This is a genomic window from Rubrobacter sp. M3-4 (genome assembly GCF_059772285.1).
The window spans coordinates 1-57,035 of sequence record NZ_JCBAJP010000015.1; the positions used below are offsets into that span (position 1 = coordinate 1).

The following is a 57,035-nucleotide window of genomic DNA, read 5'->3' on the forward strand; positions in this document are numbered from 1 at the left end:
AGGATACCTCGCGCAGCCTCCCCGTCTCCACCTCGTAGACGAATCCCCTGATAGCGTCCTTGCGCGGGATGAACGGGCTCGCCTGGAGGCGTCGGATCGACTGCCGGACATCATCCTCCGGGTCCCCGAAGGCTTCCAGCACGAAGGGCGGCCTGATACCGGTCTCCCTCTCGATCTCGGCCCTGGCCTCGTCGTCCCTGAAAGAGGTCATCCCGCAGCCGGTGTGGTGGATCAGCATAACCTCCTCGGTCCCGAGCATCCGCTGGGAGATGAGCAGCGAGCGGATCGCATCCTCCGTGATCACACCACCGGCGTTGCGGATCACGTGCGCCTCTCCCTCCTCGAGCCCCAGGATCCTGTGTATGTCGAGCCGGGCGTCCATGCACGCGACGATGGCCACCCTGCGCGAGGGCGGCGCGGGTAGATCACCCTTGTCGAACTCCCTGGCGTAGCGCTCGTTGTTCTGCAAAAGCTCGTCTATCACGCTCATACCGTCTTTTGAGAACCTCCCCTTCCGCAAGTGGGAGAGGGGGAACGAATCCCCCTCTCCCGGAGCCTGGTTCAGAGCCAGATGTCCGAGGTGCAGTCCCCACCAGGGTAGCGCATCTCGTGCGCCCGGGCGGGCCCTGCGGGCTCGGCGCCGAAGTCCACGTAGAAGTTCTCGTCCACCTCCATGCCGCCGTTCTCGGGGTCGCAGTTGACCTTGAGCAGGTAAGATCCGGTCTCGGCGAGCTTCGGGTAGAACTGGTTGTCCCAGGAGCTGTAGAGCGAGTTGGTGACGTAGAGCCGCCTGCCGTCCAGGCTAAGCTGGAGCATCTGCGGCCCGCCCTCGAGCCTGCGCCCGGCGACCTCCTGCCCCTTGCCCAGAAGTCCTCCGAGCCACACCTGCCCGGTAAGGCGTGGGTGTGAGGGGTCGGAGATGTCGTACTGCCTGAGGTCCCCGTGCAGCCAGTTCGAGAAGTACAGGTAGCGGTCGTCCATCGAGATGAGCAGGTCGGTTATGAGGCCCGGCAGCGGGATCGGGAAGTTCTCCACGTCCTCGGTCGGTACGTCTATGACCTTCTCCGCCTTCCAGGAGCCGTTGTCCTTGTAGAAGTGGAACATGTTGGACGAGAGCGCCGCCCCGACGAAGCCGTGCGCGCTGTCGGGGTCGTGGTGGAAGCGGGTCTCGAGCGGGATGAGCCCCTCTTCGCCGAGGTCTATCGTCTGCGCCAGCTCGCGCTTCTCCCAGTCCCAGAAGTGGAGCTTGCGCCCGTACTTCCCGGCCTCGACGTCGGAGAGCTCGAAGCCCGGGTAGTAGGTCCTGGGTGCGGCCCACTCGGTGGAGATCATGACGTTGTGGCGCGGCTGGTACCAGAAGTCGTAGTTGAAATCCATCCCCTCGGTGCTGCGCTCCCAGCGCCCGGCGATCTCGAAGTCCTCGTCCAGCAGCAAGAATCCTCCGGGCCCGTTGCCCTCGGCGTCGCCGAGCATGCTGATCATCACCCGGTCCGGCAGGCAGTGTACGGTGTGCGGCACGGTGAGGTTGGTCTTCGCGACGATCTCTTCGGGCTCTATGACCTTGTGGATCTTCGGCGCCCGCTCGTCCGCGGTGTCTATGATGTGGATGCGGCTCGAGCGCTGCCCGCCGACGATCAGGAAACGCCGCTCCTTGCTCTCGTCACCGTGGCAGGAGCTGCACGCGTTCCAACCGAAGTGGTGCAGCTCGTCCCCGATGTTGGGCATCGGGGTGCGGTGGATGACCTGCGAGTAGGTCGGGGACTCGGGGTCGACGTCTATCGTCGCCAGGTAGTCCGGCGCCTCGACCCCGGTGCCGACGTGCAGCGCGACCGTGTAGAGGATCTTCTCCGGCTCGGCCTTCATCGCCTCCTCAGGGCTCGCGTACCCCGGCCCACAGCAGGCGTGGTGCTCGTGCTCTTCCGTCATCTTCGCCTCTCCTTTCCCCGTAACCCCTTCATCGTGGAAACCCCGACCTCACCCGTTCGGGACGGGCCCCATCGTACGGTGACCGGCCCTCTCGACGGGCGTGGCGCCTCCAGCGTACCAGCTTTCTCGATCTTCTCCCACGTCTCTCTCGTACAGAGCATTGTAGAATATATCCTACCTTTTTTATCGGGTATTTCAGGACGCTGGGGCGTACGGGAGCTCCGGCGCTCTCAGACCACTCTCAGGCACACGTGGCATACTCACCAGAGGTTCGGTCGGCCCCTTTAGCAGGGGGCGTCAACGCGAGAAGAACACGGGAGCGAAATGACATGAGAAACGTATCAGCGGAGATGGCGGGAAGCCTTCGGGAGAGGGCACGTTGAGCGGGGTGGCCTTCGCGCTCATCGTCGGCTCGCTCACGAAGCGGGTGCTCTCCGCGGTCGGGGTCTACGGTCCGCTCGCGACGTTCGCGCTGATGATCTTCGAGAGCATGGGAGCGCCGTTGCCGTCGGAGATCATCCAGCCGTTCGCGGGTTTTCTCTCGGCCACCGGCAGGATGAATTTCTTCTGGGCCGTGACCGCGGGCGTGGCGGGCAACATGGTCGGCTCATGGGCCTCGTACTACATCGGGCTCAAGGGAGGACGAGGGGCGGTGATCCGCTACGGCCGCTTCGTCGGGATAAAGAAAAAAGATCTCACGCGGGCCGAAGGATGGTTCGCGCGGAGAGGAGCGGCCACGGTCTTCATCTGCCGCATGCTCCCTCTGGTCAGGGGTTTCGTCTCCTACCCGGCCGGGGCGGCGAGGATGAACCTGGCGAAGTTCAGCGCCTACACGTTCTTCGGATGCGTGCCGTGGGTGGCCGGGCTCACCTACGCAGGATACGCGCTCCGCAGGCACTGGGAGGAGATCGCGGTGTACATGCACTACCTGACCTACGCCGTCGCCGCGGCGCTCGTCCTCGCCGGGGCCTACCTGTTCTTCCGCTGGATGATGTCTCGCAAGCGGAGCTGAGCCCTCACCTCAGGCCACCCACCGCCAGCTCACGAAGAGGGCGCAGAAAAAGAGCGAGAGGGCCGTGCTCGTGGAGAGCCAGACCGCGAGCGCGGCCCGGCTCCGCAGCAGAAGCCCGAGCACGAAGAAGAGCGGGAACACCACGAGGAGAAACCGCGAAAAGCTCATCAGGGGCATCCCGGCCGCCCCATCCAGGGCGGGGAGCAGGGTGAGACAGGCGCTGTAGATGAGAAGGTCCCACGGCAACACCCGCATCCCGGCGGCCAGCAACAGCACGGTCAGCACGAAGAACCCGAAGTAGAAGGTGTTGGCGGCGAGGAACGAGTGCAGCAGGGAGCCGTAGCCATGGAGCAGGCTCTCCGGGTGCACCGCCCAGCGCCAGCCCTGGATCGCCCGGACGAGAGCATCCCGAAAGGTTACGTACGGGCCGGAGAACTTCCTGTGCCAGTGGGCCTTCTCCGCCATCGCGAACTCCAGCGGGTTACCGTAACGGTGCCAGAGATAGACGAGGTACGCCGCCATCCCGGAGGGTACGAGCGCCAGGTAGGACAGGCGGTGCAGTCCGTATCGCTCCCGGTCCGCAAGCCAGCTGCCGAAGAGCGGCACGACGAGGAAGACCCCGGCCTCGCGGGTCGCCGAGGCGAGCGCGGCGAGAATGCATCCCAGGAGCAGGTTGCGCCGCAGGCGCGCCGCCCAGAGAGCCCCGGACGAGAACGCGAGGAAAAGCCCCTCCGAGTAGGCGGCGTTGAAGAAGAAGCTCGTGGGGAAGAAAGCCAGGACGAGAACCGAATTGCGCGCCACCTTCTCCCCCCAGCAGTCCTCCGCGAGACGATAAACGAAGTAGAAGCCGAACAGGGTGGCGACCAGCGAGATGAGCGTCAGCGCCACGCTCAGGTTCTCCAGCGTCGGCCGGGCTCCCGAGAACCGCACGACGGTCCGCGCCAGAAGAGGTGGCAACGGGAAGAAGGCCGTCTCGGGGGGAAGGAAGCGCTCGTACCCGTGGGCGGCTATGTAGGAGTACCAGATCCCGTCCCACCTCGCCCAGATATTGGTCACCAGGTGGTGCACGGGACGAGTGTCGGCCGGGCCGGGGCTCGGTCGGAGGAGCCCGGCGAAGATCGCCCCGGAGGCGAAATACAGCGCCCGGCTCGCCAGGAACACGAGCCCTACGAACCCGGCCCCGCCAGAGGCAAACCTCCGGAGCCGCTTCTTCACCCTCGGCTCCACCTCGGACGCGGGCTCACCAGGTCGGTCCTAGGGTGGGGCGGCAGGATGAGCGGTGGACGAGGCTTCTGGTTGAAATTGAAGTCCCGGACCAGGTTACCGAGCTGCGGCATCGCCTCTCTCACGTCCGGACGCGGGTCCGGGCGCCCGTCGGTTTTGGGGTTGAGCCGCTGCCCGCCCAGGAAGCGGTCTTCGATGAACTTCAGATAGGCGTCGAACGAGAGCGTCTGGTGGTCTATGTATCCGCGCTTCGCGTAGGGGCTTATGACGAGCCCGGGGACCCTCAGACCGTAGCCCATCTTATCCACCTTGGGGGGCACGACGTTGTCGTAGAAGCCTCCCCAGTCGTCCCAGGTGAGGAAGATCGCCGTGCTCTTCCAGTCCGGGCTCCTCATCGCCGCGTTGATCACCCGGGTGACGTAGGCCTGCCCGTTGCTTATGAGCGCCGGGGGATGCTCGCTGTTCTTGCCGCTCGGGACGAGCCAGCTCACCTGCGGGAGACGCCCCTCCCTCGCGGCCCTGAAGTAGGCGCTGGTGCTCTGGATGTTCCCGAGCTGATGGTCCTGTCTGACCGTCTCGAAATGCGGCAGCGGGTTCCAGATCCCGGGGGTCTTCGGGCTCTGCATGGTCCTGTGGCAGAACATCTGTCCGTCGGGACAGTCGGGTTCTGCGCCCCTGGCCACGTAGTAGCGCCAGCTCACGTGGTATTTGTGCAGCAGGTAGGTTATGTCGGTCCAGGCGTAGTCCGGCTGGTGTAGCTTTCCCCCGCGCCTCTGAACCGGGGGGACGGCACCAGGGAAACGTCTCGCAAAGTCCAGAGGTTCCTCCGGGCGCTGCAGGGCGCTGCGGCAGCTCATGGGGTTTTTGTTCTTGCACACCGCGGACCACGCCGAGACCGTATACAGGTGTGCCGGAAGGCTCCAGGAAGCATTCGACTCGAACATGTGATCCTGCAGGACGAAGTTGCGGGCGTAGGCCCAGTAGTTCGGGATCTCCCGCGCCGTGTGGTAGCCGACGACGTCTGGAGGGTTGTCGTGGGTTATGTGGGAGCAGTGGGGGTTCAGCGGGCTCTTCTTGCACAGCCGGCTCTCCCCGGCGAGCTGCTGACGGATGAAGCCGTTCATCCTGCCGCCGTTTATGTCCTTTCGGGCGTCCGTCGCGGTGTGAGGCCCACCGAGATCCCGGTTCTTGCGGTCGTGGAAGGGCCGGATGCAGTGTCCCAGTCGCGGGTCCGGGATGCAGACCGCCGGGTGCCCGTTCTTCATCGGGATGCCGTCGGCACCGGGGTAGGTGCCGAAGTAGTTGTCGAAGGAACGGTTCTCCTGCATGATTATGATCACGTGCTTTATCTTCTCCAGCCCGGGCGGTGCGCCAGGCGCGAGCGTCCCCGGGGACGTCTGGCCGGTGACCTTCCCCGACCCGGAACAGGCCGCCAGGACGAGCAGCAGCGCGGACAGCGCGGCGATCGGCGAGATCACCCTTCGCGAGACCCTCAGCCAACATCCCATGCTACGCCAGCCCCTCTCTCATCTGGTGGGATACCTCTTCCTGCCGACCCTCCAGCGGGAAGATTTCCTCCTATTAAGTCCGGAGGTTGAGAGAATTCTGAGAAAAGGGCGAAAGGCTGAAGAAAGCCGGAGGTGATCCCCCCTGCCCGGGGATCACCTCCGGCGAGAGAACCTTCGCGGGCGACCCGCGCTCAAGACCCCGACGAAACTACAAACGCCGGCGGAGACTCGAAGGATCGAGCTCCCCCGAGACGAAGGCCCGTTCGAGGCGGTTGCGGCTGGCCCGCACCAGCTCGGGGCAACGCAGGATGTCGCCTATCTCCCGCTGCGAGCAGTTGCGCACCACGTAGTCCTCGTGCACTATCTCGTGCAGCGGAGCGCCGTCGTTTATCCGGTGGACGACGTAGTTGAGGACCTTCTCCTCCCGCTCGGTGTGGGGCCTCTCCTCACCGAGCATCATGCGCCGCAGGAAAGAACGCCTCTGGACCGACACTCCTCTTCCTCCTTCTTCGGCGCCTGCGGGGTTAGCTGACGGGTTCGGGCCGAAAGAGAGAAGCCCTACGCCCCGCTTCGAGGCGATTCACCCCTCGGTGGGCCTAGGCCCGCCGGATCGGGTCCCCCGCCTCCCGGTGCCACCCGGGAGCTCGGCGCTTCTGGCACCACTTCTTACAACCCGCCGGTATACGCCCGAAAAGAGAAGTTGTCAACCGGCGGACGCTACGCCAGCAGAGCGTGGGCCAGGACGCGCCATTCCCTGCCGAGACCGGCCCCGGGCCGGTCGGTTATCACCTGCACGCAGACGTGGTCCGCCCCCGCGTCGAGGTGCTCGTGCACCCGTTCTCTTATCCTGCCCTCGTCTCCCCAGGCGACGAGCGCCTCCACGAAGTGGTCGCTGCCCTCCCCGGAGAGGTCTTCTTCGGTGAAGCCCTGCCGGAGCCAGCTGTTGCGGTAGTTGGGAAGCCTGAGATACCGGCTTAAGTGCGAGCGGGCGAGGCGCAGAGCCTCCGTCCGGTCCTCCGTGAGGACCACCCCCTGCTCGACGGCGAGGAGCGGCCCTTCCCCGAGGATCCCGCGGGCGTAGGCGGTATGCTGCGGGGTTACCAGATAAGGATGGGCGCCGTCGGCGAGATCTCTGGAGAGCTCGAGCATCTTCGGGCCGAGCGCCGCGAGCAACACGGGAGCCTCCCGTTCAGGTCCTACGGCGTCGAACCGGGCCCGGCGCATGTCCTCCAGGTAGGAGCGCATCGTCGCGAGCGGCGAGCGGTAGTCGTGGCCGCGCATCTCGACGAGCGGCCGGTGGCTCACCCCGATCCCGAGGACGAACCGTCCCGGATACGCCTCGGCGAGCGTCTTCGACGCGGCGTTCGTCGCCCACGCGTCACGGACGAAGATGTTGGCGATTCCGGTGGCGATCTGGATCCGACTGGTTGCGGAGAGCAGTATCGCGGCGGTGGTGAAGATCTCCCGTCCGGTCGCCTCTCCGAACCATAACGCCCCGTAGCCGAGCTCCTCGGCCTCGGCCGCGGCCTCCCTCGCCCGGGAAGCGGGCAGATAGTTGAGGATCGAGGTCCACAGCCCCACCTCGCCCCCGAGCACCGAAGGGTCGGGGTATCTCCGCTCCGTCCGGCTCATGTCCGCTCCCGTCCCCCGGCCGGCGCTCCCGCGAGCCCGAAGACCTCCGCGAGAAGCTCGTAGGAGCGCAGCCGCGCGGTGTGGTCGTAGACCATCGTCGTGACCATGAGCTCGTCGGCCCGGGTGCGCTCCGCGACCTCCTCCATCCTCTCCCTGACCCTCTCGGGGGTGCCGATGATCTGCATCGAGCGGTACGCCTCGGCGAGGCGCCTCTCCGCCGGTGTGTACTCGTGAGCCAGGGCCTCTTCCGGCGTGGGGAGCGGCCCGGGCCGGCCGCTGCGCATCCTGACCCAGGCGAGCTGCATCGAGGAGGCGAGCTCCGCGGCACGCTCCTCGCTCTCGGCGCAGACGACGGAGACGGCGAGTATCGCCGAGGGACGCTCGAACTCCTCCGAGGGCTCGAAGCTCTCTCTGTAGGCGAGCATCGGCGGGGCGGGATCGGCCGGGCTGAAGTGTGCCGCGAAGGCGTAGCCGAGCCCCATCTTTCCCGCGGCCCGCGCGGAGTAGCCGCTGGAGCCGAGCAGCCAGATCGGGGGAAGCTTCACGTCATCGGGCATGGCGCGCACCGCGGCGAAGGGGTGATCCTCCGGGAATCCATCCCCGCCGAAGGCGAGGAGTTCAGCGAAGCGTTCGGGGAAGTCCTCCGCCCCGTCCGCACCGCAGGAACGCCGGAGCGCCGTAGCGGTCACCGGGTCGGTGCCGGGAGCCCGGCCTATGCCGAGGTCTATACGGTCCGGGTGCAGGGCCTCGAGCACCCGGAAGGTCTCGACCACCTTGAGCGGGGCGTGGTTGGGGAGCATGACACCCCCCGCCCCGACCCGGATGCGGGCGGTCTCGTGGGCGACGTGCCCGATCATCACCTCCGGTGCGGAGCTGGCCACGCTCGGGAGGTTGTGATGCTCGGCGAGCCAGTAACGCTCATACCCGAGCCGGTCGGCCAGACGGGCCAGATCCAGGGTGTTGCGCAACGCCTCACGCGAGCCGTACCCCGAACCGACCGGCGAGAGATCCAAAACCGAAAGCCTGAGATCCACCGTTCCGGATATCTCCTTCCGAAATCCTCAATCCACTACCCGCAAAAACCTCTCGCCAAGAGTGTAATACCCGGTTGCCGCGGGTGGAGAGGCTCGTGATCCCGGCTATATGAAGGCGTCGACGAGCCCGGAGAGCTCATCGAGGAGTTCCACCGTCTCGGGCTCGGGAAGGGTCGGCAGATCGAGCAAAACCCGGTCGACCCCGAGCCGGGCATACTCCTCCAGGACCTCCCTGTCGTGCGAAGCTCCGAAGACCGTGACGGGCACGTCCCTGCCGGAGACCTCGCGCAGCTCCTCCATCATCGGCGCGAGCTTCTCCGGCGGCAGCCCGTTGGCGAGCCAGGCGTCGCCGAACTCGGCCACCCTCCTGAACGCCCGCCGTCCCCCGCCGACGTAGATCGGCGGGTAGGGTTTGCACACCGGCTTGGGCCAGGATGCTATGGGGTCGAAATCGACGAACTCCCCGTGATACTCGGCCGAATCGCGGGTCCAGATCTCGATCATCGCCCGCAGGCGTTCGTTCACCAGACGCCCCCTGGTACGAGGGTTGGTCCCGTGGTTCTCCATCTCTTCCTCGTTCCATCCGACCCCGACGCCGAAGATCATGCGCCCGTCGGAGAAGTAGTCGAGGCTCGCGACTTCTTTGGCCGTCGTGATCGGGTCGCGCTGCGCCAGAAGCGCGACCCCGGTCCCCACGAGCAGGGTCTGGGTGGCCGCGGCGGCCGCGGTGAGCGTGATGAAGGGGTCGAGAGTACGGTAGTACTTCCTCGGCAACTCACCCCCTCCAGGGTACGGCGTCCTCCTGCTGAGCGGTATGTGGGTGTGCTCGGCGACGAACAACGAGTCGAAACCGCGTTCTTCCAGGAACAACCCCAGGACGTCGGGTTTTATCCCCTCGTCCGTGACGAACGTGGATACTCCGATCTTCATCATCTCTTCATTGAACCACACATCGCCCCGCCTCCTCTACCCAGGAAGCGCACCGCTCTCCTCGAAACGTTTTACCCTGGCCCGCACCCACTCCGGCACCGGCACCGCCTTCTCCTCTTCCTGCGAATAGGAGACGTACACCACCTCGGCCTCCAGAATGGTCTCCTCCCCACCCTCGTGGGCCGAGATCCGGAACCCGGCGACGAAGCTGGAACGCCCGAAGGAGCGCACGCGAACCCCCACGTCGAGCAAATCGTCCAGACGCGCGGGCCGCTTGAACTCGAGCGTGGCCTTGACCAGCGCTATGTCGAAGGGGGGAGGATCGCCCGTGAACTCTATCCCAAGTTTCCTGAAGTACTCGGTGATGGCCACATCCAGGTACGTGAGGTAGTGTGCGTTGTAGACGACCTTCTGACCGTCGATCTCCGAGTACCTCACCCGCAGCGTGTGCGTGAACCGGTACCCCTCCATCCTTCTCCGCCTCCATGACGAAAGAGGGCCGGGAGACCCCGGCCCTCTCAGATTCCGCGCTTGGCCTCGGGACTAGCGGATGAACCTGCGGGCGAGCAGACCACCGCCGACGAGGAGCGCACCAGCGCCGAGCGCTATCACCGAAGCACCACCGGTGTTCGGGAGAACACTGGCCGCCGCACCGGACGCGGAGGAAGCCGCGCTGCTCACGGAAGCCACGCTGGAAGAAGCGCTCGTGCTGGCGGAAGCCGTGCTGGTCGAGGGAGCCGAGCTGCTGATGGAGCTGATGATGTTCTGCACCTGGCTCACGCTGATGTTACAAGTCTGAGCTATCTGCTGGACGTTGTAGTTGTTGCCGTACTGGCTGTACTGCGCCTTGCCGGCCTCCTGCTGCACCGCGTTCTGCACGCACTGCACGTCGTTGTTGCCGGTCTGCACACCGATGGCGCCGCCGCTCTGGGTGTTCGCCCCGACGGCCTGCGCGAAGGCCGGGGCCGCGACGGCGAGCACCATCGCCAGCATGGCGGCCAACAGCATTACCTTCTTCAAATCCTCTACCTCCTGTCTCGAGGACCTACCATGACGATTGTTAATCCTCGCAAAGATTTGTTAATAAGTCAAGGGCAAAGCGTGCTTTTTCTACTCTCCCCAGACCTCTTCGGCGGTCTCGACGATGAGCTCGAGCTTCGCCCACTGCTCGTCTTCGGTGAGGTTGTTCCCTTCGACGGTGGAGGAGAAACCGCACTGCGGCGAGAGGCACAGCTGATCGATGGGGACGAAGCGGCTGGCCTCCTCGATCCTCCTCTTCAGGAGGTCCTTGTCTTCGAGCTGGCCGCGCTTGGTGGTGACGAGGCCGAGGACGACCATCTTGCCCTTCGGGACGAAACGCAGGGGTTCGAAGGTTCCGGAGCGTTCGTCGTCGTACTCCAGGAAGAACCCGTCCACGTCCAGCTCGTTGAAGAGTGCTTCGGCGACGAAGTCGTAGCCGCCTTCGGCGGCCCAGGAAGAGCGGAAGTTACCCCGGCACATGTGGGTGGTCACGGACATCCCGGCGGGGCGGTTCTCGAGCGCCCGGTTGATGGTGCGGATGTAGATCTCGTGCTGGTGCTCCGGGTCCCCGCCCAGGGCCGCCAGGTGCTCTCTCTGGCGCGGGTCGTTGAGGTAGGCCAGGCTGGTGTCGTCGAACTGCAGGTAGGTGCAACCCAGCTCACCGAGGCGCCGCACCTCCTCGGCGTAGGCCGAAGCGAGATCCTCCCAGAACCCTTCGAGATCCGGGTATACGCTCTCGTCTATCGCGGCGCGTCCGCCCCGGTAGTGGACCATGCTCGGAGAGGGGATGGTGAGCTTGGGGGTCGCGCTCTTCACCTGCTCTTTTAGGAAAGCGAAGTCGTCGCCGAAGATGGTGTGTTCCAGGTGCACCCGGCTCTCCACCCTGAGGGCGGCCGGGGTGAACTCTATGTCGCCCCGTTCGTTGCGGAACTTCACCTTGATGTTGCCCTCGGCCTTCTCGACCCCGCCCAGCTGGTAGATGAAGTCCATGTGCCAGGAGGAGCGACGGAATTCGCCGTCGGTGGCCGAGCGAAGACCGACCTCCTCCTGCTTCCTGACGACCTCGCGGATCGCCCCGTCCTCCGTGGCCCTCAGCTCCTCCGCGGTAATGCGCCCCGCAGCGAAATCCTCGCGGGCTTCGAGAAGCCCGGCGGGCCGCAGGAGACTCCCGACATGGTCCGCCCTGAAGGGCGGTTTGTCTCGCATCATACGGATGAAACCTCCTCGCTCTCGCATCAAGTCCGCATTCTACTAACCTCCGCAGGGATGCGGCGCGTTGCAGGGTGCGCCTCCGGCGTCTATGCTCCTCTGCATGGAGAGCATCTCCCACCCTCTTTCGCCGACCGGGGAGCAGTTCGAGATAGAGCGGAGAGAGCTTCGAGCCGTCGTCGCCGGGGTAGGGGCGACGCTGCGCCTCTTCGAGGCCGGGGGGAAACCCGTGATCCAGGGTTTCGGTGAAGGAGAGATGAGCCCGGCCTCCCACGGGCAGATCCTCCTGCCGTGGCCGAACCGGGTGGCCGGGGGACACTACTCCTTCGCCGGAGAAGAACACCAGCTCCCGGTGAACGAACCTGACCGCAACGCCGCGCTGCACGGGCTCGTCCGGTGGTCTGGGTGGCGTCTGGTCTCGCGCACCCTCTCCGAAGTCTCGCTCGGATTGCGGCTCCATCCGCAGGAGGGGTACCCCTTCCTGCTCGATCTGGAGGCCCACTACGCGCTCTCTGAAGAAGACGGGCTCACGGTGCGCATAACCGCCACGAACCCCGGTCCAGGGCCCGCCCCCTGCGGGATCGGCAACCATCCCTACCTCACGCCCGGTCCGGGTAAGGTCGACGACCTGCACCTGCACCTGCCGGCCCGCTCGTACTACGAGACCGACGAGAACCTCATACCCCGCCGTCGCACGAGCGTCGACGGGACCCCCTACGATTTCCGCGAACCGCGTACCATCGGGGGGACGCGACTCGACACCTGCTTCACGGACCTCCGGCCCGACGCCGACGGCAGGGTACGCATCCGGCTCGAAGAGCCCGGTCGGAGCAGGGCCGTCGAGCTGTGGATGGAGGAGAGTTGCCGCTACGTGCAGCTCTTCACCTCGGACACCCTCCCGGGCGAGGATTTCCGGAGCGCGCTCGCCGTCGAGCCGATGACCTGCGCACCGGACGCCTTCAACTCCGGGGACGGGCTGGCCATCCTCGAACCCGGCTGCTCGCTCACGAGCGCATGGGGGATAAAACCGCAGCTCTGAGCACCTCTCACCGACCCTTCCCCGGTTCCCCGGGACCGAAGCCGCGGCGTTCCATGCTCCCCCAGTCGGTGTTCCTGTGCAGGTAGGAGACTATGGCCGCAACCCTCCAGAGGGTGTTGAGCTGCCGGTATCCGAAGTTCTCGAGCACGCCGTAGAGGACGAGCTTCAGGAAGTCGGTCCAGCGCGGATACCGCCGCAGCCGCATCTCCTCCATGAAGACCGCCGCGACCGAGAGCAGAGACCCCAACCCCACCGCGACGGCGAAGAACGCCAGCGCGAACGGCACGTTGAGCACGCCGAGCAGGAGGCCGACGATGAAAGCGGCATACCCGAGAAGCTCCACCACCGGGCCCAGAAGCTCGAAGAGGAAGTAGTAGGGCATCGCCAGAAGCCCCACCGTCCCGTAACGGGGGTTGAAGAGCATCCTGCGGTGGCGGACGAGGGTGTCGATCAGCCCCCTGTGCCAGCGGTCGCGCTGGCGGCGCAGGACACGCAGGGTGGAAGGGACCTCGGTCCAGGCGACCGGATCGGGGACGAAGACCACCCGGTACTTGCGCCGGCCCTCATGCAGGACGCGGTGCATCCTCGTCACCAGCTCCATGTCCTCCCCGACCGTGTCATCCGAGTAACCCCCGGCGGAGATGAGATCGCTGCGGCGGAAGATGCCGAAGGCCCCGGAGATGATGAGCAGGGCGTTGAGGCGGCTCCACCCGGTCCTCCCGGCTAGAAAAGCCCTGAGGTACTCGACCACCTGCAGCGTCGGGAGTGCCTCGCGGGGGGTGCGCACCTCGATCACACGCCCGGAGTCCACCTCGCAACCGTTGGCGACCCTGACGATCCCGCCGACGGCCGCGACGTCGGAGTACTCTATCGCGGGTCTGGCAGCCCGCAGCAACGCGTCCTCCTCCAGGATGATGTCCGCGTCGACGCAGCAGACCAGCGGATAGCCGGCGGCGCAGATGCCGGCGTTCAGGGCATCGGCCTTTCCGCCGTTCTCCTTGTCCACGACGACGAGCCGCTCGTCGGAGGAGGCATAGACACCCCGTATGGGCGCGGTCTCGAGCTGCATCCTCACCGGGCGGTCGGACTCCCACAGGTCGAAGCTCTTCCCGAGAACCTCCAGGGTGCCGTCCGAAGAGCCATCGTTGACGACCACCACCTCGTGCAGCGGGTAGCGCAACGAGAGCAAAGAGCGAACGCTCTCGGCGATCGTCGCCTCCTCGTTGTACGCGGGTACGATCACCGAGACCGGTGGGGCGTAGCTGGAGGCGAAGAGCTCCGAGAAGCCGGAGAAGACCTCCCGCCGGGTGTAATCCGCTATCTCGAAGAACGAGATCACGTACAGAAGCGCGTAGATGCCGTTTATGAGCAGGAAGTAGCCGAGAACGAAGTAGTTGACGACGAGCAGGAACTCCCCGAAGCTCACCCCTCCCCCCCCGTCCGAAGCATGCTCTCCAGCTCCCGCCGCCCATCGCCGGGCAGATCGTCGAGCAGCCGTTGCAGCCGCCGGGTCGCCCCGGCGGCGACCATGGCCCGGACCACGCGCCGGGCCTCGCGCCCGCGCTCGTCGGAGCGGGTGAGGTCCTGGACGATCCTCTCGGTCACGCCCCGGCTCTCCAACGCGGCCGCCGCCCGGTCCCGGGCGAAGCGGTCCTCCCCCTCCAACACCCTGACGAGCGCCTTCTCCCCGGCGGGACCGAGGCTGGCGAGCGCCCGCGCCGCGTTCACCCTCACCCACCACTCCCGATCCGAGACCATGCGCTCGAGCTGTGGGATGGCCGAGACGTCCCCGATCATGCGCAGGGCGTTGGCGGCCTGCGCGCGCACGGGCCACTCCTGGTCCCGCGCCGCCGCGAGCAGGGTGGGAACGTACTCCGGGTCCCCGATCCTGCCGAGCGCGAGGACGGCCTGGGCCCTCAGGTCCACGCCCTCGCCGTCGCGTGCGGCCTGCAGGAGCGCGGGCGCGGCCTCCCGAGCCCGCAGGTTCCCGAGGATGCGCGCCGCCATCGCAGAGGCCCTCTCCTCCCCGGAACGCAGGCGTTCGATCAGGGGTTCCACGGCCAGGGGACCGAGCCGCTCCAGGTTCTCCGCCACCCGCAGCCGGGTGAGGTCCGAGGGGTCCCCCAGGCTGCGGACCAGGATCCTCGCGGCTTCCGGTGTACCGATGCGCGCCAGCGCACGAGCCGCGACGGCCCTGACGGTCTCATCCCCATCGGAGAGCAGCCCCGAGAGCGGACCCACGACCTCGGGACCGCCCAGATAACCGAGATTCTCCGCCGCTCTGGCCCGACGCCAGCGGCTGCGCGCGGAGATCTCCCCAGCGTAGTAATCCACCAGCCTCAGTCCGGCGGCGAGCTCCACGAGCCTCTCCCTCTGAGCACCCCGCAGCAGAGAGAGGTGCCGGATCATTGCTTCGGAGAGCACGTCCGGGTCGCGCGTCGCGAGCACGTTCAACCCCTCCGGTACGCTCCCCCCGGCGAGGACCTCTTCGAGCAGCGCGTCCGCTTCCTTGAGGAGCGCCTGCCGTCTTCTCCCGCCGACCGAGCGCACCATCCTGAGCACCACGGTCATGCCCATCATCAGCACGTTCAAGCCCGCGATGACGAGTACCGCGGGCCACACGAATCCCGTACTTTCCATCTTCTTCTTTTTATCGGATGAGATGCCGGAGCACTGTAGCCCACTGTATTGAAAGACGAGGTGAGAGGCTAGTAAGATCATCGTTGGTCGAGAGTGTGTGATCTCGAGGGGAGTGGCGCATCCTGAGCCAGCAGGCGAAGATACTCGTCGCAGACGACGACAGGGTCGTCCGGCGCATAGTGACCGTCAAGCTCTCGGGGCTCGGCTACGAGCTCTCCGAAGCCGAAGATGGGCGCGAGGTTCTGGACCGGCTCGAGGGTGGGAATCTACCCGACCTCCTCATAGTAGACAGCCTGATGCCGCGGGTAGACGGGCTGAGCCTGGTCCAGACCCTGCGCGCAAACCCGGATAGAAGGATCTCCTCCCTGCCCGTGATCATGCTGACCTCCCGCAGCTCGGAGAAGGACGTGATCGAAGGGCTCGAAGCCGGGCTGGACGACTACGTCACCAAGCCGTTCTCACCGGACGAGCTGGCGGCACGGGTGCGTACCGTCCTGCGGCGCAGGGAGCACGCATCCGGCGGGTAGAAGGTCAGGAGGCTTCCTCCGGTCCACGGGCGCAGACGCGGTTCCTGCCGGAACGTTTGGCCGCGTAGAGGGCCGCGTCCGCCGCGCCGAGGATCTCCTCGACGTTCGCGCCGCGCTTCGTCGGCAGCGGGGCGACGCCGGCGCTGATCGTCACCACCCGGGGAGGCTCCCTCGCCTCGTGCGGGATGGCCAGCTCCTCGACCGCGGCGCGCATCCGCTCCGCGGCGCCCAGCGCCGATTCGAGCCTCTGCCCGGGCAGGACCACGAGAAACTCCTCCCCACCGTAGCGGTAGAGGGCGTCCCCCCTCCGGCAACTCTCCCGGAGGGTCCGGGCAACGTTCTTTAGCACCCAGTCCCCGCGGGGGTGTCCATAGTAGTCGTTGTAGGCTTTGAAGAAGTCCACGTCACAAAGCGCGACGCAGTAGCTGTACCCGTAGCGCTCGGCCTGTCCCTGGAGCAGGTCGAGATCCTCCTCCATGCGCCGCCGGTTGCCGAGACCGGTGAGGGGATCGCGGCGGGCCTGTTTGAAGAACTCGTCCTTGAGCCGCTCGAGCTCGGCGTTTTTCTCCTCCAGCCTACGGTACAGATCCCTGACGCGCTCGGCCGCGGCCAGGCGCACCTGTAGCTCGGCCCGATCGAGTGGTTTCGTGAGATAGTCGTCGGCCCCGGCTTCGAAACCTTCCAGCAGATGATCCCGATCCGAGAGCGCGGTGAGGAAGATGAAGTGCACGTAGTCCTCCCGGCCGTCGTTCCTCACCCTGCGGCACAGCTCGATGCCATCCACGCCCGGCATCATCCAGTCGCTTATGATGACGTCCAGATCGGGGGTCTTTCGGTACGTCTCCCAAGCCTCCTCCCCGTCCGAGACGGCCAGGGACTCGTGCCCGAGCTTCTCGACGGCCCGCACGAGGATGGTGCGGGATACCGGATCGTCCTCTGCAACGAGAATCTTCATCGAACATCGGCATTGTAGCGCCACAGGGACGCCGGACTCACCTGGGAACGTAGGAGACGTAGTCCACGTGGAGGCTGGCGTCGTGCCGCGGCTCATTCCCTTTGAGCCATGCGGGGAACCAGGTATTGACCATGAGGTGCATCGTGGTCCGTGGCAGCCCTGCATCGAAACTCTCCATGGCCCGCCCATCGACACAGAAAGTCACCGAAGTGGGGGAGTACTCGAAGGAGTAATCGTGAAATCCTCTGGTCGGGTCGAACGGCAGGCGTACCTCCCGCGTGTTGGTCCGTGAGCCATCGGCGTAGGTCGTGAACAGGACGCGTCGCGAATGATCGTTGTAGACCTCGATGTCTATCTCACTCTGATAGTCCGGGCTCTTGTACAGGAAGAAACCCGTGATCGAACCCGGCGCCCGGGGAACCTTCATCCTCACGGAGTAGCTCCCGTACCCGTAGAGCCCCTTCGTGGCGACCTCACCCCCGTTCAAGGTGCGCGCCGGGATCGTGATCACGAAGTCGCCGTCCTCCACCCCGACGTTGGACGGATCCAACCGTCCGCGCCCGAGCACGTGATCCTGTACATCCCAGAAGTCACCGTTCAGCCGGGAGAAATCGTCCGAAAAACCACCTTCGTCCGCCCTGGTGATCACCGCGAACAAAAGCAACTGTACCGCACCGAACAGGAATGTCCTCACCAGTCGCGACTTCAAATCTCTCCTTCTCCGCATCGGCCCTTCGTGATCCCGCCCGAATCCTCGTTCGGTAGTTATCGGATCTCCGGGAACCATTCTTTAAGATCATCCACCCACACGACCGTTCTACCCACAAAACCAGCAAAATCCCCCATCCGGCCCATTCATCTGGCCGCCCGCATCTTTTAAACTGCATCAAGAGTGGTAAGAAAGATTGCAAACATAGCGCGAGGGGGAGGGTCGGTGCTGGCCGCAGAGCCGCCCAGCGCTGTTCAAGGACCACCCTCGTCGGCCGGACGAGAGAAGGAGGTGAGCGGAGTGCAGAAGATAGAGCTCGGCCACAAGTACTGGTAGAGGAACCCGCGATCATGAACGGAACACGCTAGATCCAGGAGGTACGCAGGTGAGCAAGATTCGGCTCGGCCACAAGTACTGGTAAGACAAAACACAAGTATCCGGTAGTTTTCGCCACCACACCTGGACTTGAGACGGCTGTTGCTTTATCATCTCGGGTCATGGTAGTTTTGTGCTTCATCCGGGGTGTGTGAGGGTGTCCGTCGATACGGAGCGTGTTCGGCTGGTGAACCGGTATATATACGGGCTGGCCGGGGTCGCGTTCGGGGCGGTGTTGATCTTCCAGTATGCCGTCGGTCTTCGCTTCGGCTGGATCTCGCCGCTCATCGGGCTTCTGTTCGCTCTTTTGGTCCTCTGCGCCAGATATTTTCCGGTAGGGACCAGGATCGGCAAGGTCGAGTTCGAAGTCTCGGATCTCGCGATACTCATGGCCCTGGTGCTCGGTGGTCCTCTGAGCGGGTTCATGGCCGCCGTACCCGGCGCCGTCTACCGGGACCGGCAGAGGACGATCTTCCAGTCGGCGAGCTATGCGCTGCAGGTGCTCGCTGCCTCCTTCGTCCTCGGATCGACCTCCGGGCCACTGCTCCTGAGCCCCCCGGATTTCGGAACTACCTACGTGGTGGGACTGCTCGGGGCCGGCGTGGCGATGTACGTCGTCGAGTCCCTGAGCGGCTACGCGCTGTTGAGGATCAAATACGGAACCCCGCCGGGGGAATGGATGCGAGAGATCCTGGCCCCGGACACCCCCTCGCAGGCGGTGCTCCTCGCCACCGCCCTCCTCACCTCCTACGCGACCGTCCGGCTAGGACCCGTCGCCGCCATCGCCCTCTTCGGCGGCTCGGCGCTCGCGCTGGGGCTGGTACGCTTCTTCAGAGACCAGAGCAAGAAGGTCGAAGAGCTCGAGGACGAACTCTCCGGGCTAAGAGAGGAGAGAGCGCAACTTCACGCCTCGAATGTGGCCTTCGCAGTGAAGATGGTCGAGAAGATAGGAAGGACCATCTCACGCATCTCCTCGCGGCCACCTCGGCCGTCTACGCAGAGGACCTTGCCCGCGAGTTTCGCCTCGAAGAGAGCAAGATAGAGAAGATGAAGCTCGCCGCCCTGCTGCAGGACGTCGGCAAGGTCAGCCTGCCCGACGAGGTACTGCTCGCAGACCCCGAAAAACTCACCCCCGAGGGGAGGGCACGCCTCGCCGAGCATCCCCTCCACGCAGAAGAGATCCTCGGCTCCATCCCCGGCTATGAGGAATCGGCCCAGTGGGTCAGGTGGCACCACGAGAGGATCGATGGGAAGGGATATCCGGATGGGCTCAGGGGAGAGTGGATCCCCCTCGAAGCGAAGATACTCGCCGCGGCCTCGCATTATGCCTCCGTGGTTCTCACGCTGAGACGCGCCGAAGACGATGGTTCCATGTTGGAGGAAGCCAGGAGAGAGCTCATCGACGTGTGCGACAGGGAGCTGGATGGGGTCGTGGTGAGGACGCTGCTCCGGATAATCGAGAGGGAAGGAGAAGAATACGCCCTGGGGAGAGGGGAGCGCTTCTCCTTTGGTCTGGCTTCCGCCGAACAAGGAGGTGGGTCCGCGAAGGACGGTCCGGGCCTCCGGCTCATCTCGGGCAGCGGAGGGAGCTGAGGCTTCCACCCCTGCCCACCGCTCTTCGGGAAGACAGATGCTCCCGCATCCGTCTCCTTCGGGCATGTTCCAGTGAATACCGCCCGTTCAGCACGATCGCCCCACCCTTGGGAAAGGACCGGTGCCGACCGAAAAGAAGACATCCAACCTGGTTACGGGACACGGTATGAGGTAGTTTAGAGGGAGATGGACGCAGAGAACACCCGCCGGCAGCCTTGGTCGAGATCGGCATCCTGACAGGATCGAAAACGGGCATTCGGAGCCCAACGCGGTGGAGACGGAGATCTCTGTCGCTGCTGGATGGAGAACCGGAAGCCACATGAAAAAACACGGTTCTAGCAACGGGGTGCTGGAAAAACTGCGGCACCTGATCCTCACGGGCGAATATGCACCCAACGAACGTTTGATCGAAGAGCAGTTGGCGGAGAGGCTTGGGGTGAGCCGGACTCCCGTGAGACAGGCACTCACGATGCTGGAAGCCGAGGGACTGGTGGAAATAATCCCCAATCGTGGCGCAATGGTCTGTTCTTTCAGCGTCGAAGAGGTGTGGGACATCTACGATCTGCGGGCGGTGCTCGAAGGCTACGCCGCCCGAAAGGCAGCGGAACGCATGGAGGAAAGCGATCTGAACCTCATGCGCGATCTGGCTGCGAAGATGGAAGACCTGGCGATCAGAGGAGCGCACGATCACGAGGAAGAGATACGCCGGCTGGTGGCGCTCAACAACGAGTTCCACGGGGCAGTCGTTGAAGCCAGTCGCAACCGAAGGCTCAAGCGCCTGGTCCAGCGTACCGTAGAACTGCCGCTGGTGTTCAAGGCTTTCTTCTGGTACACGCCACACGAGCGTGTAATCTCCAACCACTACCACCGCCAGATTCTCAGGGCCCTGGAATCACGAGACGGAGAACGCGCAGAGATAATCATGCGCGAACATATCTACGAAGGACGCGATTTCGTAATCAAAGCACTCAAAGAAGAGGGCGTCGCTCAAGGAAGCAACGGCCTCAAACCCTGATTTGTATACAAAAACGACCTGCGCGACGCAGCTCTTTCTTGAGCCAGGCTCAAATCCCCTCTAGAAAAAGAATTTTCCGGTGGATTTCACTAGAAACCCTTGACACAATGGCCGTACAGACGCTATTTTGTATACAATTGCGTTTGGCAACCATTGTCGTGTCGAGTGGAGGAGAAGCAGGGAAACCGCTGAGAGGGGATCCTGGCCGTGAGGTGGGGGTTTTGAGCCGGGAGAGATTCGGCGAGTTCGGGAGATCTGGAGGAAGCGAATGAACGAACCTGGGGGATCGAACAAACCACTAGATGGAGTTCGGGTCATCGAGATGGGGAGCCTGCTCGCCGGGCCGTTTTGTGGGCAGCTGTTGGGGGACTTCGGGGCGGAGGTGATCAAGGTAGAGCCCCCTGGCAAGGGGGATCCGATGCGCGAGTGGGGCCGGCACCGCAAGGAGGGGCGCACGCTGTGGTGGCCTATCATCGCCCGCAACAAGAAGAGCGTGACGCTCAACCTGAGGGAAGAAGAGGGGCAGGAGCTCGCGCGCAGGCTCATAGCCGAGGCCGACGTACTCGTCGAGAACTTCCGCCCCGGCACGATGGAGCGCTGGGGACTCGGGTACGATGCTCTCAAAGAGATCAACCCCGGCCTCGTCATGGTGCGGGTCTCGGGCTACGGGCAGACCGGGCCCTACAGGGAGCGTGCGGGTTTCGGCGCGATCGGCGAGGCGATGGGCGGCATCCGGCACGTAACCGGTTTCCCGGATCTTCCGCCGCCGCGGGTGGGGATCTCTCTGGGGGACTCGCTCGCGGCGACCTTCGGGGCTCTCGGGGCGCTGACCGCCCTCTACCACAGGGATGCCCGGGGCGGTCGGGGACAGGTCGTGGACGTCGGGATCTACGAGGCCGTGCTGGCGCTGATGGAGAGCACGATCCCCGAGTACGTCCTCACCGGACACGTGCGGGGGCGCACCGGGACCGTGCTGCCGTTCGTGGCGCCCTCCAACATCTACCCCACCCGCGACGAGGACTACGTTCTCATCGCCGGCAACGCCGACACCGTGTTCCGGAGGCTTGCGAAGGCCGTGGGGCATCCCGAGTGGGCCGAGGATCCGAGGTTCGTCACCCACCACGCCCGCGGCGAGAACATGGAGGAGCTGGACGCCCTGATCTCGGAGTGGACGAAGCAGCGGACCGGCGATGAGGTGTTGAGGGTCATGGGTGAGGCAGGTGTTCCAGCAGGTAAAGTGTACACGGCCAAAGACATGGTCGAGGATGAGCACTACGCCGCCCGGGGAAACATAGTCACGGTCGAAGATCCAGAGATAGGCCCCTTCCCCATGCAGAACGTGGTGCCGCGCCTCACCGGGACCCCCGGCGAGGTCCGTTGGACCGGCCCGGCCCTGGGACAACACAACGAAGAGGTCTACCGCGGCCTGCTGAAGCTCGGTGACGACGAGCTCGCCGCCCTGCAGGGAAGGGGGGTCGTCTGATGCGCGTCGAGATAGTGGACGTCGGTCCCCGCGACGGACTGCAGAACGAAGAGAAGACGCTTCCACCCGAGGTCCGCGCCGAGCTGTGCGACAGGCTCGCGGCTGCGGGTGTTTCACGAATCGAGGCCGCCAGCTTCGTGAACCCGAAGCGGGTACCCCAGATGGCTGGAGCCGAAGAGGTCATGGGGAAGATAAATCGCAGACCAGACACACGTTATGCCGGTATGGCCCTCAACGAAAGAGGATACGAAAGGGCCACGAGCTCGGGCGTGGACGAAGTGCGCTACGCATTTCCGGTGACCGAGACGTTCGCGCGGCGGAACCAGAACATGGGCGTGGAAGAGGCAACGGAAGTGGCCACCAAGCTCGTCAGACGGGCACACTCGGATGGGGTGAGGATCTCGGTGACCCTCGCCGTGGCTTTTGGTTGCCCGTTCGAGGGGCGTGTGGAGCCAAAGACGGTGCTGGAGATCGCCGAACGCGTAGGTGCCGCGAGACCGGACGAGATCGTACTCGCCGACACCGTAGGCGTGGGGGTGCCCAGCCAGGTTGGAGAGCTCGTCGAGGGGGTACGCAAGCTAGGGATCACGGTAGGCTGCCATTTCCACAACACCCGCAACACCGGCTTCGCCAACGCGGTCGCCGCGATAGAGGCGGGGGCATCGGTGCTCGACGCCTCGGTGGGAGGTACGGGCGGCTGTCCCTTTGCACCGCGTTCGACTGGCAACATAGCCACAGAAGATCTCGTTTACCTCCTGCAGGGAATGGGATACGAGACCGGCATCGACCTGGAGGCTCTAATCGATTGCGCGGAGTGGCTCGCCAGCCATCTCGGCAAGGAGCTTCCGGGACAGGTATACAAAGCTGGGGTATTCGAGCCAGTATCAGGTTAGCTGCCGGCGATTGTCAATGGCGTAAGGAGGAATGTTCTGATGGGGTACAACGTTGCGGTCGACGTCGGTGGCACGTTCACGGACGTGCTGCTCTTCGAAGAAAGAAGCGGCAAGCTCATCGAAGGCAAGGTCCTCTCGACCCCCGATGATCCATCGAGGGGCGTGGTGGAAGGAATCGAATCGGTCTGCAAGAAGCTCGAGGTCTCCTTCGAGGACCTCAACCTCCTCTTCCATGGCACGACCGTGGTGACGAACATGATCCTCACGAACACCGGCTCGCGCGTGGGGCTGCTGACGACGAAGGGCCACGAGCAGATCCTCCTCCTCGCCCGTGCCTGGACGCCGGGCCCGCTCTACGGCTGGATGTCCCTCGTCAAGCCCGACCCGCCGGCCGACCCGACCGACACCGTGGGCATCAACGAGCGCATCGGACCGGACGGAGGCATCCTGGTGCCGCTTGATGAGGAGGAGGTGCGCGAGGCCGTGAAGAGCCTCGTGGAGCGGGGTGTGGAGTCACTCGCCATCGGCTTCCTCAACTCTTACGTGAACCCGGAGCACGAGCGGCGCACTCGCGAGATCGTGCGCGAGCTCTACCCGGACCTCTCGGTCTCCATCTCCTCGGACATCGGCCAGGAGTATGGGGAGTACGAGCGGACGCTCACCACCGTGGTGAACACGGCAGTCCAGCCGCGCACGATGCTCTACATGAAGAACTTCGAGAAGAGCGTCCGCGAGAAGGGCTTCGGTGGCGCCCTCTCCATCGTCCGCTCCGACGGCGGGGCGATGAGCACACAGGCCGTCGCCGAGAGGCCCATACAGATCGCGCTCTCGGGGCCGTCCGGGGGCGTGACGGGGGCGGCCTATCTGGCGCGCGAGATCAAGGTGAAGAACATCCTCACCTTCGACATGGGCGGGACTTCCACGGACGTCTCGTTGTGCCTGAACGGGGAGACGCCGGTGCGCCGCGACATCCAGCTCGGCTACTTCCAGTTCAAGAGCCCGGCGGTCGACGTGCACAGCGTCGGCGCCGGTGGTGGCTCGATCGCCTTCGTCTCCGCGAGCGGCGCCCTGCAGGTCGGTCCGGCGAGCGCGGGGGCCGACCCCGGTCCCGCCGCCTACGGGCGCGGCGGCGAGGAGCCGACCGTCACCGACGCGAACGTGGTCCTGCACCGCATCCCGCCCGGCGTGGCTCTGGGCGGCACGCTACGGATGGACGAGGAGGCCGCCCGAAGGGCCGTCGGGAAGGTCGCCGAGCGGCTCGGGATGGGCGTCGAGGAGGCGGCGGAGGCGATCCTGGAGATCGTCAACGAGAACATGCACGCCGCTCTCAGGGTCGTGAGCGTCGAGCGCGGCCACGACCCGCGGGAGTTCGGCCTCGTGGCCTTCGGCGGCGCCGGGCCGATGCACGCCAACGCCCTCGGGCGGCTCATCCGCTCCCGCTCCGTCATAGTGCCGCCGACCCCGGGCGTGATGAGCGCCTTCGGCTTCCTCTCCTCGGACATCCAGAACGAGTTCCCCGAGACCTACCTGCGCATCGCCGAGGAGACGCCGGCCTCAGAGCTCAAGACGACGGTCGAGCGGCTCATCGCGCAGGCCAACGAGTGGCTCGACGGCGAGGGTGTTGCGGAAGGCGAGAAGCGCTTCGACCTCTACGCCGACTGCCGCTATTACCTGCAGAACATCCAGATCCCCTGCCGCTTCGAGCTGGAGGAACTGACCGGCGAGGACTCGACCTTCCTGCGTGAGCGCTTCGAGGAGGCACACCGCCAGCGCTACAACTTCGAGCTGCCGGACTCGCCGCTGGAGATCGCCACCGTGCGCGTCGTCGGGCGCGGCACCATAAGGGGCGTGAGCCTCGTGGCAAGCGAGGACGGCGCCGGACCCGACGCCTCCGAAGCCATGCTTCGCACGGAGAAGGTGTACTTCGGCGGGGAGTGGGTCGAGACCCCGATCTACAAACGGTCCAGTCTCCGGCCCAACCACTCCGTCGAGGGACCTGCCGTAGTGGTGCAGGACGACACCACGACCGTCATAGAGCCCGGCTACCGCGGCGCGGTGGACCGCTTCGGGAACATCCGGATCGAGGAGGCCTGAGAATGGTGCTGAACGAGAGAGAGCAGGGCCTGCCGGACTTCGTCCGGGAGCACGCCATAGACAACGTCACCCTCGACATCATCGAGAACGCGCTCAAGAACATCCGCCACGAGATGGACCGGGTGCTCGTCACGACGGCCGTGAGCCCCATCATCCGCGAGCAGGCCGACGAGTTCCCCCTGATCGCTGACCGCCAGGGGCGCATGGTCGTCGGCCAGTTCGGAAGCCCGGTGGACACGGTGCTGGAGAACTCGCCCTACAAGGTCGAGGACCTCAAGGACGGCGACGTCATCGCCACGAACGACCCGTACATGATGGAGGGCTCCACCTCGCACCTGCCGGACATCCTGCTGGTGCGTCCGATCTTCTACGAGGGCGACCACGTCGGGTACGCCCTGCAGTGGGGCAACCTGATGGACGTCGGCGGCAAGACCGCAGGCTCCATCCCCATCGATGCCCGCTCGATCTACGAGGAGGGCGTGCGCATGCCCCCCGTCAAGCTCTACGACGGCGGCAAACTCAACGAAGAGGTCCTGCGCTTCTTCTGCCACAACTCCCGCACCCCGCGCGAGACCCGCGCGGACATCATGGCGATAGCCGCCGGGACCGCCGCCGGGGCCCAGAGGGTGAAGGACATCTGCGACCGCTTCGGCAAAGAGACCTACCTCGAGGCCTGCGACGCCCTCCTCGACCGGACGCGCACCAGCATCATAAACCTCATGCGCCAGCTCATCCCTGAGGGTGAGCGCTTCGAGTTCGAGGACTACACCGACGACGATGGGCTCGGCAACGGCCCCATAAAGCTCAAGCTCGCCATGTGGCGCGAGGGCGACACCCTGCACCTCGACTGGACCGGCACCGACGCCCAGGTCCCCGGCCCCGTCAACTTCCTCCTCAACCACCGGATGTTCCAGATGTTCGCGGGGGTCTTCCTGATCTCCGCCGTCGACCCCACGATCCTCTTCAACGACGGCTACTCGGACGTCATAAAGGTCCACATCCCCGAGGGCTCCGTGCTGCGCCCGAAGGACCCCGCGCCCCTCTCCAACCGCCTGGTCGTCATGGCGCGCCTCTTCGACGTCTTGGGCGCGGTCTACGCCAAGGCGATCGGCTTCAACGTCTCGGGCTCCTACGGTACGAGCCCGAACTTCGTGTACTCCGGCGTCAAGCCGGACGGCGAGCCGTTCCAGACGATGGAGATCCTCTACGGCGGCATCCCGGCGATCCCGGGCAAGGACGGCCTCGACGGGCACTCCTGGTGGCCGGAGTTCCTCGCGGTCCCCGCCGAGTACATGGAGACGTACTACCCCATGATCGTGGAGGAGTACACAGCCCGCCGCGACTCCTGCGGCGCGGGCCAGTTCCGCGGCGGCTGCGGCATACGGAAGGTCTACCGCTTCCTCTCCGACGGGCGCATCACCTACCAGGACGACCGCGCCCACACCTACCCCTACGGCGTCGCCGGCGGCAAGCCCGGCTCGCCCTCGAAGAAGACCCTCATCCGCAAGGACGGCGCGTCGGTCGAACTCCCCTCCAAGGTGAGCGACGTCCCCGTCTTCGAGGGCGACCGGCTCGTCTTCGAGACCGCCGGGGCCGGGGGCGTCGGCGACCCGCTGGAGCGCGACCCGGAGGCCGTCGCCAAGGACGTGCGTTGGGGCCTCGTCAGCCGCGAGGCCGCCGAGAGCGAGTACGGCGTCGTCCTGGGGGAGGATGGCTCGGTGGACGCCGCGGCGACGCAGTCGAGGCGCGAGGAGATCCGGGCCTCCCGTCCCGAGCCGCCCGCCTTCGACCACGGCGACCTGCCGCCGCTCGAGGAGCAGCGCAGGATCATCGCCGAGACCCGCCGCAAATTCAACGAGTGGCTCTCGCACGAGCTCGGCGCGGCGCGGGCTAACGGCAGGGGGTGAGAGGATGCATATCGAGGGCTTCGGCGGACGCGGCGGCTTCGGCCGCCGCCCCGCCCTCGCCGTCATAGACATGACGCTCGGCTTCACCGACCCAGAGTCGCCGCTGGCATGTGACCTCGAAGGGCCAGTCGAGAAGATCCGGAGGCTCCTCCAAGCCGCCCGCGCGGCGGAGATTCCCGTGGTCTTCACCACCGTCGCCTACCGGGAGTCCGACAGGCTCACCGCCGCCGCGTTCATAGACAAGGTCCCCGCCCTCCTCACTCTGGAGGCCGGAAGCCGATGGGCTGGGATCGACCCGCGAATAGCGCCGCGCGCCTCCGAACCCGTCCTCAACAAGTTCTTCGCCTCCGCTTTCTTCGGAACGCCGCTTGGGGCCCTGCTCACCGCCGCTGGCGTGGACACTCTCATCATCACGGGAGCCTCGACCTCGGGCTGCGTGCGGGCCACCGCCGTCGACGCCCTGCAACACGGCTTCCGCCCCGTCGTCCCGCGCGAGGCTGTCGGTGACCGTAACCCTGAAGCCCACGAGGCCAATCTCTACGACATTGACGCCAAATACGGCGACGTCGTCTCCGTGGACGAGGTCTTGGAATACATCGACGCTGTACACGCTGGCTGACAGCGCGTTGCAGACAATAGTGAGCTGACGCCAACCCGCTCTTCATCTGCGGTTGCTCAACATCTCCGACAGCACGTTGCAGCGAGGACGATCCGAGGGATCATGAACGGTCACTCCGAAGATCTCAGACACAAGATCGTCTCCGCCGTCGAACGCGGCATGCCCAAGGCTTAAAGGCCGCCCGTACCTTCTCCTTCTCGCTCTCCTCGGTCAAGCGCTCCGCGGACAAGCCTGCCCGCGGAGAGTCATTATCCCCAACAAGAGCCTGGCTGGGATTACCACGCTAGAGCGGACACGTCGATCTTACGCAACTCTAGATTCTTCTATTCTCTCCTCGAACTTTGCTGGACTCCTGTAGCCCAAGTCTGATGGCTGGGAACTGCAGTTTGCTCACCAGCTCGGCCTTAAGCGTCGAGAAGGAAACTCTTCTCTGCCATGGCGTTGTCCAGGGCACTGCCGGCCCTTCCTATAGATGTTGTGTGCGATGAGCTATAGTGGTCTGTATGAAACCTCCCATCTTTGTACGTTCGTTGTCGCAAGAGGAGCGCGAGGCTTTGGAAGCCTCTCTGCGCTCCAAAGACGCTTTCGTGATGCGCCGATCCCAGATACTCCTGGCGAGTTCTCGCGGACAATCCCCTCCGAAGATAGCCCAGAGTCTGGGATGCGGCCCCCGGACGGTCAGGAATGCCATCCACGCCTTCAACGAGCGTGAACTCGACGCTCTCACGCCCGGCTCCTCACTCCCCAAGCTCGTCCATGTCGCTTTAGACGAACAGAGCGCCGAGGTCTTGCGGCAAATGCTCCACCGCTCCCCGAGGGAGTTCGGGTACGACACGAGCCTGTGGACTCTTGCGATGGCCGCAGACGTCACCTTCGAGGAGAGGCTCACTGAGAGGCGAGTCTCGGGAGAGACCATTCGGGCGACGCTTTCGCGCCTTCTCTCGGTGAGGTGGATGCGGGCCAAGCGGTGGATCACCTCCCCTGATCCCCTCTACGAAAGAAAAGGCGGCGCGACCAACTGATGGAGGTAGCCGCAGCAGAGATCCCGACACCTGGGCGGTGGGTTTCCTGAACGAGTGCTGGTGGAGCCGGGTAGCCCTGCCCACCTTGAGTAGTTGGAGCGAGCAAGGAAAGCCCCTTCGCCTCTTTGGACTTGCTACGGTTTGGTGGACTGATGGAGACTTGGTCTCGGAAGTCCACGCGAAGGAGGACAAGTGCCCAGAACCAGACCGCCGTACCCGCAGGAATTCCACCGCGAGGCCATCCGGCTGGTGCGAGCTTCGAATGAAGATCACCCCATACCCAGGGTAGCCAACGAACTCGGCGTCAGCGTCGAAACCTTACGCAACTGGGTCAAGCAGGACGAGATCGACGAGAGCGAGCGCGAGGAGCTCACCACCGAGGAGAAGGAGGAGCTGCGCAGGCTCCGTCGCGAGGTGAAACCCCTGCGCCAAGAGAAAGAGATCTTAAGAAAAGCGACCGCCTTCTTCGCCAGGGAGGAGATCGGGAGTCGGTGAGCCGCTTCAGGTTCGCCGACGCGGAGAGGGCGCGCTTTCCCGTTGCGTTGTTGTGCAGAATGGTCGGCGTCTCAAAGAGCGGCTACTACGCCTGGAAGATGATGAGCTGGAAGATGATGAGACCACCCTCCAGGAGGAGCCGCGAGGATGCGGCCCTCACCGAGCGTATCGTGGAAATGCACAAGAGGAGCAGAGAGACCTACGGCTACCCCAGGGTGCACGCCGAGCTGCGTGCCCTCGGGATTCGGTGCGGCCGGTGCAGGGTGGCGAGGCTGATGCGGGAAACCGGGATTCGGGGCTGCGTTCGAGGCAGGAAGAGGAGGACCACCCGTCGTGATCCTCGTGCCACGCCCGCTCAGGACCTCGTGAAGTCAGGAACTTCCGCGCCACCGCCCCCGACAGGCTCTGGACGGCGGACATAAAACATACGTGCGCACCGAAGAGGGGTTTCTCCACCTGGCGTTTGTGCTGGACGTCTACTCCAGGAAGATCGTCGGCTGGGCGACGGCGAGCCACCTGCGCGCCGAGCTCGTCGTCGACGCTCTGGAGATGGCCCTCTGGAGGCACAAGCCCGAAGCGGGTCTCATACACCATTCCGAGAGGGGCACCCAGTACACCGCGCTCTCCTTCGGCAAGAAGCTGGAAGAGGCCAGGATAGTTTCGTCGATGGGGAGGGTGGGATCAGCGCTGGACAGAGCGCCATCTCCGAGAGCTTCGTCGCGACGCTGAAGGTTGAACTCGTCCATCCTCGCCGCTTCCCGAGCCGGGCTGCCGCGAGGAGCGCCGTGTTCGAGTACCTGGAAGGCTTCTACAACCGCAGGCGGTTGCACTCCTCGCTCGGATACGTCAGCCCGGAGAGGTTCGAGGAGTTCGGAGCAAAGGAGGTGACGGTGGCGTAGTGACAAAGTGTCCACCAGACCGTTGCAACTCCAGCGCTGGTGTGGCCTCTGTTCTGGTCATGGCTTTCCTACCGTGATGAGCGAGGTCAGTATCTGTGGCGAAGTTCGCTCCGTGGCCCCGTTTCCGAGTCACCGCGATGATTCAGGATCTTCGCGGCCGAGAAAGCTGGGGGGAGCTGGTGCCGTCTCGGTCTCCACCTTGTCCTCGTCGAGCGCCGGTTCAGGAAGCCCGGTGCGTCCTCCCCAATAGTAAGCGATGACGGAGGCTATAACGACGAGTATCTGATCCCAGGGGCTAGGGATGATATTCGATCCACCAAAACTTCCCAGCCAGGAGAGAAGGATTATCACTATGTAGTAGAACACGAGCCACCAAGAAGATCTGAGTTGTTGGGCGAAGCTGACTTGGTCGGTAGGTACCGCCTTCCTCGCGAGGACATATATTACGAACATCAGAAGCTGAATGCCCAGCAGCCAGGAATCTGTCTGCCATCCGGTCCAGTAAACGATAAGCGAAGCTATGATGAAAGAGATCGGACCTATTATGCTCATACCCTTCAGGTGGAAGGGGCGTGGAAGGTTGGGGACATTACGACGGAGGGCGTAAGCAGAGATCGGCGCTACGGCGTAGCTAAAGATTAGGGCCGAAGAAACCACGTTAATAAGAACTCCCCAGGAAGGGAACGGTAACGTCCAGAAGATGGACAGAAAGAACGAGAGCCACAAAGCAGGACGTGGAATACTAGACCTCGGTTCGACTCGGCCGAAGATTTTGAACAGAGTACCGTTGCGGGCCCAGCCGTAGACCACACGAGCAGTCGAGGGAAGGTAGATATTGGCTGTACCGCTGGGTGAGATAATCGCGTCGAAGGTGACCAGTGCCGCCAGCCATCCAAACCCGAGCGCCACCGCAATATCCCTGAAGGGAAGGCTGAACTCGTTCTCTACACCCACCCAGCCCTTGCTCAGCATGTGCGTGGGGATCCCCCCGATAAATGCCACTTGGAGTAGGACATAGACTATAGCTGAGAGTACTACAGAAAGAATGAGCGCGATAGGTACGGTCCGCTGCGGATTTTTGGCTTCGCTCGCGAAGCCAACTACCGGCTGCAGCCCCAGGTAAGCGAAGATCACTCCTCCAGTCGGAATCGCAGCTTCAACACCGGAGAAACCGAAGGGTGCGAAGCCGTGGACGCTGAAGTTTGCCGTCTTCAGCTGGCTCAACAAGAAGACAATCGTGACAGATGGAACGACAAACTTGATGATGGTGAGTATGGCGTTGGATTTCGCAAACGAGGTGACGCTCCAGTAGTTCAGGAGGAAGAAGATGCACAAAAGCCCCAACTGCACGAACCAACCCAGCGCTGTCGGAGTAGTGGTGGTCCCTGGCTGAGAGAGTGCTGGCCACCAAGAGGTCGCATACTGGCGAGCAGCCTCGACCTCGATCGCCGTGAGGCTAGAGAAGGCGATCAGGGTAACGAAAGACATCAGATAACCCACAAGGGGTCCGTGGGAGTAGGCCGGATAGCGGATAACACCCCCTGCCCGCGGTACGGAGCCTCCCAACTCAGCGTATACCAGACCGAGCAGGATCACCGAGATCCCACCTATTATCCAAGAGATTGCTCCTGCAGGCCCGGCAATACTGGCCACTTTGCTGGAGGCAAACAACCAGCCTGAGCCTATTATCGAGCCGAATCCTACCAGGGTCATATCCATAAGAGAGAGTTCTCTCTTGAACCCTCCCTCTTGGCCGCTGTTTTCCATTACTTCCCCTTTCCCACAAACCTCTCGAGCTTGAACGGTTCCAGTTCGGGCACCGGCCGGTCTTCGAGCACCAGCGGCGCCAGCATTCTGGCAGTAGCGGGGGCGTGGGTCACGCCGAGCATTCCGTGTCCCGTAGCTAGGTAGAAGTTATTCAAGCCTGGCACCTTACCGATCAGGGGTAGGCTATCGGGGGTAGCGGGACGCAGCCCGGTCCACTCAAGCCTGGGCTTCATCGGTTCCCAATCACGCAGGTAGGGGGCAGCAGCGCGGATGATCGATTCGATCTTCCGCCGCTTCAGGGAGAGGTTTATGCCGCTCAGCTCGAACATCCCGGAGACCCGCACGCCACTGTCGTACGGAGTCGCCACCACCTGCGCCTCGGTGAACTTCAGCGGCCGCTGAGGGCGTGTGCCCTTCCCCATAGAGGTTACGCTGTAGCCCTTGCCTGCCTCGAGCGGGATCTTCACACCAAGCTCTGCGAGCAACTCCCTGGACCAAACACCCGCTGCCAGGAGCACACGATCGGCGCCGAGGTCCCCCTCCGAAGTGAGTACCCTCCAGGAGCCTTTCTGGCCGTGTCTGAAGCCGTAGACCTCTGCGCCTTCGAGTATCTGTACTCCCCTTGACCCGAGATCTGCGGTTAGGCCTTTCGCGAAGCTTTCCGGACGGATGTGGCGCTCGTCCTTGACGAAAAGCCCCCCGACCACCTTCTCGCTCAGCGCCGGCTCCAGGCGGCGCGCCTCCTCCCCGCTGAGCACCTCGTAGGCGCCGTCGTAGCCGGCCCGCTCGAGCTCCCGGTAGACCTCCGTCTCTTCATGCAGCGCCTCTTCAGAGAGGGTAGCGAACAGGATGCCTTTTTGGTGCATCTCGAACTCTACGCCTTCCTTTCGCAGTTCTTCGAAGAGAAGGTGGGTGTCCTTGCCCAGCACGAGGGCTGCCTTCAGGCACTCGCGGTATTTCTCCTCGGAGGAGTTGAGCGCGAAGTGCAACAGCCAGAGCAGGTAATCCGGATCCAGGCTCACCCTCAGGCTGAGAGGACTGCCCAGCTTGAGCATCCACCCGAGCGCCCGCTTGATGACACCGGGGGAGGAGAGCGGGGTGCAGAGGGAAGGGACAATCTGCCCGGCGTTTCGCAGCGAGGTCGCTCCCCCGCAGCGATCCCGCTCGACGAGCGTCACCTCTCCTCCTTGACGGGCGATCTCACGAGCGCAGCAGAGCCCCACCACGCCTCCTCCGACGATGACAACCTTCATCCGAGACCGGCCTCCCTCATGGTGAGATCAGGAACGTCCTGCTCTCGGTGTAGAACTGTCTGGCCGCAAGCCCCTGCTCCCTGGTCGAGCCTATCCCCGAATCCTTGGAGCCGCCAAAAGGAGCATAGTAGTCGACCCCGGCGGTGGAGGCGTTCACCCGCACCAGCCCGGCTTCGAGCCTGTTGCCCACCTGCGTCGCCCGGCCGAGATCTTCGGTGAACACAGCCGCAGCGAGCCCGTAGCGCACCTCGTTGGCGATCTCCACGGCTTCTTCTACAGAGGAGGCTCTGAGCAGCGCGCTGACCGGGGCGAAGACCTCTTCTCTTGCCAGCAGGCTGTTACGGTCCTCGATCTCAACTAGCGTCGGGACGAGATAGAATCCTTCTTCATCGAGGGGTCGGCCGCCCGTGAGCTTCCTTCCTCCGCCTGCTTCGAGGGCCTCGAGCGCCGAGGCGCGGGCTTCCTCTTCGATGAGAGGCCCCACCTGGCAGCTCTCCTTACCCGGGTCAATGACCTCCATCTCCTCCACCGCCGAGACTAGCCTCTCGCGCAACTCGTCATAGACGGAGTCCTCGACGATGACGCGGCTGGTAGCGGTGCACTTCTGACCGGCGTAACCCATCGCGGCGTAGGCGATAGTCTTTGCTGCTCGGTCCAGATCCGCATCAGCTAGTACGATCGAAGAGTTTTGTCCACCCATCTCGCACTGCACCCGCGCCCCCCTACCCGCAACTTCCCTGGCAACGCTCTGTCCTACCCTGAGAGATCCCGTGAACGATACAGCAGCTACGTCGGGGTGCTTTACCAGCGGTTCCCCGGTATCCGCGTCTCCGAGGACGAGCTCGAAGGCTCCATCAGGGAGGTGCTTATCTGCGATCTCCTTTAACCGACAGGCTACCGCTGTCGCCTGCGGTGCTGGCTTGAGGACTACGGTGTTGCCGTAGCCAAGCGCCGGAGCGGCCTTCCAGAGCGGGATCGCAATTGGGAAGTTCCAGGGTGTTATGAGCGCGCACACCCCGACCGGATATCTACGTGACACCAGCCAGTCCTTCGAGGAGGTGCTCGCCGGATACGTCTCGCCATCCGGGGCGAGGACCAGCTGGGAATAGTAGCGCAGGATGGAGATTGCTCGGCTGACCTCGCCGCGAGCCTCCGTTATGGGCTTACCTACCTCCCGGACGACGAGCCACGAGATCTCATCGTGGTTCTGTTCTATTTCATCGGCTATGCTGCTCAGCGCGCCGCCGCGCGCCATGGCGGTCTCTTCGCGCCACCCGGCGAACGCTTTATGCGCGCGGGCGACAGCTTCCTCGACACCCTGTGCGCCTGACTCCTCGTACTCCCCGATCACCTCGGAGGGCTTGTGTGGGTTGATACTCACGAACACCATGGTTCTGGTCAACCTCCTCCGTGGAACTTAGCCTGTGGTTCTGGTCGTGGCGAAGTATTCGAATGCTCTCTTTACTGCCCTTTGGTCCTCTTCGCTGAGGGGAAGGCGTGGAGGACGGGTCTTGCCGGCTGGTCTGCCCACCAGCTCCATCGTATACTTTATGGCCTGTACAAGAAGGGGTGTGGAGTCATAACGGAAGAGCGGAAGGAGCTTCCGATAGAGCTCCCACGCCTTCTCTATCTCACCTGCCTGCACCAGGTTGTATAACTCGACGGTCTCTCTGGGCAGTGCATTGGCAAATCCGGCTATGCAACCAGTTGCACCGGCGAGAAAGCCTTCCAGCGCCAGATCGTCCACCCCTACTATTACCTCCAGGTCGCAGACCTCACGGATCCTGGTTATGCGGCGTACGTCACCGGAAAAATCCTTTACAGCAACGAAGTTCTCAATCCCCGAAAGCTCGGCCAGGAACTCCGGCGTGAGATCCGTGGCCGTGTCATGGGGGTTGTTGTAAGCCGCGATCGGGAACCCTACGTCGGAGATGGCCTGGTAGTAAGCCAGGACCTCACGCCTCGTGGGGTTGTAGTTGATCGGTGGAAGCGCCATTACGGCCTCAGCTCCCGCCTGCTTGGCATGTTCGGTCCAGGCTACGGTCTTGGCCGTAGAAGGGGCCATGACGCCGGCAGTCACGGGCACCCGCCCATCTGAGGCTTCGATCACGGTCTCGACCACGCGCCTGCGCTCTTCGTCGGTGAGCGCAGCGTACTCGCCACAGGAGCCGGGGCTCACCAGACCGTGGACGCCGTTCTCTATGAGCCAGTCGGTGTGCTCGGCCAGGCGCGCGTAATCCACCTCCCCCGAGGAATCGAACGGTGTGATTATTGCAACCTGGATGCCGGGGAAACGTACCACTTTGCTCTCCTTTCTCTACCTAAGCATGAATCCCACCGGGAAGGGATCTTCTGGATCCACCACGAGCTGCTGGAAACCGTGGATCCAGGCCCTCCCCTCTATGGTCGGTACAACCGCAGAAGTTCCTGTGCCTAGCTTTACCTCCTCGACCAGACGACCGGTAAACAACGTCCCGATGATGCTCTCGTGCACAAAGTCCTCTCCCAGACCGAGCTCGCCGCGTCTGAAGAGCTGGGCCATCCGAGCGCTGGTCCCGGTGCCGCAGGGCGACCGGTCGAGCATGCCGGGGTATATGACCGTCGCGCTCTTGGCGTGCGCTCCTTCGACGTCGGCCTCTCCGGTGAACAGGACGTGCTTGACCTCGCTGATCTCAGGGTTCGAAGGGTGCTCGACGCGCACCTGCTCCTCTACGGCGGCCATGATCTTCATCCCCGCATCGACGAAGGCCTGAGAGTTTCGCTTCTCCAGAGTAAGCCCCACCGAGCTTGCCGGCAGAATCGCGAAGAAATTGCCTCCGTAGGCTACGTCGAGCATCAAACGCCCGAAGCCTTCAACCTCCACCTCAACACCCTCTTTTGCAAGGAAAGCCGGAACGTTCTGGAACTCGACGCTCTTCACCCGGTTGTTCTCCAGTCTGACTCGAGCGACCACCCGGCCCGCCGGCGTATCCAGGGTTACGTGCGTGACCGGTTCTTCGGCCCGGATCAAGCCGGTTTCGACGGCCACGGTGCACACGCCGATGGTGCCGTGGCCGCACATCGGCAGGTATCCCATCTCGTCTACGAACAGGACGCCCAGGTCCGCCCCCGGATCGGTCGGAGGAAGAAGTATGGCTGCGACCATGACGGTGTGTCCGCGCGGCTCGAAGACGAGCATCCTGCGCAGGTGGTCCAGCTTGTCCTTCATGTACCGCTGCTTCTCGAACATGGTTTCGCCGGGCACGGGGGCAAAGCCGCCCGTGATGACCCGGGTGGGCATACCTTCGGTGTGGGAGTCCACCGCGGTCACCATCTTCTCAAGTAGCATCTTCTTCATTCTCCTCGTCGAGATAGTCGAGCAACATGTCCCTGACCGTTACGATGTGCTGGCGCAGTGCTTCGATTGCACCCTCCTCGTCTCTCTGCTTGCAGTGCGCCAGGATCTCTCGATGTTCCTGCTGACCCTTCACCCGATAGTCCAGCGCGGAGAAATGAATACGCAGATACCGGTCGAATTTGTTGTGCAGGTTCTTTATGATCCCGAGGAGCTGAGGCCTGTTCGCCGGGCGGTAGAGTGTGGAGTGAAAATCCCAGTTCACCTGCCCCCACCTCCCAAGCAGTTCCTCATCGGGTTGTACATCTGCCTCATCCAACACTTTCTCCGCACGCTGAAGATCCTCATCCGTGATCTCGGAGAAAGCCTTGCGGAGCGCCAGAAGCTCCAGAACCTCGCGCATCTCGCAGATCTCAAGAACCTCATCCCTCGATAGCTCGGAAACGACCGCCCCCCGCCGCGGATAGAAGACCACCAGCCCCTCACCCTCCAGCTGCCTCAAGGCCTCCCGAACCGGGATGCTGCTGACCCCGAACTGTTCCGCTATCTTGGCCTGCCTCAATGATTGACCACTTTTTAGAACCCCCCTCAGAATGGCCTCGCGCAATCCATCGGCAACGACCTCCTGCGCAGTCTTGTGTCCCCGAGAAAATTTTTCCACAAGCTCTTCCAATAGCTTCGCTCCTCTTTTTATATTTATATTTTAAATTATATATAATTTATTAGATGGCAGCAATAGCCGGACGAAAACTCTAGGCAAGCGCAAAATTTTGAAAAGACGCCGACGAACTAAGAGACAGTTTTACCAGTTAGGGGACCTGGTAATCCGGCGTAATCGACCGAGCCGCTGTACGTACGGCTACGGCTTCGATCTCTATGCTGTCTGCTTGGTTCAAGCCGCTAACCTCGATTATCGTACGTGTTGGCAGCTTATCGCCAAAGGCTCTCTCGAACATCTCGTTAACTAATGGACGGTGTCTGGTCATGTCCGTCACGTAGACGCGGGTGGAGAGCACCAGGTCCAGCGCCGAACCACTCTCTTCCAGAATCTGCTTCAGATAGGTGAAGATAAGCCTCATGCGCTCTTGATCCGAGTCCGCTGGTCGACCAGTTGAGGCATCAATGCCGCGAATACCGGAGACGAAGACCAAGCTGCCCCATTCCACTGACCACGCAAACGGGCCTGTTGGTTTAGGAAGGCCCGGGATTGTGAGGTGGCGTCTTATGTTATCAGGGGAATTAGTTGCTCCACCCAGTGTATCCGGCTGTTCAACCACCAATGAACTCGTTCGTAAAGTAGTGTCCCAGCGGCAGCTTTTTGTCTATCACCCCCGACTCTTTCAAAAGGGTGAGTGAGTGGTTCCAGGGTTGAGTCTCGCTCTTTCCGAGCACCGGTTTGTCGTTAAGGAGATCAAGCATGTTTCTAATCTGGCCTGCTATTACCTTTTTCCCCAGTCTCTTCCCGTACAATCTGGTCATGATCTGCGTAGCGTCATCTGGATGATCAATTGTGTATTGGAAGCCCTTGAGGGTGGCCTCTACGAAGCCCTTGACCAAATTTCTTTCTTTTTCCAGGAATCGTTTATTCACGACGAGCAGATAGCCAACAGGGTCGAAGTTCAGGCTGGACATCCTGAGGACATTAAGCTTGGTAGGGGCAGCCTGCTGCTGCAAGATCACGTAATCGTTGGCCCAAAAAATGTCGGCCATGATGTCGATTTGATGGTGGAGAAACAGACCGTCACGAGCTGAGGGATCTGGAGATACCACATCGACTTTACTCTTGTCTACGTGAAACTTGCGGGCAAATGCATTCCAGACCTGGAAGAAGGTGGAGGAAGAAGAAATCGAAACCTTATGCCCCTCCAGGGACTTGGGACCGGTAAGCGGAATGTTGGGCCAAGAGGCCCAGCACATACCAGTTGCTTTTCCACAGGTCGCCAGAGTGATGAGTGGCATTCCTTGGTTTATTCCCTGAATAACCTGGATGGAGGGAATATACCCGAACTGGTCGTTCCCAGTGGCCACAACCTGGGCTGCCTGGGTTCCGCTTTTGCCTTCACGCAGGGCGACGTTAATCTTTTGCTCCCTGTAGAATCCTTTCTCCCGCGCAACGAACAGAGGGGTGAATTCTCCCTTCACTGTCCAATTGAACCTGAGTGAAACGTTCTTCATGCGACGGCCCCCAGAAGTCTGCTGTCTGGAGGATGAGGCTCCCTGGCCACATGCCTGCAGCAGAGAGAGACTTGCTCCAGTACCTATCAGAGTTGCTCCTGCACGCAGGAACGTTCTCCGGTCCATGACCAAAGACTTCTGCTCGATGCCCATCTGTTGTTTACCTCCTTTAGATAATTCCCATGGAATGGAAAGCTTCCCGTATTTTGTGTACCAGGGCGTGAAAGTGTGGATCGGCGCGCGTTTCCAGCGTTCTAGGTTTTGGAAGGTCAACTTCCAAAACCTGCGTCACCTTCCCCGGACGTGGGCTCATGATCACGATTCTGTCGGACATAAGCACCGCTTCATCAATGCTGTGGGTGACGAATATCATCGTTTTGTTGGATTCGGTCGTCAGGCGCATGAGATCCAGGTTCAGCTTCTCCCGTGTGAGTGCATCCAGAGCACCGAAGGGCTCATCCATAAGCAACAGAGGTGGATCGTGAACCAGAGCCCTGCAGATGGCCACCCGTTGTCTCATCCCGCCTGAGAGTTGCTCCGGATACGCTCCAGCAAACTCACCTAAGCCGACCATGTTCAGTAACTCCAGCGCTCGCTCGCGATAGCGGGCTTTCGAGAGCCCTTTGACCTCAATGGGCAATAGCACGTTATCAAGCACTGTGCGCCAGTCGAGTAGCACATCCCGCTGAAAGACAATTCCCAGCTCTGTATACGGTCCGTTCACAAGTGTGTCGTTGATGAACACACGTCCAGAGCTTGTCGGATACAATCCCGCGATCATCATCAGCAGGGTGCTCTTGCCACACCCGCTGGGGCCAAGGACACTGCAAAACTCAGCCGGGAAAACCTCGAGGCTTACCCGATCTACAGCAAGAAGATCGCTGTTCCCGCCCCTCTTATATAGCCGGGAGACCTCGTCCAGGCGCACAGAAGCAGCCAACATACCGTAGTCTTGCTGTGTTTGCATTGCCTGGTCTACCGATCTTCGTGAAAACGCTCTTGACGCCCAGCTCATGTCTTGGCCCCTGTCTCCAGCGTGTTCCCCTTACGGCGCAGTGGTTTCGGAAGCAGGATGACCTCGATCAGCTCGATCAGATAGTAGAGACCGATGCTCATCAACGAGAGGATGACCACCACGCTGAACATTTCTGTTATCTTGAAAGAGTTGTTAGCAACCAACAGCATGTAACCGAGCCCGCTGTTGGCAGCTATAAATTCTCCTACTACCGCTCCAACAACCGCTAGGGTTATCCCAACCTTGAAACCACCAAAAATATATGGAGCCGCGGTAAGCAACCGAATCTTCAGAAAAATCTGTAAAGACGATGCACCCAGCGACCGCATCAGGTAAATCATCTCGGGATGTGTTTGTTTCAGCCCTATCACGGTGTTCACGACTATCGGGAACATGGCACTTACGAACCCGAGCATGATCTTCGATGTCGGACCAAACCCAAACCAGACGACGAGTATCGGGGCAAGCGCGACCTTAGGAATCGCTTGGAAAGCCACGAGCGCCGGATAGATTAGTCGCTCGAAGAAACTAATAGAAACGATAAGCGCACCAAGCGCGAGACTGACGACGACCCCGATGCAAAATCCAACCAAGACCTCTTGCAGGGTAGTGATGAAATTGCCCAGTAATTGTCCGGGGTTCTCAACTATGCTTCTAGCTATCGCTGAGGGGGGCGGCAGCAGATAGGCTGGCACGTGGAATAATCGATTGGCCATCTCCCAGACAACCAGCATGGCAAAGTAAATGCCGAGTAGGAGGGCATTGGTGCGTAGGCTGTGCTTCCGCGTATCCTGATTGTTTCGCTTCTCTTTAGTCGGTTCTTGCTCGAACTCTGTTTGAGATGTTCGACCCTGTCTCATCTTTCCCTTCATTCCTCCATCTACCCCAGAGACTCCTAGACAGATTTCATGATGACGTAATCGGTTATGGACCCATCATCTTCACCAATCCGACGTTCTTTTACGGGACCACAACTACTTTTATGGGATCCCCAATCCTCTCCTTCATGACGTGGAAAGCCTCCACTATTCCTTCGAGAGGAAATTCGTGGGTGACGAGATCTGCCCCATGCAGACGCCCCTGGGCTGCAAGCGAGACTGCCCGCTTGACATTATTTCCCCCCTCTCCTCGGGTTGTGTACATGGTGATGTCTCCCCTGACGGCTGTGCTCAGGTCCAGGGAGATGATCCCTTTGTAAAAGGCGACAAAAAGCACTTTGCCGCCCCGCTTAGTAACCTCTAGACACTGCTGAGGAGCAATAGAAGCTCCCGAGCATTCGATAGCCAGATCGACGCCCGCGCCCTGTGTCAGTTCCATGATCGCTTCAACGGGGTCTCTCTCGCGGGCGTTTATCGTATGATCTGCACCAAGCCTGCGTCCCATCTCCAGGCGCCTATCTCGGGTACCAACCAGGATCACCTGATTGGCACCAAGCTGCTCGCAGGCTTCCACAGTCATGAGACCGACAGGCCCGGGGCCAAAGATAGCTACATCCTGCCCAGCTACGTAACCACCGACAGCATCAAGGCCATATAGACCAGTGCCCGCCGTAGTTATCAGAACGGCATCCTCGTAAGAGACACACTCTGGCAGCTTATAGAGAGAGCTAACATTGTGCACCACGTATTCCGCAAAGCCGCCATCGGTAGTCATGCCTGTCGCGCGGTGTCCCTTTGACCTGTCTCCATAGTTGAGGCAGGCGGTGTACCTGCCCACGAGACAGTTGTCGCACCTACCACATCCGTGATGGGCCTCAATGCATACTCTGTCTCCGACCGCTAGTTCATCGACGCTCTCCCCGAGGGCAACTACCGTACCGGTCCATTCATGTCCAGGCGTGAACTCACCGAACGGCGGGGTTTGGGGGAAATGCCCATCATATATTTTGAGATCCGTTCCGCATGTTCCGCACATGGCTACTCGCACCAGAACCTCACCATATCCAGGGTTGGGCACTGGCTTTTCGACAACTCGTATATCTTGCGGACCGAATAAAACCGCGGCCCGCATTGTACTAGGGATGGCACGCTCTTCATTTGTGTTGCCTTGCCGCACTCTGGTCTTCGAAGTTGTCATGTAGCTCCTCCTTTCCCCTGGGTTTCTATCGCTGGTTATGTCCAGATCTCAAACACAAAACCTTCTTTCGACGTACTTCACTTCTTCGACTTTCCAGTCGTGCCCCGAGCAGGCACTGCGGAAGTTGCAAGCAGCTTCGCGGACTTACCATCAAGGAAAGCGAGTAGAACATCAGCAGCCCGTTTGGCAAAAGCCGGCTCGTTGATGCTTGCTTTGACTTCCTGCAGTGTAATCTTCGGGTCAAGATGTTTGCGCAGTGCCTCGACAAAACCGGCATTGGCCCTCGGATCATGCAGCACTCCCCCGGGGCTTCCTACTTCAGACCAACCAAGGACCGGGATCAGAACAGCAACAGGTCCTCTAGCGGAGTTGAGTCTGTCGGCCAGAACCGTACCAACCCGATACAACTCCTCGTAACTAGTGCGCACATTAGTGTTGTAAGGGTTGTGATAGTGAGTGGGGCGAGCACGCAACTCCCTCGGAACAGTTTGGGGTGCACCAAAGCAGAAGTATTCCAGGCCTCCGGGGACTACGACCTGGGGTATACCCAATCGTCCTGCTGCAGTGAGCCGCCCTTGACGTACTGGCGCGTAGATATCCTCTGGATATAGCTCACCCAGCAGCTCATGGATGGTGAGGTCCAGCACTCCCTCGAATGCCCCCTCTTCCACCAGCCGCTCCATTGCCGAACCACAGGCTCCTGAGGCATGAAACGGTACGACCCGCCACCCAGCTTCTGCTAGACGCTGCATGGCAAGCAAAACAGCCCGGTGTGTGTTACCGAATGCGGTGATCGCGATCAAGTTGCTTGTCTGAGCCTGGTCGCTGGGAGCTTCAGCCCTGGCCATTCCCACGATCGCCGCGGCCCCCTTCGCGAGTATGTTGGCCGTTACCGGGTTCGGCCCTCCCAGCAGGTCACCGACAGAAAACATCATCGCAATATCGCATTCACCTACGTACGCACGCACGTTGCCTGAGGCGACGGTGGAGATGATGAGTTTGGGAACCCCGATCGGGAGCATGCGCATAGCGATAGAAGCTATAGCAGTTCCCTGATTACCCCCGACCCCTATCGTCCCAGCCAGCGCTCCTTGCTCATGTCGTGCTTTTAGCAAGCGACCTGCGCCCTCACCCATAATGCGCATTGCTGAGTCTCGGGGATGGGATGATCGTAGTTCGGTAACACTCGACCCTCCACTGTTGGCCACTTCTTCGGCGCTCACCGAGGCTAAACCGTGGGGCCCACCACCGAGTCCCACGTCGAAGACCATCGCCGGCATTCCGAGCTTCTCGATGGCCCGCTTAAGATATGTAGCCTCCTCCATTTTAGTATCGAGTGTGGCTAGTACAGCGATGCTACGTGATCCCATGGTAGCTACGACCCTGTTACGGAATCTCTTTGCGCGCCTGTAAAAGAGATGCCTCCGTCTGGACCGAGCACCTGCACCTGTGCTGTGAGAAGAGCAACCTTGGCAGTGTCCTCCAGATACTCGGCCCTGTAGTAAGCTTCTCTAAGATTTGAACCCACGGCGATGATGCCGTGCTCACGCATCAGCGCTACACAGAGATTCTCATCTGAGAACGTTTTTGTGACCATCTCCGCAAGCTCTTCGGAACCAGAAGGAGCAAGGTCTATAAGCGCGATCTTCTTGAGTATGCCCCGTGCCGCCGTGTGTACCAGAGGCGGGATGCGATTAGCCACCGCCCATGCGGTCGCGTACGGAGGGTGAACATGTACTATCCCTCCTACCCTGGGATTCTGCCTGTAGATCGCTAGATGCCAGCGTATCTCCTTGGAGGGGCGCTTGCCTTCCTCAAGCATCCTGCCCTCAAGGTCGACCAAGACCGTATCCTGGCTATCCATGTCACCCTGGCTGCACCCGGTAGCCTTTATCAGGAAGGCCTCAGCCCCACCCACCCGGATGCTGTTGTTCCCGCTTACTCCCACCACGAGGCCGCGTTGGTAAGCCCGGTGAGATATTCTTACCAACTCCTCGCGAGCCAGTCGCACCGACTCGCTGGCTGGATCTACCTTGCTTTTCGCAGACACCCCAATTCCCATGGGTCTCCTTATGCCTCGTAGTAAGCGCGTTCTGGGTAATCGCTCTGCTTTATCTCCACCTCGAAGTTGCGTGCCTCGTTTACGAAATCTGCAAGGTGACGGGCCATTCGCTCGAACATGGCCAGTCCTTTCTCCTTGGTCGCTCGGAAGGGATTGCCTATCACCGCTGTGTCACAATACTCATGGTGTTCCATAGGCACCCAAATATTCTCTGAACCTTGGAACTTAACCGTAGCCGTCCCGTCGATCTTGGAGAATGCCTCTCCCATGTAAGCTGGGGCATGTGCCCTATCTTCTACTGCCCTGCTCATATCCACCAGCCCATCGCCACACGCCATAAGGCAAGAAGTCTCCAACTCGCTGGAATGCCATCCCGGTGTCTCTTCCGGCGGGTTATCGAAGAGATCCTGAACGACGCTAGCTTCCCGTTCCGTAGGAGTCTTGTAGAAGGCAATGAAGGCCCCGGTCCGATAGCGTAGTGCGCGCATGACCTCATCTATAGGCTTGGTGTTTGAGCCGTGGTGGCTGACGAAGATGATCTTCTTGAAGCCGTGGTATATGAGGCTGCGCGCCACATCGTTCATTATTCGACGATAAGTCTCCGCGGCGAGTGTAATGGTGCCCGCCCCTTCTAGATGACGGCCCATGTGGTGCGGGGAGTATCCGAAGGGCTCAAGCGGTGTGTACATCACGTCCACAATCTCCGCGGTCCGCTCGACCACCTCCATGGTTACATAGCTGTCGGTGCCAAGCGGTATATGAGCCCCATGTTTCTCAGTGCTACCCAGCGGCACGAGCACGATATCCTGACCCTCCTCCTGGAGGCGTTCCTCGACTTCTGCGAATGACATGGTCAGCAGGTTGTGCTTGCGCGTCTGTCCAGCCCCATTCATCCTGTGATCATTCACGCTTATCTCTCTCCTTTCTTTTCAATCGTGTGCACCTCGGACTGATCCCCTTCGGATGGTGGCCCCGTTGATTGCCGAATAACCAGTTCGGTGGAGAGCCAGACCACTTGAGGACACTTCTTGCCAGAAAGCGTGTCGATCAACAGTTTCATGGCTGCAGACCCCATCTCGTACGCTGGGACCGAGACGGTCGTCAGCGACGGCCTTACTTGAGAAGCGAGCACGGTATTGTCGAAACCAACTACCGAAAGATCTTCAGGCACCCTGAGCCCCAGGTCGATGGCAGCGGAGATCACGCTCGTAGCCATCCGGTCGTTGGCCGCGAAGATGGCAGTCGGACGTGGCTGCCCTTTTAGTAATGCCATTGCGGCCGAGTAGCCACTTTGCACCCCGAAATCTCCTTCTCGGATGAGCCGACTGTCATGCTCAATGCCGTGCTCCACCATCGCCTCCTGATAGCCAGCTAGGCGGTCCTGCACGCTCGTGAGGTTGAGCGGGCCGCTGATGAATGCCACCCTGCGGTGTCCAAGCTCAAGAAGATGAGAGGTTGCCTCCCTGGCCGCGGTCCGGTTGTCTATCTGCACCGAAGGGAACGGCAAATTGTGTCTGCCAATTAGCGCAACCGCGAGATCGAAATCAGAGAGCACCTGCGAAACCTGCTTGGTCTGGGTGCCTCCACCCGCTAGTATGATGCCGTCAGCCCTCTTCTGTAACAGCACGTCTACGTACTGCTCCAGTCTTTCTGCATCTCTGCCTGTATTGCAAAAGACAACCGAATACCCATGTTCAGAGGCGGTTGATTCCACACCGAGCGACAGCTCAGGATAATATGGGTTGGAGATGTCCGGGATTATCAATCCTATGATTCTGGTTCTGCTGGAAAGCAACCCCCTGGCCAAGTCGTTGGGCTTGAAGCCCAACTCTTTCGTAGCCTCTAGAACCTTCGCCCTCGTCTCCGGTTTGACCGGGTAGTCCGTCTCATTGAGGACCCGCGAAACCGTGGAGATAGAAACCCCTGCTCTCTGAGCCACATCCTTGATGTTTACTCGTCGTGTCATTTGTCCTCACTTATTTCAGAAAAGCTTTTCTGTAAAGCTTTTCTGAAATCTACACACATATGGGTGTGATGTCAAGTGGGAGCTACGGACTTCTTTTGAGATTTTTAGAGGTTGTGTCTTTGAAGTCGTGTCTACAGATCTGGCAAACGATATTAATTATTAAAAAATATAATCATCTAGGAATATAATCTGTGCTGGGGGAGTTTCAGGTTGCGTGCTCGGCGGCGTTGCATCCTGCCGTCAAGCCTAGTCCCAACGCTGCGAGCAAGCCGTTGCCTGCTAGGTAACCTTTGGCGCCCCTTCCGCTTATTCCGACCGCTGTTCCTCCTCCGGCGTATAGTCTTCTTATGGGCCTTCTTGCTTTATCCAGCACACGGGCGTGGTTGTCGACAACCAATCCACCCTGAGTGTGAAAGAGGGCTCCGACGACCCGGATCGCGTGAAAAGGAGGAGTGTTCAGAGCGCTTGCAAAGTGGCTCCTTCCCCATCGGTCGGGTTTCACGCCACGTCTTACCAGCCGGACTTCTTCGATAGTTTGGGTGAGCTGCATTCGGGGCAGGCCGGTTGCGGAGGCCAGTGCATCGAGCGAGGAGGCGCTGATGATCCTGCCTGCATGGATCACTTCGTCGAACCTCGTGCCCAGCGATGCTTCATAGACCTGGTTATCCAGTATCTCCCAGGCCTCTCCACGGGGTTGTGAGAGAACCTCTTGAGCAAACTCGGAATACCCCTTGCTCTCGTCGCCGAATCGACTACCCTCTCGATTCACCAGCACTGCACCGTTGACGATAAGGCCCCAGGTTACGAGTGGTCCGTCGGGGGCTGCGACGGAGCCATGCCCCTGGTATGCGTCCATACAGGAGGTGGCGGCCCCGACTTCTATGCCCCAGCGTATGCCATCGCCGGTGTTGTTCTGGCATCCCGAGTAGGGAGCAGAGGCGATCTGCTCTCCCAGGTGCTCCCGTACCATCCGAGGGTTGGCCCCAAAGCCGTCCGAGGCGAGAACGACCGCCTGTGCCGGGACTACCTGCTCGGCCGTTCGCACACCATTGATACAGCCGCTCTCGTCTTGCACGAGGGCCTCGACCGGAGTGACGGTTCTGAGCTCTATACGAGGGTCGGAGTCGATGGCGGCCTGAAGCTGTTCGATCAGCTCAGCCCCGTATCCATGCGGGGGACCGTGCATCCTGAGGCGACTCATGCCAGGATACAGGAAGTCAGTGTGGCAGATGAGATCACACCCGACCTCATCGACGAGCCACTCAACGAGTCGTGCGGAGACCTGGCAGAGGTGCGTGACGATCGCGGGGTCCGCCTGACCGCCGTTCTTGGTCATTATGTCGCGCGCCATGAGCTCGGGTGTATCGTCCGTTATACCTGCTTCACGCTGGAAGCGAGTTCCGGCTGCCGGGATTAGACCCGTCGAGAGCGCGGTGTTGCCACCCGGTTTCTCGCCTTTCTCCAGCACCAGAACTCGCCGGGCTCCGCTCTTTGCGGCAGCAAGGGCTGCGACCAGGCCGCATCCTCCGGCCCCGACGACGATCACCGGGTATTCCTGCCCGCGGCCGAACTTTCCGGGCATCACATGCCCCTCTGTTCTGCCGTTCTCTCAGGGAGCAATAAAGTGCGCACCTTCGACCGTGAGCGGGCGGTGCATGTAGCTGCCCTCGGGATCTGCGACTATCTCCCCGTCGAGGAAGGCGGTCCTTCCCCGCAGCAGAGTTCGGCGAGGCCAGTGGGAGAGCTCCATGCCCTCGAACGGTGTGTACTCCTGAGCTGAGAGCAGAAGCTCGGGGGTGACCTCCCTGATGGTCTCCGAGTCGACGATTGCAAGATCTGCGTCCGCGCCCACCGCGATGAGACCTTTGCGCGGGGCGAGCCCGTAAGCTCGGGCCGGGTTTGTGGCCACCAGGTCTACGATGCGCTCGTAGGTGAGGCCACGTCGGAGACCTTCGGTGAGCATAAAAGGGTACATGAGGGCCGTGCCGCCAAAGCCTGGCAACGCGCTCCAAAGCTCACCTTCCTTGTGCTCCTCCGAGCAGCAGGCGTGGTCCGAACACACCCAGTCGATATCCCCGCGCATCACCCCTTTCCAGAGCGCGTCGACGTCGGACTGGGCTCTTATAGGGGGGTTGACCTTCCCGCGCTGGTCGTTGTACGTCTCGTAGGTGAGCGCGAGGTGATGCAGGGTGGTCTCCAGCCGGGCGTCGAGGAGAGGGTTCTGCTTTTTGAGGTCAAGCGCGGCATCCAGGGCCTCCTCGCTGGAGAGGTGTAGCAGGTTGATCGGGCACCCCGTGTGACCGGCGAGCACGCTGACCTCCGCCACCGCGAGATGCTCGGTCAGGGTCGGGCGGGAGGCGCTGTAGGCTTCGAGACCCTCGAGCAATCCTTCCTGCCTCACCCTCTCGGTGAAGAGACGTATGAGCTCTGGCTGCTCGCAGTGGATGGAGAGCGAGATACGAGCCCCGTCGCTGCGGGAGCGGTTAGCCTCGGAGACCTCTTCCATGATCTCGAAGAGATGGCCGAGGTCGTACTCGTCGCTCATGGTGTACCCGGCAGCGTCTCGCGAGGCACCGGAGAGGTCAAGCCCCTTATAGAACATGTAATACTTGAAGGAGCACACCCCGCTCTTTTCGATCAGCTCGTCTATCTCGCGTACGTGCTCTTTCGTCATCGGCGCCAGATGGTAGCCGTAGTCGACGTAGGAGTTGCCTTGCGTCGCTCTGAGTACCTCGGGAAATATCCTCGAATAGGGACCGCTTTTCTCGAGATAGTTGTGCCCGGTCCTGAAGTAGCTTATGACGCTGGTCACCCCGCCGACGAGCGAGGAGGCGCTCTCGCTCCTGGCATCCTCCTCTATCCCGCGGTAGATCCCGATGTGGAAGTGGGCGTCCACCGCACCAGGCAGGACAAGCATCCCCCGGGCATCTATAACCTCCTCGGCCATCCCGGAAGACAGCTGCTCGGCGAGGGCGCAGATCCTGCCATCTTTTATGCCTATGTCCGCACGGACAAGACCTCTGCCGGGAAGTACCGCATTCCCTCCCAGGATAACACTGTCCATTCGATCCATCGTCACCTCCTGCTATCTGCTGTGGACCGCTTCCCGGTCAACTCCGGCTTGGAGCTGGCTCTCTTTGCTGAGCAGCATCAGGGCTGCTGCCCCCAGAACGGCGAGCACGGCCATCACGACAAACCCGCTGTTGAAGCTGCCGGTGGATTGCACGATGAAGCCCATCACCACCGGCGCGACGAGCCCTGAGAGGGCGAACGAAGCATCGGCGAACCCGGCGGCGAAGCCTGGCTGATCGGGGGCCGCGTCGATGGAGGCTACCCACCAGAAACCTCCGGTTATGAACCCGAATCCTATGCCGAGGGAGATAAACAGCAGGGAGGTGGTGAGCGACGGGGCGGCAAAGATGGGGATCATCGACCCTCCCGCCAGGAGCAGCGCTATCCCCATGATTACGTACCGTGGACGTTTCCTGCTCGTGCGCGCGTATACTGCATCCATGATAAACCCGCCGAGCAGGGTTCCTATGACACCAGCTGCCCACGGCAGGACGGAGAACAGCCCAACCGAGGTGATGTCGAGTTTGTAGACCTTGCCCAGATAACCGGGAAGCCAGTACAAAAAGCCCCAGAACATATAGCCCCAGGCGAAGTATCCAAACGCCACGGCCCAGAGGTTGAGGTTGCTGAAGATCTTGCCCGGTTCGATGTGCTCCTTGCGGACAGTTCGTTCTTCCTCGGTCTGCCCGGCGGCTATGTAGCTCCGCTCAGCCTCGTTTACCCGCGGGTGATCGTTCGGGCTGTCTTTAAAGGCAACCAGCCAGAGGACCACCCATACGATCCCCGCGGCGGCAAGGGTTACGAACATGCCCTTCCACCCCAGATGGGCTATGAGCTGGGTCACGATCGGCCCTCCGATCAGAAGGCTCCCGGAGACCCCAACCCCAACTATGAGTGAGAGCGCTCTCCCTCGCTCCTTCTGCGGCAACCAGCGACTGGCAGCCCGGGTGGCGGCGGGGAACCCAGGCCCCTCTCCAACACCAAGCAACACCCGGACAACGAACAGTGCCGCGAAGGCGCCGGCCACGACCGTGAGCCCAGAGACCACGGACCACAAAACTATGGCCGCACCCAGAACTCGCTTGGGCCCGAAATGGTCGACGAGCGGACCGCTGAAGAAAGCGATCACCAGATACCCAATGGAAAACGCTCCGCTGATGATCCCCCACTGTGCCTCGTTGATGCCAAAGTCCTTGCTGATCGGACCTATGGCATAGGAGATAGCACTGCGGTCAACGTAGTTGATGACCACCAGCAAAACTACCAGTATCACTATGGTCCACCTGTAATTGCTGCGCATCACCCGCTCACCCCCCAGACGTGATCCCAAAAACTCTGGTTCCCGACCGTAGAACCCGACTCCCGCCTTTCCCTCGTCCGGTAAGTCATTTTGTTCCCCTTGAAGAAACACAACAGCTTGGTGTACCATAGAGTACCACCGTTGGTTTACCCGGTCAATAGGTGGAATATTGAGAATATAGTATATTGGTGGCTAGGTGGAACAAAGGAAATTGTTTCTATGACAGAAACGAAAAGGGGATCGACTGAACCGAGGAGCAGAGGTGGTACCGAGTCTGCATCCAGGGTTGCTGACGTTCTGCTCGCGTTTGCCGGAGAGCAGAGGAGGCTAGGGGTCAGTGAGATAGCGCGCAGGCTTGGGCTGAGCAAGGCAGTGGTGTATCGGATACTGCGTTCGCTGGCATCGAGGCAATTGGTGGTCTTCGAGGAGCACACGAGGAGCTATAGGCTGGGGCCTGCGGCGGCCACTTTAGGTGCGTGTGCCTTGAGAGACTTCGACCTGCGAAGAGCTGCGATGCCCGTTTTGAGCAGGCTGCAGCGTGAGACGGGAGAGACGGCGACCGTTTCGGCGTTAGTTGGCACGCACCGGGTCTATCTGGACCAGGTATTGAGCCTGAACGAGATCAAGATGAGCGTGCAGATCGGGCAGCCCTTCCCGCTGCACGCCGGGGCTTCGAGCCGGGCCATTCTGGCGTTCTGTATGCCCGAACTGCGCGAGACGGTATTGCATGGGACTCTGGAACGCCTGACCCCGGGGACCATAACGGACCGTCGCAGGCTTGAGGGGGAGCTTGAGCGAGTGCGACGTGAGGGTACGGCCATCTCCTTCGGGGAGCGTCAGGTCGGGGCGGGGTCGGTGGCTACTCCGGTGTTCGGGATCGATGGCTACGCCATAGGCTCGCTGAGCGTGTGCGGACCGGTCGATCGTTTCAACGAAGAGACGGTGGATCGCCTGCGCCCGCTGGTCCGTGAGGCTGGTCTTGAGGTTTCGAAAAAACTCGGATGGGAAGGAGGTGTCTCCGGGTGAGCCGGAAGATGGCGCTTAGGGACCTAAAAGTAATAGACTGTGCCACTCTTTTCGCAGGGCCGCTGGCCGCGACGGTGCTGGGAGACTTCGGGGCCGACGTGGTGAAGGTGGAGCACCCAAAAGGTGATCCGGCGCGTTCTCATGGCTATGCCAAGGATGGGGTCGGGCTGTGGTGGAAGATGCTTGGCAGGAACAAGCGCTGTGTGACGCTCAATCTCAGCACGCCCGAGGGACAGCGTATCTTCAGGGAGCTCGCCCGCGAGGCCGACGTCGTGATCGAGAGCTTCCGCCCTGGTACATTCGAGCGCTGGGGGCTCACCTACGAGGTGCTCAGCAGAGAGAACCCGGGGTTGATCCTCGCCAGGGTGACAGGATTCGGACAGAAGGGGCCTTACAAGAACAGGCCCGGATTCGGGACACTGGCCGAGTCCATGAGCGGATTCGCGCATATTACCGGACAGCCCGACGGACCACCGACGTTACCTCCGTTCGGGCTGGCGGATGGCATCGCGGCTCTCGCCACCGCCTGTGCGATCCTGATAGCGCTGCAGGCGAGGGAGACAACCGGACGTGGGCAGGTGGTCGATCTGGCTATCATAGAGCCGATACTCACGATACTCGGTCCGCAGCCAACCGTCTACGACCAGCTCGGCATCGTGCAGCAGCGCAGCGGGAACCGTTCGGTCAACAACGCTCCGCGCAACACGTACAGGACCAGAGACGGAAGGTGGGTGGCGACCTCGACAAGCGCCCAGAACGTGGCGGAGCGTGTCATGAAGCTCGTCGGACATCCGGAGTTTATCCAGGAGAGCTGGTTCGCCACCGGCCGGGGTCGGGCCGAGCATGCCGACGAACTCGATGAGGTGGTGTCGCGCTGGATCGCCGAGCGCACCCAAGATGAGGTTATAAAGGAGTTCGAGAAAGCAGGCGCGGCCGTGGCGCCCATCTACGACATATCCGACATCATGCGAGATCCGCAGTACCAGGCGCTTGAGTCCATCACCACCGTCGATGATCCGGAGCTCGGTCCCGTGAAGATGCAGAACGTGCTCTTCAGGCTCTCCGAAACACCGGGTGAGATTCGCTGGCCGGGTCCGAAGCTCGGCGAGCACAACCGGGAGGTCTACGCGGCGCTGGGTCTTGATGAGAGGGATCTGAAAGAGTTGTCCGCAAAGGGGGTTGTGTGAGCCAGGGACGACTCTACCGCAGCTATCTCTATGTGCCCGCCTCCGATGAGCACAAGGTGGAGAAGGCCCTGGAGAGCGGGGCTGACTGTGTGGTGCTCGACCTGGAGGATGCGGTGGCCCCCTCGGAGAAGGATCATGCTCGCCAGGTGGCTGCGGATGTTCTCATGGGAGATAATCGGTCCAGGCCCATCTTCGTCCGGCTCAATGCTCCCGGCTCGACATTGCTCGAGCAGGATCTCGAGGCTATCGCCCCTCTCTCACCGGCCGGTGTGAGGCTGCCGAAGGTGGAGTCGCCGGAGATGGTGCGCGAGGTGGGGTGTGAGTTCGAATGTAGAGGAGCACATAACACGAAGATCCAATGCCTCATAGAGTCCGCGCTCGGGCTGGAGAGGGCATTCGAGATAGCCTGTGCCCATCCCCTGGTCGCGGGGATGGGGCTGGGTGAGGCCGATCTCGCCGCCGATCTCGGTATCAGTGATGAGAGGGGCCTGCTCTACGCCCGCTCTCGCGTGGTCTGCGCCTCACGTGCCGCCAGGCTTCCCGGTCCGGTGGGGAGCGTCTACACGAACGTGCGGGACGAAGAAGGACTGCGCAGCTCTACCCTGGTTCTCAGAGCCCTCGGTTTCGTGGGGCGCTCCGCTATACATCCCCGGCAGGTAAAGGTGATCAACGACGTCTTCACACCAGATGCGGAGGAGATCAGGAAAGCTAAAGAGGTGATCGAAAGGACAGAGAGAGCCGAAGCCCTGGGGTCTGGAGCCTTCGCGCTGCCAGATGGGAGTTTCGTCGACCGTGCGGTCGTCGAGGCGGCCCGTTCCAAGCTGGAACTGGCCCGGCTGTCGGGAGGGGGTGAGCCGTGAGAGACGTGCTTCTGGAGATGTTTGAGGACGGGAGGTTGGAGGTCTTCGATCTGGCGCAGCCACTCGCCTCCGAGACGCCTCACTCGCCGAACCATCCTCCGTTTCGAATGGCGCTGGCCCGGCGCCACGGCGACACGGTGCGGGAGGACGGGAGTTCGGCGGCGAGTGAGCTCATCTGCACCGGTGGGCATACAGGAACCCATGTCGATGCGCTGGCACACGTATCCCATAAGGGGTTGCTCTATGGGGGGGTGCGGGCTGAGGAAGCCCAGAGAGGGGGGCGGTTCGCGAGCCATGGCATAGATCAGATGCCGCCGCTGCTGTGCCGAGGGGTTATGCTGGACGTCGCCTCTCTCCACGGTGTGGATGTCCTACCCGCAGGCTACGGGATTACCCGGAAGGATCTAGAAGACGCAGCGCAGAACGAGGGTATCGAGGTAAGAAGCGGGGACGCCGTTCTCGTCCGTTCAGGCTGGGCGGTTCACTTCTCAGATCAGGACACCTTCGTGGGGCTTGAAAACGGGGTCCCTGGTCCTGACGAGGAGGCGGCCCGGTGGCTTGCAGATCGTAGGATCAGGGTCACGGGCGGAGAGACTGTCGCCTACGAGCAGATAAAGGCCGGTGTGGGGCACAGGCTTCTTCCGGTTCACCGCTTACTTCTCACGGAGCGCGGGATACACATCATTGAGGTTATGGACCTCTCCAGACTCGCCACGGCGCGGGTTTACGAGTTCCTGTTCGTGCTCGCACCACTGAAGATCATTGGGGGTACCGGATCGCCGGTGCGCCCGCTGGCGGTGGTGCGGCGATGAGCGACACGATCCTGACGCGGATCGCGCGCTTCGCCGGGTGTGTCCGGTCCGGAGAGTTCGGTGAGGATGTAATCAAAGATGCGCACAGACGACTTCTCGATACCCTGGGCGTGGCTCTCGCGGCCAGCGGTATGGAGCCGGCCCGGATTTCAGGTGCTGTCATCCGGGGGTGGGGTGGTGAGGAGCAGGCTACTATTGTGAGGGCTGGGCGCAGGTACCCGGTTCCGAGCGCGGCTTTCGTAAACGGCACGCTGGCACATTCCCTGGACTTCGACGATACGCACCTTCCTTCCGTGCTGCACCCCAGCGCCGCTGTGGTCCCGGCCGCACTGGCCGCGGCAGAGGCCGCCGGTGCATCCGGTACGGGGCTGATGGCTGCGATCGCAGCCGGTGACGAACTGGTGGTGAGGGCGGGGATGGCGGGTTACGACGAGGACCTCGGCAGCTCGGTGTTCTTCGAGCGAGGGCTTCATGCGACCTCCATATGTGGAACGCTGGGTGCAGCGCTGGCCTCTGCCATGCTCCTGGGCCTTCCTGAAGAGAAGATCGGGCACGCCGTTTCCATCTCTGCGAGCATGGGGGCGGGGATAATAGAAGCCAACCGCACCGGGGGCACGGTGAAAAGAATTCACTGCGGCTGGGCAGCGCATTGCGGCGTTGTGGCGGCCGAGCTCGCGCGTGCGGGGCTTACCGGGCCACCTACGGTTTTCGAGGGGCGGTTCGGGTTTCTGCGGGCGTATCTGGGGGACGATTACGACGTCTGCGCTCTCGTGCGGGGCCTGGGCGAGGAGTGGGAGTCAGAGAAGATCTTCTTCAAGCCCTACCCGGCGAACCACTTCACCCATGCCGCGATCGATGCAGCCCTGGAGTTACGCAGGGAGGGTATAAGGGCGGATAAGATCGAAGATATCTTACTCGGGGTACCCGCCCAGGTGCTGAAGACCATAGCGGAGCCGCGTGAGGCGAAGGCGAGGCCCGAGAGCGGGTATGCGGCCCGGTTCAGCGGCCCTTTCGTTGTGGCGAGCGCCTTTCTGGGCGGTGGCGGACTTGGAGTCGGGCTGGACGATTTTACAGATGAGGCCACCAAAGACCCGCGAAAGCTACGGCTCGCCTCTCTCGTACGCTGTGTCGCGGACGAAGAATGCACCAGGATCTTCCCCCGCCAGTTCCCGGCCGTGCTCCGGGTCAGGCTCTACGACGGTGGCACCCGAATCGTCCGTGTCCTGCACAACCGGGGGGGGCCCGAGAACCCGCTCTCGGACGAAGAGCTCGCGGTTAAGTTTCGGTCCAATGCCTCGAGGGTATTCGACCGGAGCCGAGTGCAAGAGATCGAAGACGCTCTGATGGAGCTCGGCCCGCGCCCAGAGGGAGTTGCGAGGCTCTCTAGGCTGCTTCGCGCACCCGCCGATCACGGGTGAGGGCAGGCTCACGCCCAGCACCTCGTCGTACCCCCGTTGGGCTGTAGAACCTGTCCGACGAATGGGTCGGATCTGCTGCTGGCGAGGAAGGAGATGGTGGCTGCGATCTCCTCTGGCTTCCCTATCCTGCGGATGGGGCTCTCTGCCGCGTAGCGTTCCCTCATCTCCTCGACAGGTATGCCCGCGTCACGGGCGTCGCACTCGAGTTGCGGCGTGTCCGTCACCCCTGGAGCGACCACGTTGACGAAGATGCCCTCGGGAGCCAGCTCCCGTCCCAGCGTCTTTCCCAGGGAGATAAGCCCAGCCTTCGAGGCAGCGTAGGCGGTGGCGTTCGGCCATCCAGTTACGCCCCACTCGGAACTCACGATGACGATCTTCCCTCTCCCGAGGCGCCGCATGCCGGGCAGTACGGACCGGATGAGGTGAAATGTCCCGCAGAGGTTGGTCCTTATCTGGGCCCACCATTCATCCTCGCTCTGCTCCAGGAAAGGTCCCATCGCCATGTATGCAGCGTTGGAGACCAGCACACCCACGGGCCCTGCCTCAGCCTCAATCCGGGAGACCATCTCTTCTACGGCGTGTGGATCCGATACGTCCGCGATCGCGGGGATCCCACCGCACTCTTCGACGATCCGGTCAAGTTCTTCGGAGGGTTTCCTGTCGTTCACCACCACGAGCATGCCGTCTGCGGAGAGCCTGAGTGCCGTGGCACGGCCGATACCCTGGGCGGCGCCGGTCACCAGGGCTACGGTTCTTCCTTCGGGGTGCATGGCCATCAGATCACCGCTCCCGCGTTCGGGGAGATGACCTGCCCGCAGAAGTAGCTCCCCTCTTCGGCGAGGAAGAGCACGGCCTCCGCGACCTCTTCCGGGCGCACGAGCCTGCGCAGCGGCAGGGTGCCCAGAAATCCAGGGTCCCTCCAGGGCGAGTCTGCCTCGAGCAGCGGTGTATCGGTCGGACCCGGTGCGACGGAGTTTACCCTCACGCCCTTGCCTGCCACCTCGACCGCCAGGCTCTTGGTGAAGCCTATGATTGCGCCTTTTGCCGCTGCGTAATGGGCGTCTCCGTCGCCCCCGCCGAGGGCCAGCTCCGACGATATGGTTATTATCTGCCCGCTGTTACGCCGCAGCATCTCAGGCAACACGGCCGCGCACGCGTTCCTTGTCCCTCCCAGGTGAACCTCCAGCATCCGCCACCATCTCTGTGCGGTGATCTCCGCGACGGGAACCATCTCGTAGTAGCCGGCGACAGTGACGAGCAGATCAATAGGCCCCAGCTCGCGCGAAATACTGTCGACCGCCTCGCGCAGCGCGTCCCGATCGGTCACGTCGGCGATCAACGCAAGGTCGGATGCAGGTTTTCGCAAGTCGACCCCGGCCACCCTCCAACCGTGCTCCGAAAGGAGGGCCGAGACGGCGGCGCCGATGCCGCTGGCCGCTCCCGTGACCATCGCAACCTTCAGGGGCTCTCCGTGCGATGACAACCCTGCTTGCCTCCTTCCCGTGATGGACGTATGCTGGATCTACTCACTCGGCATCCGGAACCGGCCCAGCACCTTCCGTCCTTTCTGCTCCAGGCTCGTTTTTCTCAGGGGGCATACCCAGCCTGGTTCCTATGGGGGCCCTGATCCGCCCGCGCACCCCGAGGTAGACGAAGATCCCGATGATGCCGAGCACTGCAGTCGTGATCACCATGCTCCATGTGACATACCACGGTGTCCCCGGGGTCTGGCGCGGCCAGACGATGTTGAGCGTCTCGAAAATTATCCAGACCGTTGCGGCGTAGGTCACGGGTGCGCTCCAGCGGCCGAGGCTGAAGGCGCCGGGCCTCCACGTCCCCCTGAGGTGAGAGAGCGCGGCCCCTGCGACGGGCACGCCGAAGGCGATGTAGAAGCCTATCGTCGTGAAGTTCACCAGCACGCTGTAGAGGTTCGACCCCGCGAGCAGAACCAG

At 62.2% G+C, this 57,035-nt stretch carries 56 protein-coding genes, 1 pseudogene and 1 riboswitch (1 of these 58 running past the window's edge); of the genes and pseudogenes, 21 read left to right on the plus strand and 36 right to left on the minus strand.

The window, feature by feature from the left end:
• Both AC6EKW_RS13690 and AC6EKW_RS13695 read right to left on the minus strand, forming a co-directional pair.
• Positions 1-490, minus strand: a 490-nt coding sequence (locus AC6EKW_RS13690) for a beta-class carbonic anhydrase (RefSeq protein WP_273888272.1), incomplete at its 3' end; no start/stop codon positions are given.
• Positions 491-561: 71 nt separating this feature from the next.
• Positions 562-1,926 carry a selenium-binding family protein gene (locus AC6EKW_RS13695; protein ID WP_498514659.1) on the minus strand — a complete coding sequence of 455 codons (1,365 nt, stop codon included), beginning with the start codon at positions 1,924-1,926 and terminating at the stop codon, positions 562-564.
• Between the two features lie 388 nt (positions 1,927-2,314).
• On the opposite strand from AC6EKW_RS13695, the gene AC6EKW_RS13700 reads away from it, so the two are divergent.
• Positions 2,315-2,938 (plus strand): DedA family protein, encoded by a 624-nt coding sequence (locus AC6EKW_RS13700; RefSeq protein WP_273888339.1) that lies wholly within the window; start codon positions 2,315-2,317, stop codon positions 2,936-2,938.
• Positions 2,939-2,947: 9 nt separating this feature from the next.
• On the opposite strand, the gene AC6EKW_RS13705 is transcribed toward AC6EKW_RS13700, so the two are convergent.
• The 9 genes from AC6EKW_RS13705 to AC6EKW_RS13745 form a co-directional block, all read right to left on the minus strand.
• The gene (locus AC6EKW_RS13705) at positions 2,948-4,153 is read right to left on the minus strand and encodes a putative hexosyltransferase (protein WP_273888270.1); all 1,206 of its coding nucleotides are present in this window, start codon (positions 4,151-4,153) and stop codon (positions 2,948-2,950) included.
• The gene (locus AC6EKW_RS13710; protein WP_273888269.1) at positions 4,150-5,670 is read right to left on the minus strand and encodes an alkaline phosphatase family protein; all 1,521 of its coding nucleotides are present in this window, start codon (positions 5,668-5,670) and stop codon (positions 4,150-4,152) included. The genes AC6EKW_RS13705 and AC6EKW_RS13710 overlap by 4 nt, the downstream gene beginning before the upstream one ends.
• 208 nt (positions 5,671-5,878) lie before the next feature.
• A complete protein-coding gene (locus AC6EKW_RS13715) occupies positions 5,879-6,163 on the minus strand; it encodes a hypothetical protein (protein ID WP_498514660.1) in 285 nt (94 codons plus the stop codon).
• 5 nt (positions 6,164-6,168) lie between these two features.
• Positions 6,169-6,330: riboswitch (cyclic di-AMP (ydaO/yuaA leader) on the minus strand.
• A gap of 57 nt (positions 6,331-6,387) precedes the next feature.
• The gene (locus AC6EKW_RS13720) at positions 6,388-7,302 is read right to left on the minus strand and encodes an LLM class F420-dependent oxidoreductase (RefSeq protein ID WP_498514661.1); all 915 of its coding nucleotides are present in this window, start codon (positions 7,300-7,302) and stop codon (positions 6,388-6,390) included.
• Entirely contained in the window at positions 7,299-8,336 is a 1,038-nt protein-coding gene (locus tag AC6EKW_RS13725; RefSeq protein WP_498514662.1) for an LLM class flavin-dependent oxidoreductase, read from the minus strand. Before AC6EKW_RS13725 ends, AC6EKW_RS13720 begins: the two co-directional genes overlap by 4 nt.
• A gap of 105 nt (positions 8,337-8,441) precedes the next feature.
• Positions 8,442-9,266, minus strand: a complete 825-nt coding sequence (locus AC6EKW_RS13730) for an LLM class F420-dependent oxidoreductase (RefSeq protein WP_273888264.1) — start codon at positions 9,264-9,266, stop codon at positions 8,442-8,444.
• Positions 9,267-9,302: 36 nt separating this feature from the next.
• Complete coding sequence (locus AC6EKW_RS13735) at positions 9,303-9,737, minus strand: acyl-CoA thioesterase (RefSeq protein WP_273888263.1); 435 nt, start codon at positions 9,735-9,737, stop codon at positions 9,303-9,305.
• Between the two features lie 72 nt (positions 9,738-9,809).
• Entirely contained in the window at positions 9,810-10,286 is a 477-nt protein-coding gene (locus AC6EKW_RS13740; protein ID WP_498514663.1) for an LPXTG cell wall anchor domain-containing protein, read from the minus strand.
• 90 nt (positions 10,287-10,376) lie between these two features.
• On the minus strand, positions 10,377-11,495 hold the full coding sequence (locus AC6EKW_RS13745) for a 5-methyltetrahydropteroyltriglutamate--homocysteine S-methyltransferase (RefSeq protein ID WP_498514664.1): 1,119 nt from the start codon (positions 11,493-11,495) through the stop codon (positions 10,377-10,379).
• Positions 11,496-11,586: 91 nt separating this feature from the next.
• Between AC6EKW_RS13745 and AC6EKW_RS13750 the strand changes: the two genes are divergently transcribed.
• Entirely contained in the window at positions 11,587-12,534 is a 948-nt protein-coding gene (locus tag AC6EKW_RS13750; protein WP_498514665.1) for an aldose 1-epimerase family protein, read from the plus strand.
• Positions 12,535-12,541: 7 nt separating this feature from the next.
• Here AC6EKW_RS13750 and AC6EKW_RS13755 read toward each other — a convergent pair whose 3' ends face one another.
• Positions 12,542-13,960, minus strand: coding sequence for a glycosyltransferase family 2 protein (locus tag AC6EKW_RS13755; protein WP_498514666.1), 1,419 nt, complete (start codon positions 13,958-13,960; stop codon positions 12,542-12,544).
• Positions 13,957-15,174, minus strand: a complete 1,218-nt coding sequence (locus AC6EKW_RS13760) for a HEAT repeat domain-containing protein (protein ID WP_498514667.1) — start codon at positions 15,172-15,174, stop codon at positions 13,957-13,959. Before AC6EKW_RS13760 ends, AC6EKW_RS13755 begins: the two co-directional genes overlap by 4 nt.
• Positions 15,175-15,314: 140 nt before the next feature.
• Here AC6EKW_RS13760 and AC6EKW_RS13765 point away from each other — a divergent pair, with 140 nt between their 5' ends.
• A complete protein-coding gene (locus AC6EKW_RS13765) occupies positions 15,315-15,701 on the plus strand; it encodes a response regulator transcription factor (RefSeq protein WP_498514702.1) in 387 nt (128 codons plus the stop codon).
• Positions 15,702-15,705: 4 nt separating this feature from the next.
• On the opposite strand, the gene AC6EKW_RS13770 is transcribed toward AC6EKW_RS13765, so the two are convergent.
• Positions 15,706-16,656, minus strand: a complete 951-nt coding sequence (locus AC6EKW_RS13770) for a GGDEF domain-containing response regulator (RefSeq protein ID WP_498514668.1) — start codon at positions 16,654-16,656, stop codon at positions 15,706-15,708.
• A 37-nt stretch (positions 16,657-16,693) separates the two neighbouring features.
• On the minus strand, positions 16,694-17,365 hold the full coding sequence (locus AC6EKW_RS13775; protein ID WP_498514669.1) for a family 16 glycosylhydrolase: 672 nt from the start codon (positions 17,363-17,365) through the stop codon (positions 16,694-16,696).
• Between the two features lie 1,050 nt (positions 17,366-18,415).
• Here AC6EKW_RS13775 and AC6EKW_RS13780 point away from each other — a divergent pair.
• From AC6EKW_RS13780 to AC6EKW_RS13835, 12 genes are all read left to right on the plus strand, one after another.
• Positions 18,416-19,333: an HD-GYP domain-containing protein gene (locus AC6EKW_RS13780; RefSeq protein WP_498514670.1), complete on the plus strand. Its 918-nt coding sequence runs from the start codon at positions 18,416-18,418 to the stop codon at positions 19,331-19,333.
• A 271-nt stretch (positions 19,334-19,604) separates the two neighbouring features.
• The gene (locus tag AC6EKW_RS13785; RefSeq protein WP_498514671.1) at positions 19,605-20,348 is read left to right on the plus strand and encodes a GntR family transcriptional regulator; all 744 of its coding nucleotides are present in this window, start codon (positions 19,605-19,607) and stop codon (positions 20,346-20,348) included.
• Between the two features lie 268 nt (positions 20,349-20,616).
• On the plus strand, positions 20,617-21,831 hold the full coding sequence (locus tag AC6EKW_RS13790; RefSeq protein ID WP_498514672.1) for a CaiB/BaiF CoA transferase family protein: 1,215 nt from the start codon (positions 20,617-20,619) through the stop codon (positions 21,829-21,831).
• Complete coding sequence (locus AC6EKW_RS13795) at positions 21,831-22,724, plus strand: hydroxymethylglutaryl-CoA lyase (protein ID WP_498514673.1); 894 nt, start codon at positions 21,831-21,833, stop codon at positions 22,722-22,724. Before AC6EKW_RS13790 ends, AC6EKW_RS13795 begins: the two co-directional genes overlap by 1 nt.
• Positions 22,725-22,763: 39 nt before the next feature.
• Positions 22,764-24,818, plus strand: coding sequence for a hydantoinase/oxoprolinase family protein (locus AC6EKW_RS13800; protein WP_498514674.1), 2,055 nt, complete (start codon positions 22,764-22,766; stop codon positions 24,816-24,818).
• 2 nt (positions 24,819-24,820) lie between these two features.
• Positions 24,821-26,725: a hydantoinase B/oxoprolinase family protein gene (locus AC6EKW_RS13805; RefSeq protein ID WP_498514675.1), complete on the plus strand. Its 1,905-nt coding sequence runs from the start codon at positions 24,821-24,823 to the stop codon at positions 26,723-26,725.
• A 4-nt stretch (positions 26,726-26,729) separates the two neighbouring features.
• Positions 26,730-27,344, plus strand: a complete 615-nt coding sequence (locus AC6EKW_RS13810) for an isochorismatase family protein (protein ID WP_498514676.1) — start codon at positions 26,730-26,732, stop codon at positions 27,342-27,344.
• Positions 27,345-27,898: 554 nt separating this feature from the next.
• Positions 27,899-28,366 (plus strand): helix-turn-helix domain-containing protein, encoded by a 468-nt coding sequence (locus AC6EKW_RS13815; protein WP_498514677.1) that lies wholly within the window; start codon positions 27,899-27,901, stop codon positions 28,364-28,366.
• Between the two features lie 192 nt (positions 28,367-28,558).
• Complete coding sequence (locus tag AC6EKW_RS13820) at positions 28,559-28,861, plus strand: transposase (RefSeq protein WP_498514678.1); 303 nt, start codon at positions 28,559-28,561, stop codon at positions 28,859-28,861.
• Positions 28,858-29,283 (plus strand): IS3 family transposase, encoded by a 426-nt coding sequence (locus tag AC6EKW_RS13825; protein ID WP_498514679.1) that lies wholly within the window; start codon positions 28,858-28,860, stop codon positions 29,281-29,283. The genes AC6EKW_RS13820 and AC6EKW_RS13825 overlap by 4 nt, the downstream gene beginning before the upstream one ends.
• A gap of 7 nt (positions 29,284-29,290) precedes the next feature.
• Positions 29,291-29,590 (plus strand): transposase, encoded by a 300-nt coding sequence (locus AC6EKW_RS13830; RefSeq protein ID WP_498514680.1) that lies wholly within the window; start codon positions 29,291-29,293, stop codon positions 29,588-29,590.
• Positions 29,587-29,760 (plus strand): IS3 family transposase, encoded by a 174-nt coding sequence (locus AC6EKW_RS13835; RefSeq protein WP_273888337.1) that lies wholly within the window; start codon positions 29,587-29,589, stop codon positions 29,758-29,760. The genes AC6EKW_RS13830 and AC6EKW_RS13835 overlap by 4 nt, the downstream gene beginning before the upstream one ends.
• 129 nt (positions 29,761-29,889) lie before the next feature.
• Here the strand turns inward: AC6EKW_RS13835 and AC6EKW_RS13840 are convergent, their stop codons facing one another.
• From AC6EKW_RS13840 to AC6EKW_RS13925, 18 genes are all read right to left on the minus strand, one after another.
• On the minus strand, positions 29,890-31,527 hold the full coding sequence (locus AC6EKW_RS13840) for an APC family permease (RefSeq protein WP_498514681.1): 1,638 nt from the start codon (positions 31,525-31,527) through the stop codon (positions 29,890-29,892).
• The gene (locus AC6EKW_RS13845; protein WP_498514682.1) at positions 31,527-32,780 is read right to left on the minus strand and encodes an NAD(P)/FAD-dependent oxidoreductase; all 1,254 of its coding nucleotides are present in this window, start codon (positions 32,778-32,780) and stop codon (positions 31,527-31,529) included. The genes AC6EKW_RS13840 and AC6EKW_RS13845 overlap by 1 nt, the downstream gene beginning before the upstream one ends.
• Positions 32,781-32,796: 16 nt before the next feature.
• Entirely contained in the window at positions 32,797-34,182 is a 1,386-nt protein-coding gene (locus AC6EKW_RS13850) for an aldehyde dehydrogenase family protein (protein ID WP_498514683.1), read from the minus strand.
• 15 nt (positions 34,183-34,197) lie between these two features.
• On the minus strand, positions 34,198-35,082 hold the full coding sequence (locus AC6EKW_RS13855) for a dihydrodipicolinate synthase family protein (protein ID WP_498514684.1): 885 nt from the start codon (positions 35,080-35,082) through the stop codon (positions 34,198-34,200).
• 15 nt (positions 35,083-35,097) lie between these two features.
• Entirely contained in the window at positions 35,098-36,108 is a 1,011-nt protein-coding gene (locus AC6EKW_RS13860; protein WP_498514685.1) for a proline racemase family protein, read from the minus strand.
• Positions 36,098-36,787, minus strand: a complete 690-nt coding sequence (locus AC6EKW_RS13865; RefSeq protein WP_498514686.1) for a GntR family transcriptional regulator — start codon at positions 36,785-36,787, stop codon at positions 36,098-36,100. Before AC6EKW_RS13865 ends, AC6EKW_RS13860 begins: the two co-directional genes overlap by 11 nt.
• A gap of 136 nt (positions 36,788-36,923) precedes the next feature.
• Complete coding sequence (locus AC6EKW_RS13870) at positions 36,924-37,391, minus strand: RidA family protein (RefSeq protein WP_273888239.1); 468 nt, start codon at positions 37,389-37,391, stop codon at positions 36,924-36,926.
• On the minus strand, positions 37,384-38,442 hold the full coding sequence (locus tag AC6EKW_RS13875) for an ABC transporter substrate-binding protein (RefSeq protein WP_273888238.1): 1,059 nt from the start codon (positions 38,440-38,442) through the stop codon (positions 37,384-37,386). The genes AC6EKW_RS13870 and AC6EKW_RS13875 overlap by 8 nt, the downstream gene beginning before the upstream one ends.
• Before the next feature lie 16 nt (positions 38,443-38,458).
• The gene (locus tag AC6EKW_RS13880; protein ID WP_498514687.1) at positions 38,459-39,304 is read right to left on the minus strand and encodes an ABC transporter ATP-binding protein; all 846 of its coding nucleotides are present in this window, start codon (positions 39,302-39,304) and stop codon (positions 38,459-38,461) included.
• On the minus strand, positions 39,301-40,176 hold the full coding sequence (locus AC6EKW_RS13885; RefSeq protein WP_498514688.1) for an ABC transporter permease: 876 nt from the start codon (positions 40,174-40,176) through the stop codon (positions 39,301-39,303). The genes AC6EKW_RS13880 and AC6EKW_RS13885 overlap by 4 nt, the downstream gene beginning before the upstream one ends.
• Positions 40,177-40,264: 88 nt before the next feature.
• Entirely contained in the window at positions 40,265-41,230 is a 966-nt protein-coding gene (locus AC6EKW_RS13890; protein ID WP_498514689.1) for a zinc-dependent alcohol dehydrogenase, read from the minus strand.
• 227 nt (positions 41,231-41,457) lie between these two features.
• The gene (locus AC6EKW_RS13895) at positions 41,458-42,750 is read right to left on the minus strand and encodes a Tm-1-like ATP-binding domain-containing protein (RefSeq protein WP_498514690.1); all 1,293 of its coding nucleotides are present in this window, start codon (positions 42,748-42,750) and stop codon (positions 41,458-41,460) included.
• A 5-nt stretch (positions 42,751-42,755) separates the two neighbouring features.
• Positions 42,756-43,442, minus strand: a complete 687-nt coding sequence (locus AC6EKW_RS13900) for a class II aldolase/adducin family protein (RefSeq protein ID WP_273888234.1) — start codon at positions 43,440-43,442, stop codon at positions 42,756-42,758.
• An 8-nt stretch (positions 43,443-43,450) separates the two neighbouring features.
• Positions 43,451-44,350, minus strand: coding sequence for a creatininase family protein (locus tag AC6EKW_RS13905; protein ID WP_273888233.1), 900 nt, complete (start codon positions 44,348-44,350; stop codon positions 43,451-43,453).
• A gap of 2 nt (positions 44,351-44,352) precedes the next feature.
• Positions 44,353-45,408: a LacI family DNA-binding transcriptional regulator gene (locus tag AC6EKW_RS13910; protein ID WP_273888232.1), complete on the minus strand. Its 1,056-nt coding sequence runs from the start codon at positions 45,406-45,408 to the stop codon at positions 44,353-44,355.
• A 205-nt stretch (positions 45,409-45,613) separates the two neighbouring features.
• A complete protein-coding gene (locus AC6EKW_RS13915) occupies positions 45,614-46,990 on the minus strand; it encodes an FAD-dependent oxidoreductase (RefSeq protein WP_498514691.1) in 1,377 nt (458 codons plus the stop codon).
• Positions 46,991-47,017: 27 nt separating this feature from the next.
• Entirely contained in the window at positions 47,018-48,472 is a 1,455-nt protein-coding gene (locus AC6EKW_RS13920) for a dihydroorotase (RefSeq protein WP_498514692.1), read from the minus strand.
• A gap of 21 nt (positions 48,473-48,493) precedes the next feature.
• Positions 48,494-49,780, minus strand: a complete 1,287-nt coding sequence (locus AC6EKW_RS13925) for an MFS transporter (RefSeq protein ID WP_498514693.1) — start codon at positions 49,778-49,780, stop codon at positions 48,494-48,496.
• A 219-nt stretch (positions 49,781-49,999) separates the two neighbouring features.
• On the opposite strand from AC6EKW_RS13925, the pseudogene AC6EKW_RS13930 reads away from it, so the two are divergent.
• The 6 genes and pseudogenes from AC6EKW_RS13930 to AC6EKW_RS13955 all read left to right on the plus strand — a co-directional run.
• Positions 50,000-50,188 (plus strand): annotated as a pseudogene (locus tag AC6EKW_RS13930) (helix-turn-helix domain-containing protein); the annotation flags it as partial.
• Positions 50,189-50,263: 75 nt separating this feature from the next.
• Positions 50,264-50,806, plus strand: coding sequence for an IclR family transcriptional regulator (locus AC6EKW_RS13935; protein ID WP_498514703.1), 543 nt, complete (start codon positions 50,264-50,266; stop codon positions 50,804-50,806).
• A gap of 8 nt (positions 50,807-50,814) precedes the next feature.
• Entirely contained in the window at positions 50,815-51,993 is a 1,179-nt protein-coding gene (locus AC6EKW_RS13940; RefSeq protein ID WP_498514704.1) for a CaiB/BaiF CoA transferase family protein, read from the plus strand.
• Complete coding sequence (locus AC6EKW_RS13945) at positions 51,990-52,853, plus strand: HpcH/HpaI aldolase/citrate lyase family protein (protein ID WP_498514694.1); 864 nt, start codon at positions 51,990-51,992, stop codon at positions 52,851-52,853. Before AC6EKW_RS13940 ends, AC6EKW_RS13945 begins: the two co-directional genes overlap by 4 nt.
• Positions 52,854-52,870: 17 nt before the next feature.
• Positions 52,871-53,665 carry a cyclase family protein gene (locus AC6EKW_RS13950; protein WP_498514705.1) on the plus strand — a complete coding sequence of 265 codons (795 nt, stop codon included), beginning with the start codon at positions 52,871-52,873 and terminating at the stop codon, positions 53,663-53,665.
• Positions 53,662-55,083: an MmgE/PrpD family protein gene (locus AC6EKW_RS13955; protein ID WP_498514695.1), complete on the plus strand. Its 1,422-nt coding sequence runs from the start codon at positions 53,662-53,664 to the stop codon at positions 55,081-55,083. Before AC6EKW_RS13950 ends, AC6EKW_RS13955 begins: the two co-directional genes overlap by 4 nt.
• Positions 55,084-55,091: 8 nt before the next feature.
• Here AC6EKW_RS13955 and AC6EKW_RS13960 read toward each other — a convergent pair whose 3' ends face one another.
• The 3 genes in view from AC6EKW_RS13960 to AC6EKW_RS13970 are tightly spaced (at most 43 nt apart) and all read right to left on the minus strand, a layout consistent with a single transcriptional unit that may run on beyond the window.
• The gene (locus tag AC6EKW_RS13960; protein ID WP_498514696.1) at positions 55,092-55,859 is read right to left on the minus strand and encodes an SDR family NAD(P)-dependent oxidoreductase; all 768 of its coding nucleotides are present in this window, start codon (positions 55,857-55,859) and stop codon (positions 55,092-55,094) included.
• The gene (locus AC6EKW_RS13965) at positions 55,859-56,566 is read right to left on the minus strand and encodes an SDR family NAD(P)-dependent oxidoreductase (protein WP_498514697.1); all 708 of its coding nucleotides are present in this window, start codon (positions 56,564-56,566) and stop codon (positions 55,859-55,861) included. The genes AC6EKW_RS13960 and AC6EKW_RS13965 overlap by 1 nt, the downstream gene beginning before the upstream one ends.
• A gap of 43 nt (positions 56,567-56,609) precedes the next feature.
• Positions 56,610-57,035, minus strand: the 3' portion of a protein-coding gene (locus AC6EKW_RS13970; RefSeq protein WP_498514698.1) for an APC family permease. Its footprint extends 1,101 nt past the window's final position; 426 of the gene's 1,527 nt are visible here — the last part of the coding sequence; its start codon lies off the right edge, out of view; its stop codon occupies positions 56,610-56,612.

What these genes read in the sequence shown, in the direction of transcription:
- AC6EKW_RS13695 (WP_498514659.1), bottom strand. Translation starts at nt 1,926, where the DNA reads ATGACGGAAGAGCACGAGCACCACGCCTGCTGTGGGCCGGGGTACGCG.
- AC6EKW_RS13950 (WP_498514705.1), top strand. Translation starts at nt 52,871, where the DNA reads ATGTTTGAGGACGGGAGGTTGGAGGTCTTCGATCTGGCGCAGCCACTC.
- AC6EKW_RS13860 (WP_498514685.1), bottom strand. Translation starts at nt 36,108, where the DNA reads ATGCTACTTGAGAAGATGGTGACCGCGGTGGACTCCCACACCGAAGGT.
- AC6EKW_RS13710 (WP_273888269.1), bottom strand. Translation starts at nt 5,670, where the DNA reads ATGGGATGTTGGCTGAGGGTCTCGCGAAGGGTGATCTCGCCGATCGCC.
- AC6EKW_RS13875 (WP_273888238.1), bottom strand. Translation starts at nt 38,442, where the DNA reads ATGGGCATCGAGCAGAAGTCTTTGGTCATGGACCGGAGAACGTTCCTG.
- AC6EKW_RS13735 (WP_273888263.1), bottom strand. Translation starts at nt 9,737, where the DNA reads ATGGAGGGGTACCGGTTCACGCACACGCTGCGGGTGAGGTACTCGGAG.
- AC6EKW_RS13790 (WP_498514672.1), top strand. Translation starts at nt 20,617, where the DNA reads ATGAACGAACCTGGGGGATCGAACAAACCACTAGATGGAGTTCGGGTC.
- AC6EKW_RS13955 (WP_498514695.1), top strand. Translation starts at nt 53,662, where the DNA reads ATGAGCGACACGATCCTGACGCGGATCGCGCGCTTCGCCGGGTGTGTC.
- AC6EKW_RS13770 (WP_498514668.1), bottom strand. Translation starts at nt 16,656, where the DNA reads ATGAAGATTCTCGTTGCAGAGGACGATCCGGTATCCCGCACCATCCTC.
- AC6EKW_RS13880 (WP_498514687.1), bottom strand. Translation starts at nt 39,304, where the DNA reads ATGAGCTGGGCGTCAAGAGCGTTTTCACGAAGATCGGTAGACCAGGCA.
- AC6EKW_RS13780 (WP_498514670.1), top strand. Translation starts at nt 18,416, where the DNA reads ATGGATGCGAGAGATCCTGGCCCCGGACACCCCCTCGCAGGCGGTGCT.
- AC6EKW_RS13805 (WP_498514675.1), top strand. Translation starts at nt 24,821, where the DNA reads ATGGTGCTGAACGAGAGAGAGCAGGGCCTGCCGGACTTCGTCCGGGAG.
- AC6EKW_RS13885 (WP_498514688.1), bottom strand. Translation starts at nt 40,176, where the DNA reads ATGAAGGGAAAGATGAGACAGGGTCGAACATCTCAAACAGAGTTCGAG.
- AC6EKW_RS13900 (WP_273888234.1), bottom strand. Translation starts at nt 43,442, where the DNA reads ATGGGAATTGGGGTGTCTGCGAAAAGCAAGGTAGATCCAGCCAGCGAG.
- AC6EKW_RS13810 (WP_498514676.1), top strand. Translation starts at nt 26,730, where the DNA reads ATGCATATCGAGGGCTTCGGCGGACGCGGCGGCTTCGGCCGCCGCCCC.
- AC6EKW_RS13745 (WP_498514664.1), bottom strand. Translation starts at nt 11,495, where the DNA reads ATGATGCGAGACAAACCGCCCTTCAGGGCGGACCATGTCGGGAGTCTC.
- AC6EKW_RS13920 (WP_498514692.1), bottom strand. Translation starts at nt 48,472, where the DNA reads ATGGACAGTGTTATCCTGGGAGGGAATGCGGTACTTCCCGGCAGAGGT.
- AC6EKW_RS13895 (WP_498514690.1), bottom strand. Translation starts at nt 42,750, where the DNA reads ATGGGATCACGTAGCATCGCTGTACTAGCCACACTCGATACTAAAATG.
- AC6EKW_RS13910 (WP_273888232.1), bottom strand. Translation starts at nt 45,408, where the DNA reads ATGACACGACGAGTAAACATCAAGGATGTGGCTCAGAGAGCAGGGGTT.
- AC6EKW_RS13925 (WP_498514693.1), bottom strand. Translation starts at nt 49,780, where the DNA reads ATGCGCAGCAATTACAGGTGGACCATAGTGATACTGGTAGTTTTGCTG.
- AC6EKW_RS13915 (WP_498514691.1), bottom strand. Translation starts at nt 46,990, where the DNA reads ATGCCCGGAAAGTTCGGCCGCGGGCAGGAATACCCGGTGATCGTCGTC.
- AC6EKW_RS13940 (WP_498514704.1), top strand. Translation starts at nt 50,815, where the DNA reads ATGGCGCTTAGGGACCTAAAAGTAATAGACTGTGCCACTCTTTTCGCA.
- AC6EKW_RS13845 (WP_498514682.1), bottom strand. Translation starts at nt 32,780, where the DNA reads ATGAAGGTTGTCATCGTCGGAGGAGGCGTGGTGGGGCTCTGCTGCGCT.
- AC6EKW_RS13800 (WP_498514674.1), top strand. Translation starts at nt 22,764, where the DNA reads ATGGGGTACAACGTTGCGGTCGACGTCGGTGGCACGTTCACGGACGTG.
- AC6EKW_RS13795 (WP_498514673.1), top strand. Translation starts at nt 21,831, where the DNA reads ATGCGCGTCGAGATAGTGGACGTCGGTCCCCGCGACGGACTGCAGAAC.
- AC6EKW_RS13720 (WP_498514661.1), bottom strand. Translation starts at nt 7,302, where the DNA reads ATGAGCCGGACGGAGCGGAGATACCCCGACCCTTCGGTGCTCGGGGGC.
- AC6EKW_RS13840 (WP_498514681.1), bottom strand. Translation starts at nt 31,527, where the DNA reads ATGGAAAACAGCGGCCAAGAGGGAGGGTTCAAGAGAGAACTCTCTCTT.
- AC6EKW_RS13750 (WP_498514665.1), top strand. Translation starts at nt 11,587, where the DNA reads ATGCTCCTCTGCATGGAGAGCATCTCCCACCCTCTTTCGCCGACCGGG.
- AC6EKW_RS13730 (WP_273888264.1), bottom strand. Translation starts at nt 9,266, where the DNA reads ATGAAGATCGGAGTATCCACGTTCGTCACGGACGAGGGGATAAAACCC.
- AC6EKW_RS13760 (WP_498514667.1), bottom strand. Translation starts at nt 15,174, where the DNA reads ATGGAAAGTACGGGATTCGTGTGGCCCGCGGTACTCGTCATCGCGGGC.
- AC6EKW_RS13960 (WP_498514696.1), bottom strand. Translation starts at nt 55,859, where the DNA reads ATGGCCATGCACCCCGAAGGAAGAACCGTAGCCCTGGTGACCGGCGCC.